Below are 55,804 nucleotides of genomic sequence, written 5' to 3' on the forward strand. Positions count from 1 at the left end.
CGAAGGTGGCCTGTTTGGGTCGCGGTGCGGGTGATGCAAAGTTGTGATCGAGTGCATCCTGTACCGTGATGGGCTTGCCCCAAAGTGCAATGATGGACGAGGGGCTGAGCGGCTCTCGTGCCGTCGCCTGACGTTGCTCGCGCTGGGCAAGTCGGCTGATAATCCAGGCGCTGTTGCGCTTCACAAACGCTTCGATACGCTCGCGGCTGGCGCCGATCGGTGCGCTGGCGTGGACCTCGCCGCTCGATGTGACGCGTAGGTTGAAGTTCTTGACGCGCTTTTTGGTAACGACGACGGGGATGGTCGTCCCATCCGGTCGGGATGCGGAAATCGTAAACTGCTGCGTCAAAAGCGGTCCTTCAGATCGGGGACGGGCCGGCATGTCGACCGTTCGGCATGCCGGCCCGCTCAAGGGATGTGAAATTAATAACGCTCGAAGAAGGCAAGCGCGTTGTCGCTGCAGAGCTTTTGCATCACGGTCTTGCCAAAATGCTTGGAAAGCATGTTCTGGAACTCGGGCATCTTGCTGGCATCGGAGAGGAAAGCGGGCACCGTGGCGCCGTCCCAGTCGCCGCCGAGCGCGATGACGTCCTCGCCGCCCAGGTCGAGCCAGTGCTTGATATGCGCCGCCAGCTGGTCGAAGGTGACGTCTGCGGCGGTCTTGTCGGTTGCGTCGTTGGAAAGGAACTCGCTGCAGTAGTTGAGGCCGACGATGCCACCCATGTCGCGAATGGTGCGGAACTGGTCGTCGGTAAGGTTGCGTTTGGCGCCGCAAACCGCACGGGAGTTGGAGTGGCTGGCGACGAAGGGACGCGTGGCGCGGGCGGCGACCTCGTCAAAGCACTCATCGTTGAGGTGGGAGACATCAAGTACCATGCCGGCGTGCTCCATCTGCGTAAGTGCCTCGATGCCGGCGGCGGTGAGACCGGCGTGGGTGTCGTGGCCGCTCGCGAGCGGTCCCTGCGCGTTCCAGCTGAGTGATGACATGAGTACGCCCAGGCTCTTGAGCACCTCGATCAGCGCGGGGTCCTCGGCAAAGAACGTGGCGTTTTCGATGGTGTGGATGCAGGCGACCTTGCCGTCTTTGAGCGCGGGGCGAATGTCTGCGGCGTTGCGTACGTTGACCATGCGGTCGTGGTTGAGCATTGCTTGGCCGCTCATGTGTGCCATGATCTGCGCCTGGAAGCGCGCGGCGTGGGCGGTGGGAATCTCGTCGGGGACAAACGTGGCGAAGCACTGTGCCCACGGCGTGTTGCCGATCTTTGCGAGCGAGATGGCACAGGCGTTACCCTCGATGAGGTCGAAATCTTGCGGATGCGTTTCGTCGCCGGGGAAATAACCGTCGGTGCCGGCGGTAAAGCGCAGGTCGAGATCGAGCGTGGCCCAGCCGATGCGGTCGGCAGTGTCGCAGTGTAGGTCAAATACAGGATATGCCATGGTTCCTCCGGTTGCAGCGTTTCTTTGCAAACTGTCATTGAATTGTATGACTAGGGTATAGTTAGCGCCATATGTTCACGGCGGCCCGCGTTGTGCGCCGCCCTTATCACGGAGGTTACCATGTCCAACCAGGGCAAGAAGGTCAAGACCCATTATCGTGGCACGCTCGACGATGGCACGCAGTTCGATAGCTCCTACGATCGCGGCGAGCCGCTGGAGTTCACCTGCGGCGCCGGCCAGATGATCAAGGGCTTCGACGCCGCTGTTGTCGACATGCAGGTGGGCGAGAAGAAGACCGTGCACATTCCTGCTGCCGATGCCTACGGCGAGCACAATCCCGAGATGGTTCTGACCTTCCCGGCCGAGCAGGTTCCCAACATCGAGCAGATCGAGAAGGGCATGAAGCTCTTCCTGTCCACGCCGAGCGGCATGCCCGTTCCCGCCGTCGTCATTGACGTGACGCCCGAGGCTGTGACGCTCGACGCCAACCACGAGTTGGCCGGCAAGGACCTCAACTTTGATATCGAGCTCGTTGAGGTCGAGGGTTAGAGTATGCCTGAACGCCTGGTTTCGACGACATGCTTGGGAAATCTCAACGATCCGTCCTATGAACTCCTGCTTCGCCGGAAGTTGGGCGGCGTCTTTGAAGTTGACGAGCTGCTGCTCGATTGGGACCAGGCCGATGTATGCGCGTTTGTGGGCGTGACGGAGCTGGGGCGCACGATTGATGTTCGGCTGGATGCTACCGACGGCGGTCGTCTTGCCGATGGCGACGTGCTCGCCATTGACCGTTCGGGCATGGTGCCCGTGGCGGTTGTCGTGCGCCTGCGCAGCGCCGAGGTTTATTTGGTCGAAGTCGACCGCATGGATCCGATTGCGCTCGCGCATGCGTGCTGGGAGATCGGCAACATGCATGCGCCGCTCTTCCGGGGCGACTCGGACGAGCATACCGTGCGCATGTATACGCCGGTGCAGCCTGTTTTGGGCCGTATGCTCCGGGGTGTCGAGAGTGTTCGGCTCTCGGTGGTTACCCGCGAACTCGATGCGGACCGACGCTTTGCATCGAGCGCGGCGGATGTCGTCGTGAGCATGGCTCCCGACTTTACCATCGTAAAAAAGACGCGCGGCTAAGCGCGCGTATGCGCAAGACGGGCTTTGAGGGGCGACCAATCAAAGTCCGTCTTGCTGTTGATAGGAGGCTTTGGGGGAAGCATATGGGTCTTGAGGGAATCAAGCTGATTGCATGCGATTTGGACGGCACGTTGCTGCATCCGGGGGAGCGCGAGCCGCGTTCCGAGGCCTTTGAGCTCATTGATGAGCTGCATCGTCGCGGTATCGTGTTTATGCCGGCGAGCGGCCGTCAATATGCGAGCTTGCGCTACCTGTTTGCCCCGGTGGCCGATGAACTCGCCTATGTATGCGAAAACGGAGCCCTGGTGATGAGCGAGGGGCGTGCCGTTGTCAAGCGTTCCATGGAGCGTAGCCTTGCTATGGATATCGCGAATGCCGTGGTTGCGTATCCCCATGCCGACGTGACCCTTTCGTGTGAGGGGCACCTCTACACCATGGGCGGCAACGATGCGTTTGTTGACCACCTGCGTTATGAGGTCCACTGCGATGTGGCGGTAGTCGACCGTCCCGAAGACATCGACGAGGACGTCATTAAGATTGCCTTCCAGACGCCCGAGGCGGAGCAGCAGGCGGCGCTGGAGTATTTCGAGCGCCACTTTAGCGATCGAGTCGATGTCATGACATCGGGAACCGAATGGACGGACTTTATCGGTTTCGATTCGGGCAAGGGCTCCGCGCTTGCCGATTACGGTCACGCCCTGGGGATTTCGCCCGATGAGATGATGGCGTTTGGCGACAATGAGAACGATCGTGACATACTCAACGTGGTGGGCCATCCCTATCTGATGGAGAGCTGCAACCCCAGCATGCGCGGCATCAACGACCGCGTCCGCTACGCGCGCACGGTCGAAGAAGAACTGCGTCGTCTACTTGCTGTGTAGGCATGTCCCAAACATCTACCGGCAGTTGGGGCAGAGGCCCTCGAAGATGGTGTAGTGCGAGGTGACGTCCCAGCCGATTTGCTCGGACGCCTTGTCGTCGAGTTGGGCATCGAAGGGGAGCGGCACGTCGATGACGCGGCTGCACGAGGTGCAGATGATATGTGCGTGCGGCTCGATGGTGCGATCGAAGCGGCTGCCGCCCGGCGTCTTAATAGAGAGAATCTCCCCTGCGTCGGCTAAGAGATTGAGGTTGCGGTAGACCGTGCCGCGGCTGATCTTGTCATCCTGTTCGCGTACGGCGTTGTAGATTTCGTCGGCGGTGGGATGGTTATAGCTTTGGCGCACAGCGTCAAGAACCAGCTTTCGCTGCTTGGTATTCCTTCTTTGCACCGCCATGCGCCTCGCCTCTTTTCTATCAACGGTCGTAGGTAAATGATACCGTATTTAGCACACAATACTAATAACGAGGAATGAAACCGTCTTCATTGGCAAGTGGGGCTCGGGTCTGGGCGTCTACGAGGCGAAAACGCGTTCCCATGCGCTCATAGGAGGCATGAAGCGCCTCGAGATGAGACAGGATGTTTGCCGGAGCTCCCTGTATCTCCATCTCGACTGACCCGTCTTCCATGTTACGCACCCAGCCGGTGAGTGCGCGTGCCTGTGCGAGGTTGGTGTTGGTAAAGCGAAAACCAACGCCTTGGACTTGCCCCTCCCAGCGTAGGAAATAGCGCAGGGGAGTGTCTTGAGTGGCCTCGTCGCTTGCGAGCACAGTAAGCCCGCGGCGCAGCTCGAGCTCGACGTTTGATGGTTTTTGAGGCTCTCGACTGCCGCCGGTGACGCTGGAGAAGAACGCATCGAAGAAGCCCATCGCTAGGCCTGCTTGCCTGCGTCGGACGGGAAGGTAATGCCGGCCTGCTGGCGCACGGCATCCATGATGCGCAATGAGACGAGCGTGACATCGCGGTAGTGGCCAAGTTCGTGACGTCCCGCCGGGGTCTCCCAAATCTCTTCCTTAACGTTATCGATGCCGCCGATGGCGGTGATAAAGTCTGTGAGTTCGTATTCCATAGTGTTGCTCGATTTGGGCAGGTCGAGCACGCGGCCGTTGTCGCCCTGTTCGCGCGGTGCCTCGGTCGCCGAGCCGCGTACGACATCGCCGCGATAGTCGATGCGGACATTGCGGGGCGTGGACAGATGGTCGATCTGGATAGTGCCACGCTCGCCTTCGATCTGCGAGGGTAGCAGGTCATTCGTTATTTTGGAGTGCGCGAGCTCGACGGAGATACGGCCACCGCCGTAGCTGGCGAGGATGGAACCGCAGCCGTCGATGGGGCCGTGCGTGAGCTGTCGCGTGGCGGGGTCGAGCAGAGTAGCCATGCTCGTAAGGCCGGAGGGCATGCCGAAAATCTCGACCATGGGCTCGACGGTGTAGACGCCAATGTCCATGAGGGAACCCGATGCCATATTGCAGTCGAAGATATTGGTGGCGCGTCCCGCGAGAATCTCGTTGTAGCGCGAGGAATATTTGCCAAAGCGCAATGAGGCGCGGCGGATGGGGGCGATCTCGCCCAGGGCGTCCTCGATGGCGTGGAAGGCGGGGTCGTGGAGGGGACGCATGGCCTCGAGGGCCACGACACCTGCTGCCTCGGCAGCGCAGAAGACTTCCAGCGCCTGCGCTTCGGTGGCGCAGAAGGGCTTCTCGACGATGACGTGCTTGCCACCGGCGATGCAGACAAGGGCCTGCTCGTAGTGAAGTGCGTTAGGGCTGCCGATATAGACGGCGTCGACGTCGGCAGCTGCCGCGAGCTCATCGAGTGAAGTAAAGTTTCGCTCGCCACCGCGCTCGGCGGTAAAGGCGGCACCGCGATTGGCATCGCGTGAAAGCGTGCCCACAAACGCGGCTTGGTCGTTGGCGTTGACGACTTGGATAAAGTCGTCGGTGATCATGGATGTGCCGATGGTCGCGATGCGCAGCATACGTCCCCCTTGCGTTGTTTGGCCTACAGGATGAGTGTAGCGCGTGGGGATATAAAGCTGCGCGAAAACGCTATTACAGGTCGCTCTCGTTAAAGCCGGCGTCGATATCGAGGTTGCTGCCGTCGGCCGCCGTGGTGGCGAGCTCATCGCAGCGCTCGTTGAGCTCGTGACCGGCGTGACCCTTAACCCAGATGAAATCAACCTTGTGCTTGCTTTTGGCGGTGAGTAGGCGCTCCCACAGGTCGCGGTTCTTGACGGGTTGCTTGTTGGCGGTTTTCCATCCGCGCTTTTTCCAGCCGTCGATCCAGTGCTTGTTAAAGGCGTTGACGACATACTGCGAATCGGAATGGACTTCGACCTCGCAAGGGCGGTTGAGCGCCTCGAGCGCCACGATGACCGCCATGAGTTCCATGCGGTTGTTGGTGGTCTTGGCATAGCCGCGCGAAAGCTCGGAGGTGAAGGTCTTGCCGGCGGGGTTGGTGTATTTGAGCACGGCGCCGTAGCCGCCGCGTCCCGGATTTGATCGGGCCGAGCCGTCGGTATAGATGATGACCTTCACGGGCTTCCTTTCGTTGGGTACGTTTCGTGTGAGTGACCATTGTAGCGCCATGCCCGCCGGGGGCCAGCAATCTACGATTTCTACCCCGTCTTCGGACTGTTAGTTGGCATGGATGATGCGGTTGAGCTCGTCGAGGTATTGCTGCAAGAGGAGAGAGGGCTTGCGCTCGTCGTGCATGATGTAGCCAACGTGCATCGTTGGGGCGTCTGCTAGCGGGATCGATGCCATGCCCCATTGCATTTCATTGGAGAGGACACCGGTCGACAGGGTGTAACCGTTCGACGTGATAAGTAAGTTAGTAAGTGTTCCGCGGTCCGAGATTCGTATGTTGCGGTCGCAAGGGATATAGCTAAAAGGTTCCTCGGCGTAATAGAAGGAGTTTGAGGTTCCCTGCTCAAAGCTGTAGCGCGTATAGGGCGTGAGGTCGGCAAGGGACAGCTGCGGGCGGCGTGCGAGCGGGTGGCGCTCGCTAACGAAGACGTGGACCGTCGCGTCGAATAGGGGATGGAAGCTTGCGCGGGCATCGGCGAAGGCCTTCTGCAGAACGCGGGCGTTAAAGTCATCCAGATACAGAATGCCGATATCGCTGCGAAACGCACGGACGTCATCGATGATCTGCGATGTGGTGGTCTCGCGCATGATGAACTCGAACTTGCTGTCGCGGCAGCGCTCGACTACGTTGACAAAGGCCTCGACCGAAAAGGCGTAGTGCTGGGCGGAAATGGCGAGGCGGGCTTGCGGGGTGCCACCGTCCTCGTAGCGTGCCTCGAGCATGTCGGCCTGCTCTACGACCTGGCGCGCATAGCCCAAAAGCTCGGTGCCGTCGTTGGTGAGCGTGACGCCGCGGCTGGAGCGCGTAAAGATCTCCAGATGGAGCTCTTGTTCTAGGCTTTTGACGGCGTTTGAGATGTTGGACTGAGCGGTATAGAGGCGCTGAGCTGCGGCGTTGATTGAGCCGGACTCTGCCACGGCGATAAGAAAACGAAGCTGCTGGAGTGTCATCGGTGCCCGTCCTTTCGATAGCTATCTAAAAAACCGATAACAGGTTAGCGCTTTTAAGTGATTGACCGAGCGAAACAATGCTCGTACTATTCAAAACACACAAAGGCGGTAGGTAATTAAGCCGACCACGGAACCGGGATGTCAAAAGGAGGACCGCATATGAACTGCTTACCAAGACGAATGCCGGGCTCCTGTTTGCGCCCGTCGGCGTGATCAGGAGACAGCGACTTACTTCTCTCTTATTTATTTACTTTCGTTCGATCAAGGAGATCATCATGAGCCAGTTCATCAACAACCCCGAGCACACCTTTGGTTTCGATACCCTGCAGCTTCATGTTGGGCAGGAGAGCGCCGACCCCGCATCCGACTCCCGCGCCGTGCCTATCTACCAGACCGCGAGCTATGTGTTCCGCAACTCCCAGCACGCCGCCGATCGCTTTGGTCTTGCCGACGCCGGTAACATCTACGGCCGTCTGACCAACTCCACCCAGGGCGTCTTTGAGGACCGTATCGCCGCGCTCGAGGGTGGCGTGGCCGGTCTTGCCGTCGCCTCCGGTGCCGCTGCCATCACCTATACCCTGCAGGCTCTTGCCCAGGCTGGTGACCACGTGGTGGCTCAGAAGACCATCTACGGCGGTTCCTACAACCTGCTCGAGCATACGCTCTCCCAGTTTGGCGTCGAGACCACGTTTGTCGATGCCCACAACCTGGAAGAGGTTGAGGGTGCCATCAAGGACAACACCACGGTCATCTATCTCGAGACGCTCGGCAACCCCAACTCTGACATCCCCAACATCGACGCCATCTCCGAGATCGCCAAGAAGCACGGTCTGCCGGTTGTCGTCGACAACACTTTCGGCACCCCGTATCTGTTCCGTCCGCTGGAGCATGGCGCCAACATCGTTGTCCACTCCGCAACCAAGTTCATCGGCGGCCACGGCACCTCGCTGGGCGGTGTGATCGTCGACGGCGGTAACTTCGATTGGAAGGCGAGCGGAAAGTACGCCCAGATCGCTGAGCCCAACCCCTCCTACCATGGCGTCTCGTTTGCCGAGGCTGCCGGTCCCGCCGCCTTCGCAACCTATGTCCGCGCCATCCTGCTGCGTGACGAGGGTGCCTGCATCAGCCCGTTCAACGCCTGGGTCCTGCTCCAGGGCACCGAGACCCTGTCGCTGCGCGTTGACCGTCATGTCGAGAACACCAAGAAGGTCGTTGAGTTCCTTGCCGGCGACAGCCACGTTGCCAAGGTGAACCACCCGAGCCTGCCTGAGCACCCCGATCACGAGCTCTATCAGAAGTACTTCCCCAACGGCGGTGCCTCGATCTTCACCTTCGAGATCAAAGGTGGCCAGGAGGCTGCCTGGAAGTTCATCGATCATCTGCAGGTGTTCTCGCTGCTCGCCAACGTGGCCGACGTCAAGTCGCTCGTCGTGCACCCGGCTACCACCACGCACTCCCAGCTCTCTGCCGAGGAGCTCGCCGAGCAGAACATCACGCCCTCCACGATCCGTCTTTCCATCGGTACCGAGAACGCCGAGGACATCATTTGGGATCTGAAGCAGGCCTTCGCCGTGCTGGACGAGTAAGGCGACTTGTGCAAGGACCTCTTTCGACTCGATAGGTATAACTGCATAAAATGCCTGCTCAAGGCGTCTGCGCAAGCAATGGTTGCACAGACGCCTTTTTTGCATAGAGAGGGTGCAAAAACAGGGTTTTTGACACGCTTTATGCATTCGAGTTATGGAAAACTCCTGTTGAGAGGATGTGAGTTTTACGCAATTGACGTGCACCTTTTGAGAAAAACCGCAGGTCGCGATTTGCTCGGGGTACTATGCAGCGCGATCGAATCACACGCAGCTTAAACGCAGCAAAAACGTACTACGGAGGTTTCCAGCTACATGAGGATCGATTCACGAAAACCGAAAGCCGCCGCCCTTTCCGCCGCTCTGACCGTGGCACTTTTGGCGGGCGCCGGCGCAACTGATGCCCACGCGACGACACTATCCGATACGGTCGGATCTACGTCGTCCGAGGCGACGCTGGTGCAGCCCGTCGACTACCGCGGCGACGGTTATGGCTCTATGCAGGAGTGGAACGCCTCGATGGGGGCAAAGCGCGATTCCCTGGAGATGCGCGCTCAGATCATTATGAACATGTACGGTGACTATGCCACCGATGACGAGCGCGCTGTACTACAGGGTTGCATCGACGGTGCGGGCAGTCTTTTGACGATGGATGAGGTCGACGCCAAGTCGACCGAGCTCGACGAGCTTCGCTCCACGCTTGAGGATGCCAAGCGCGAGGCGCTCGAGGCTGCCGCAGCCGAAGCCGAGGCCGCTGAGGCCGTTCAGGCTTCGTATTACAACGCCGGCTCCGGCTCGTCTTACACGTCTGCTGCGTATTGCGCGAACGGCTCGGGTCTGACGCGCTCGAGCGGCGTCAATAACTATAACGGCCGCCGCGAGACTTATTACAGCAGCAACGTGTTGTATCACCACCGCACGGGCGAATGGACGCAGGATTCCGAGGGCTTTTGGCGCGATTCCGATGGCTACTACGTCGTTGCCGCGGGCGATAAGGCCCAAGGCTCCACGTTTACCGGTTCCAAGGGCGAGTGCAAGGTCTACGATTCGGGCTGCGCAGCCGGAACGACCGATTACTACACCGGTTGGTAATCTGTTCGCGCTATAGACATATGATGGGCGGGCGTCTTTACCGAGCTTTCGGGCAACGTAAAGACGCCCGTTTTATATATGCATTTGGGTTAACAGAACCTTTACCGTGGCGCTACGTTGGGCATATGGGCGCGGGGCACACTAAGCCATGAGAAGCAAGGTCTTTCCCGTGGAGGAAGTGGTCTCATGAACGCTCGAGATATCGCTATTGCCGCCGTTGCACTTGCGCTGGGTTGTCTTGGTCCTACAGCCGCGCTTGTCGCGGGCATGCAGGGCTTGTGCGGAGCTGCTCCTATCGTTGTGGGGGCCCTGATTGCTGTCGCTGCGCTGGGAAGCGCCGGCGTCGTCCTTTGCCGTGAGGATGAGGACGAGATGCGGGGCTCGCAACTCTAACAGCCGTGAAGCTGGTTTTAGCTATAGATGAAGCAGGAAACCGCCGCAAGTGGAATGTCCCTTGCGGCGGTTTTGCCGTTGAGTCTGTTGGCTGCGGTATGTCGAGCGCTACCAGCTGGCCTCGATTTCGCGGATGCGCGAATAGAGCCATTCGTTTTGCGGCACTTGGATATCATGCTTGGCCGCGAGGTGACAGATGGTACCCGCAAACTCCTCGACCTCGGTCTTGCGTCGTGCGATGCGGTCCTGTGCCATCGAGGGCATGCCGACGGGATCGAGCCCTTCGATGAGGTGCACCATCTGCGTCAGATCCGCTTCGGTGAGCTCGATGCCCTCGGCGTTGGCGACCGCAAGCGTCTCGCGCATGGCGGAGACAAAACTGCGGAGCTGCTCGGATCCCTGCTCCGTGGCGCTTCCGTAGGTGCCGCCGTAGGCCATGCAGGTTTGGTTGATGCCGTCGTTCAGCATGAGCTTGGCCCACATACGATGTGATATGTCGTGCTCGACGGTGTGGGCGATACTGCAACGCGTGTAGAGCTCGTCGATGGCGGCAACGGTTGCGGGATCCGTGCCGGCCGCCGCGCCAAAGCGGATTTCACCAGTGTTGGTAAAGGTGAGCTCTCCGTTGAGGAACACGGCGTCCATGCCCTGGCAGATACCCAGGACGGTGTGTTCCCAGCCAAAGCGCTCGGCAATCTTTTGTTCGCTCGTGATGCCGTTGCACAGTGACGCAATCAGCGTGTCGGGACCCACGACGCTTTCCATGGTTTTGAGTGCCATATCGAGCCCGGTTGTCTTGACAGTGAGAATGACCAGGTCGACGGGCGTCGCTTCGCTCGCGCGGACGGACTTGAGCGCGCAGGGCTTGCCGTTGATATTGAGCGCATCGCCCGCGTGGCGCTCAAAGCGTGCGTCGTCCATGACATATTCAACAGCGTCGTTGCCGAGCGCTTGGGCGATCATGCTGCCGTAAAGTAGGCCGACACCGCCCTTGCCGATAAAGGCGACCTTGTTGATCTGCATGTGAATCATCTCCCATATAAAAGGCGCCCGCGTAAGGGGCGCCTGATGGATTGTATGCTGTCGGGGTATGTTGTGTGCGCCGGATAGCGGAATTTAGAAGAACGAACGCATGGGAACACGGGAACTTATGACGCGGGGCAGACCGCAAAGACGCGTGCGGGGTATCCGACGCCATCACGCACTTTGGGGAAGGTGCAGAAGATGACAGCATCCGTGGCGGGAAGCTCATCCAGATGATCCATGACCTCGATTTGGTAACGGTCGACCGAAAGGATGTATTGCTCGCCCGGGTAAGGGTAGGCGTCCTCGCGTGTGGTCACGCCCGGCTCCTTTCATCGGGCTTTTTGCTGATGTTAAAGCGGTGCCGTGACGGCTCGATTTCTGCTGCGTTACGATACGTTCTCGATTGCGATTCCACGATGTTTCGGCTGCGTGACCATTGTGTTTCTCCTTGCCGGGGCGCTTATGGCGAAGGGAGGGTCTGTGCAATACCGCGTTGACCCCAAAAGTGGTAACCGATTATCCGCTCTCGGTCTGGGCTGTATGAGATTTCCCGGTGCACCGGGTCATCCGGACGCGAAGGCGGCCGACGCCATCATTTCCCGTGCGGTGGGGCAGGGGATTAATTACCTGGATACCGCATATCTCTATCCCGGCAACGAGACATGCGTGGGCGCTTCGCTTGAGCGTTTGGGGCTGCGTGACCAGGTGCTGCTGGCGACCAAGCTGCCGCACGCTTCGTGTGCATGCACCGGGGATTTCGACCGTTTCTTTGACGAGCAGCTGCGTCGTCTGCGGACCGACCATATCGACTATTACCTTATGCATAACATCACCTCGCCCGTCCAGTGGGAACGTGTGGTGGCGTTGGGCGTCGAGGATTGGATCGCGCGCCAAAAGGCGTCGGGGCGCATTCGCCAGATTGGTTTTTCGTATCACGGCAGCGCGGCGGATTTCTTGACGATGCTCGACGCATACGATTGGGATTTTTGCCAGATACAGTACAACTATGCCGGCGAGCGCTACCAAGCGGGAACGGCAGGACTCATGGCGGCTGCGGAGCGCGGGCTCGCGGTGTTTGTGATGGAGCCGCTGCTAGGCGGGCGTCTGGCGGGCAAGCTGCCGCCGCGGGCCCGCGCTGTGCTCGAGAGCGTCCGTGATCCGCATTTGCGCACCCCTGCCGCCTGGGGGCTTTCGTGGGTGTGGAACCATCCTCAGGTGACGATGCTGCTATCGGGTATGACCGATACCGCGCAGGTGGATGAGAACGCGGCGTTGGCCGATCGGGCCCTGCCGGATTCGATGACAGCTACTCAGCTCGATGCCATCGCGCACGTGCTGACGGAGTTTGAAAAATCGAATCGCGTGCCCTGCACGGGATGTGGCTATTGCATGCCGTGTCCTAAAGGCATCAATATCCCTGGATGTTTTGCCGCCTACAACGCAAGCTATGCGCACAGCTGGTTTACGGGTCTATCGCAGTACTTTACGGCGAGCGCGGTGCGCACAAGCGAGCCCAAGTTGGTGAGCAATTGCGTCAAATGCGGCAAATGCGCGCGGCATTGTCCGCAGCACATCGATATCCCCGGGCGCTTGGACGCCGTACGCCGCCGTTTTCAGCCCGGCCCCGTGACGGCGGCGCTTAGGGCCTTCGGCAAAACGCGCTCCTCATGACCCTTTTATAACGTGCGGTGGAATACGGTCTGTTTGCGCCAAAATAAGGCATCAATAGACCGTATTTCACCGCAACTGATGAGGGGGAGCTGGGGATGCTGACGATCGGGTGTCACCTATCCACGACGAAGGGCTATCGGGCAATGGGGGAGACGGCGCTGTCCATTGGCGCCAATACCTTTGCATTCTTTACGCGCAACCCGCGCGGCGGCAAGGCGAAAGACCTTGACATGGATGACGTGGCAGCCCTGCGCGAGCTTATGGAGCAAAACGATTTTGGTCCGCTCGTGGCACACGCCCCGTATACCTATAACCCCTGTTCTGCCAAAGAGCGGGCGCGCGAGTTTGCCTTGGAGGCAATGGCCGAGGACTTGCAGCGCCTGGAAGCGCTGCCCGGCAACTACTACAACTTCCACCCCGGCGCGCATGTGGGGCAGGGGACTGATGCCGGCATTCAGATGATCGTCGACACCTTGTGTCAGGTGATGTTTGAGGGGCAGCAGACGACGGTGCTGCTCGAGACCATGGCGGGCAAGGGTACCGAGGTGGGCCGTAGCTTTGAGGAGCTGGCGCTCATCATCCAGGGCGTTGCCGGCAAACGCCCCGAGCTGTCGGTCAAGTTGGGCGTTTGCCTAGACACCTGCCATGTGAGCGATGCCGGCTACGACATCATCCATGATCTGGACGGCGTACTCGACGAGTTCGACCGCGTGGTGGGTATCGACCGCTTGCGTGCCGTACACATCAACGATTCGAAGAACCCCTGTGGCGCCCATAAAGATCGTCACGAGTGCATCGGTAAGGGCTACCTTGGTAGCGAGGAGCTTGGCGGCGGTATGCAGGTTATGCAGAATATTGTATCGAATGACCGTCTGCGTGCGTTGCCTTTCATTTTGGAGACACCGAACGAACTTGCAGGTTATGCGGCTGAAATAAAACTCTTAAGGTCTTTGCGCAGTAATTAACAGCCACAAAGTGGGTGTTTCATTCACGTTATGGGCTTGTTTCAATCAGTTTTCTCATTGCAGATTCCTATAAGCGGGTGCATAATAGCCAACAGTTTTTGCAGACCTCTGAATCAAACGGGGTCACTGGAAGGAGACTGATTATGAAGCTCAAGAAGCTTGGCGCGTTTGCAGCCACGGGCGCCATGGCGCTCGCTCTTGCACTGACGGGCTGTGGTTCGTCCAACGCCACCTCTGGTTCCGATGCCGGTTCCAGCAGCCCTGACAACGCGAAGGTCGAGAAGGTCGACGGCTCCAAGGAGTATGCGCTCGTCAAGGACGGCACGCTGACCGTCGGCACCTCTGCCGAATACGCTCCGTTTGAGTATAAGGACGACAACGGCGACTATCAGGGCTTTGACCTTGAGCTCATCAAGGCTATCGCCGACAAGCTGGGCCTGGATGTCGAGTACGTCAACAACGACTTCGACACGCTCGTCCCCGGCGTTGCTTCGGGCGCCAAGTACGACGTCGCCATTGCGGCTATCACTGACACACCCGAGCGTGAGAAGGAAGTCGCTTTCTCCGACTCCTACTACATGGATGACCAGGCTATCGTGACCAAGGTCGATAACACCGACATTACGGCCGATAACTACAGCGAGAAGCTCAACAACGCCGACGCTACCATCATCGTCCAGTCCGGCTCGACCGCCGAGGCCTTTGCCCAGGAGAACTTCCCCAAGGCCAAGATTGTTCCCTACAAGGACGCCACCGAGTGCTTCAGCGCCCTGCAGTCTGATAAGGGCGATGCCGTAGTCACCAACCGCTCCGTCGCCAGCCAGCTGACCGCCGAGCAGTTCAACACCTGCCAGACCATCAAGCAGATCAGCACTGGCGAGGAGTACGCCATCGCCGTCAATCAGGGCAACACCAAGCTCAAGGACGACATCAACCAGGCCATCAAGGACCTGACCGATGACAGTACCGTTGACGCCCTCATGGCTAAGTACAACATCAAGTAAATTAATGCTTGATTGCGTGCGGGCCCTTTCCGTTTTGCGGAGAGGGCCTTTGCGCTTCTCTCGACGGAGAGCGTTTCCGTCTTGTTTTGCAGGCAACTTCTACGATAGGAGCCACCTTGTCTCGATTGAACAAAGGGACCGCGGAGCAGCGTTCTCCACGGTCCGCCTTGCTCCAAAAGCTAGCCTGCGCCATGGCCGTGGCGCTCGCGCTGGTGTGTGCGGGGACATATGCACCCTCGACCGCCCAGGCGCTTGAGACCGCAAAGATCACTGCCCGACCCAACACCGGCTCGGGCAGCGATGTGGTCGGCGGCACCGAGACGCGCATTACCTGGGAAGTCCAGGCCGATGCCGACGAGGAGCTGAGCGGTCTTTCGCTGACGTTTGTCGATGGCACGACGTTTAGTGCCGACGATACGCGCCTGACGATGCTTTCGGGCGAGGACCTTATGGACCGTACCCCCATGAAGCCCACGTGCAAGGCGGATGGCCAGACGCTCAAGGTCGACTTTGGCGAGACGGCGCCTGCCGGCGGCTTTTTCCGTGTCGAGGTGTACGGCGTGACCTTCCCCCTCGAGGGCGGCGACGAGGCCTTTAGCGGAACCTATACCCTGGCCGACGGCTCAACCAAGAAGATTTCCAAGATGTCCTCGGTGGAGATCAAGAGTGTGACGGCTTTCGATAACTTCCTGGCCGACCTTAAAGAGCAGCCGTGGGTCGAGGCTTGGAACTCCAATATGTTCCTGCGCCTGTTCCTGAACCCGGTCATTTTGGTCCAGAGCCTGCCGATCGTCTTTAAGGGCTTCCTCATGTCGCTCTCGATCGTGCTTGTGGCGTTTCCGTTGGCAATTCCCTTTGGCTTCGCCCTGTCGCTCATGCGCATCTCCAAGTCGCGCATCCTGCGTTGCCTTGCCGGCATCTACGTGAATATCATCCGCGGTACGCCGGCGTTCCTGCAGATCTATATCGCGTTCTTTGGCCTGCCGCTGGCCGGCGTCAAGGTAGATGATTATGCCCTGGGCGTCATCGTCATGGCCATGAACTCGTCTGCGTACCTGTGCGAGATCTTCCGTGCCGGTATTCAGTCGATCCCCAAGGGTCAAAACGAGGCTGCTCGCTCGCTGGGCATGAATGCCTTCCAGACGTTGCTCTACGTTATGATTCCGCAGACGTTCCGCAATGTCCTGCCTACGCTGACCAGCGAGTTTATCCTGCTTTACAAGGATACGTCGCTGCTTGCCGCCGTGGGCGTGATCGAGATCGTCATGAACGCCCGCACCATCGTGGCTACGACGGGATCCATTACGCCGTATGTGGTTGCCGCCCTGTTCTATCTGGTCATCACCCTGCCGCTTGCCCGCTTGGTGAGCGGTCTTGAGGCGAGGCTTTTGGGTACGGCCGAAGTCAAGAAGAAGCGTCCCGCCAAGAGCGCCGGACAGGTCGTCGCGACGCCCGCCGATCACATCGCCGGTCTGTAAGGAGGTCCTATCATGAGCGAAACCAATAACTCGAACGAGGTCGTCGTCAGCATCAAGAATCTCCAGAAGGCCTTTGGCGATAACGTGGTCCTGCGCGACATCGATCTGGATGTGCACAAGGGTGAGGTCGTCGTGGTCCTGGGCCCCTCGGGCTCGGGTAAGTCGACGATGCTTCGCTGCATCAATCGCCTGGAGCATCCCACGAGCGGCTCGATTGTCGTTGAGGGCGTGGATGTGTGTGCCAAGGGCGTCGACCTCAATAAGGTACGCACGCACTTGGGCATGGTGTTTCAGCAGTTCAATCTGTTCCCGCACCTGTCGGTCAAAAAGAACGTCATGCTTGCGCAGCAAAAGGTGCTCAAGCGCAGTAAGGAAGAGGCCGAGAAGATCGCCATCGAAGAGTTGACCAAGGTCGGTCTTGCCGAGCGCATCGACTTTATGCCGAGCCAGCTGTCGGGCGGTCAGCAGCAGCGCGTTGCCATCGCCCGCGCCCTGTCGATGAACCCGCACGTGATGCTCTTTGACGAGGCGACGTCGGCACTCGACCCCGAGCTCGTCCGCGACGTCCTTGGCGTCATGCGCGATCTTGCGCGTGACGGCATGACCATGATCGTCGTGACGCACGAGATGGGCTTTGCCCGCGACGTTGCCGATCGCGTCGTCTTTATGGACGGCGGCGTTATCGTGGAAGAGGGCACGCCGAGTGAGGTCTTCGACCATCCCAAGAGCGAGCGTACCAAGGCGTTTTTGGGCAATATCTCGTAGCGGCGCGTCGAAGTTGTCGATATCACAAACGGGGACCGGATAGTATCCGGCCCCCGTTTTTGTTTGGGCATGAGCGACTGTTGTTGTGCGGTGCTCGGCTGTCAGTTGTCTTGCGACTTTCTGACGGCTTCGTTAGGCCAGCTCCGCTCCCAGGGCCTTGCAGGCCGCCTCGCCCTCATCGTCGGGCGCATCGTAGCAAATGACGGAATCGACGACGTTGACACCTGCCTCGTCGGCATCTGCCTTCCAGTTGTCCATCCATTCGCCCTCGGCCCACGAATAAGAGCCAAAGAGGACGACCTTCTTGTCGTCGAGAATTTCCTTGACTTCATCCCACATCGGCTGGAACTCGTCGTACTCAAGCTCCTCGGAACCCATGGCGGGGCAGCCGAAGGCAATGGCGTCATAGCTGGCGGCCTTGTCTGCGGAGAAGTCGGCGCAGGAGATGACCTCTGCCTCGGCGCCGGCACCGGTTGCGCCCTCGGCAACGAAGTTTGCCATGGCCTCGGTGTTGCCCGTACCGCTCCAGTAGACGACGGCGATCTTGCTCATATGTTTTCCTTTCGGTTGTGCGGCGTGCGGCCGTGTTTTGTATGCTCTATCGGGTTGCCTGGACAAGTTGTCCCAGGGTGCAGCCCTGTTGATAGATGTAGGTAAGGTATTGCGTGCATGCGCGATAGGAATCGAAGGTCGTGAGCGCCTGCTCAACGTTTGTGTATACCTTCCATGCGCCAAAGACCTTATAGTTTTCGCCATGCTGGACGATGAACTGATGGACGTCGTCGTAGGGGTATCCCAAAAAGTAGCCAATTTCGTGGGGGAACTCACAGGAGCAGCTGTTATTGCAGCGGGCTTGATGGTCCAATGCGCACCGTGCCTGGTCGCAGGCGCATTCCGCGGCGTTAGTGCTCGCGAGCGCGATGCGTGATGCCAGGTGCGCGAGACATATCGGCAGATTGTCGGTGTTGTAGCCCTCCTTGGCGAGCGCCGTTTTGGCGCGCGGGTCCGCAAGGTACGTAGCGAGGCTTTTGCGTCGATATGCGTACACAAGCGCCCCGCAGGGACGCCAGACCAAAACACTCAGGTGGATGCCGAGCGGGTCGAGTTCGTGGTTGCACTGGGCGATGACGTTGAGCAGGCGTGCGCGTCGATCGGCGATCGGCGCGGTCGCACTCGAGCCATCCTGATGGGCATAGATGCCGGGATAGGTAAAAAGCGATGCTGGTTTAATGCCCGCGAGCGTGGGGGAGCAGTTGCGCACGACCGCTGCCTGAAACGTTGGGATGTCTATGGTTCGAGTCATGGTTCCCCTTTTGAGTCCTCACTTGTTAAACAAGGAAAACTTATACACGAAAGTAAGCCTAGGTCAACTAAAAAGTAAGAAATACGAAACTATTTGATTGAACTGACATGAGCTTGGGGTAGGATGGTGACACCTCACGCGGGTATCTCTGAATGAGCTACGAGGAAAGGGGAGCGCATGGAAGATCTGCTTAACCCTGCGAATATCATCGTACTGGCCGTAATTGCCGTCGGTATGTTCTTTGGACTGCGCCGCATTGTCGCATCGACGCGCGGCAAAAGCTGCTGCAGCGATGGTTCGAGTGGCAAAAAAGTTAAAAGGGCCGTGGTGGCCGATACCGACAAATCTCACTACCCCTACTGCGATGAGCTGCTCATTGGCGGCATGAGTTGTGATGGCTGCGCGCACAACGTTGAGAATGCCCTTAATGCGCTGCATGGCGTGTGGGCAACGGTGACGTTTGCGGACCACACAGCGCGCGTGCGCTCGAAGTATCCGATTGGCCGCGAGACGCTTGAGGCCGTGGTAAGGGGCGCGGGTTATTACGTCATGAGGCTCTAGTCGCTCGCATCGAGGCCGAGGCGTTCGATTGGGCTCGGCCGCGCAGCTCCACGTCTTGGATATCGTCGAAGTTAATGGCGATATCCTTAAGTTTGAGCAGCTTGAATGCGGGGAGCACTTCATCGAGAATGCCGGTACGGCTACGATAACCGTACGTATCGTAATAGGTGACGCGAACCAAGTCGCCGCGTTTGAGGCCCTCGAGCTTTTTCGAAAGCTCGAGGGCTTTTTCTTCCGTGAGTTCGCATTTGGGCTCGACAGTGATTTCTTGCTTGCGTACGAGCTCGTAGTATCCCGTGAGAGCGGCGAAGGGCATAAACTGCGCGGCGCGCCCGGCGCGAACGGCGCCGTTGGCGGTGAGTTTGGGGTCGGCGGAACGACGTCTTCCCTCGGGGTCCGCCAGGCGCTCAAATGGTGTCGGCGGCCGTATCGGTTGTTGTTGGGGCTTAGGCACGATGTCCTCCTACCTGATCGTTGCGCTCGCGTGCGGTGGCGCCGGCGGTAAAGCTCAATCCTTTGACCAGGGCGTTCTTGCCGTACTTGCCTTTCACGGCCAACACGGCGCGCGCCAGATCGCGTTCGCGCTCGTCGGCCTCGACGTCGCTGAACAGATCGACGGTAGCGAATTCCTCGGGCATGAGATTGCCAAAGCCCAGGTTGATGCGCTTGATCGGTCGTTTGGGGTCGACAGTCTGCGCCCAGAGCTCATCGAAGTAACCCATGATCTTCTTAAATGAATTGGTGCGCTCGGGCAGTTTTCGCGAGGCGTTGGAGTGCGCGAAGAGTGCGGCATAGCCACCGCGCGGTTTGCCGCCGTGTTCCCCCACAAAGATGCCGTCGATTGCCTGCGCCTCGCGCACCAGGCGACGCCGTTCGTCATCGCGCTGGACGGGCTTGGGCGCACGGGGCGCGAGTTCGGGGCCGGCGGTCGCGGTAGGCTCGATACCTGACGTGCTCGAGCGCAGGTGTCCGCATCCGTCTACATATTGCGCCGTGCCGCTGGCATCGAGTCGGCGTATGTCGGCTCGCTCGCTCGCGTAGCCCACGAAGAGCGAGATGCTGTCACACACCACGTGCTTATCGACCAAGTCCAGTACGGCGTTGTCGACCATCTCGCGCAAGACGGTGTAGGCCTGCTCGTAGGCATAGCCCTTTGAGAGCACCTGTCCTGTGGTGGTTGAGGTTGCCTGCGGGCGATAGGCTTGGATATCGGCGATGGTTGTCGGCTCGCGCCCGAAGGCGTGGTCGATGAGATATTCGGCATTGACGCCGAGTTCATCGTAAAGCAGGTTTTCGTCGAGCGCGGCTACGCCCATCAGGTCGTAGACGCCGTACTTTTCGAGCCGGGCCGCCACGCCGGGGCCGATACCCCAGATATCGGTGATGGGTCGATGCGGCCAGATCTCCTTGCGAAAGGTTTCGTTATCGAGTATGCCGATGCGGCTGGGTACGTGCTTTGCGGTAATATCGAGCGCCACCTTAGCCTGGAATAGGTTGGGGCCGATACCGACGGTGGCCGTGATGCCGGTGCGCGCGAGGACCTCGTCGCGCAACATGCAGGCGAACCCTTCGGCATCGGTGTGGTAGAGGTCTAGATAGGGCGTCACGTCGATAAAGCACTCGTCGATTGAATAGACGTGAATGTCTTGCGGGCTCACGTATTCCAGATAGATGCCGTAGATTTTCGCCGACACCTCCATGTAGTGCTGCATGCGCGGTACGGCCTTGATGTAGTCGATGCCGTCGGGAATCTCGAACAGACGGCAGCGGTTGTGTATCCCGAGGTCTTTCATGGCCTGCGTGATGGCAAGACAGATGGTCGTGCGTCCGCGCGATTCGTCGGCAACGACCAGGCACGTGGTGAGTGGGTCGAGCCCGCGGTCGACACACTCGACGCTGGCGTAGAACGTCTTAAGGTCGATGCAGATATAGGTATGCTGCTCGTGCTCCACGCGTGCCCTCCCATCAAACACATGTTCTTATCGAATACCTGTTCGATAATACCTGCTTGCGCGGACATCGTCAAAACCTGCCAAAAAGGGACTGGTTTGTTTTGGTAGGTATGGTCGTGCGGCTGCATCGGGTTTTTAACGCGGCTCTAAAGAGTGCGAAACAGCTCGGAAAACCTCGCTTCGTAGCATGGGCCTAACGATTGATACCGCCTATACGCACAGAGGGGTTGTGGGAAAGATGGTCAATTATGGGTTTGGTATGCCGACGCGCCTTGTTGCGGATGGAGACGTGGCTCGCTGGTGCGGACGATTGGTCGCTCACTACGGTGGCACCAAGGCGTTGGTCGTGCTGGGTGGCGACAAGCATACGCGCGATGAGCTTGTCTCGGCGGCACTCGGCTCGCTTGATCGAGCTCTGCTCGAGCGCGTGCTTTTCCGCTGCGGCTCGGTTGAGGGCGACGGGGGAGACGAGCCGATCGACGAAGCCGTGGCCCTGGCGACCGACGAGGGCGTGGACTTTGTCTTGGCGATTGGCGATGCCGATACTGCCGGCTTTGCACGCGAACTCGCCCGTCGCATGGCGACGCTCGATGCCGGCGAAGACGGCTTTGTGCCTTATGGATGCATTGTCTCGGAGGGCAAGGTGCCTGCTGTCGTGGGCACCGGTGAGGTTCCGGTTTTTGCCATTATCGCGCCCGAACTGCTGGAGGGCATTGGGTCTCCTCTGCGCGAGCTGCTCGGCAGTGTGTGCGCCGCGGCCTAATATTTGCCATAAAGGGACGGGTTATTTTTGGTTGATAAAGCGTTTGACCTGCCAAAATAAACCTGTCCCTTTTTGGTCGGTTGCCGTTTGGGGGCCGATTGGCAACGCTCGCTGATTGTAGTCTTGACCTGCGCTAGAATAGTGGCATCTGAATGTCCGGGCGCATGGAGGCGTGCGCCCGTATGCCGAGGAGGACTTTATGGCAACTGTTGCCGCACCTATCGATGCTACGTCGACTGACGCTTGGAAGGCGCTCGAGGCTCATCAGGAGAAGCTCGAGGCCGAGGGTATCGACCTCAAGGCCTGGTTCGCCGCCGATCCCGAGCGTGTGAACAAGCTGAGCTTTGACGCCGGTGACCTGCACTTCGACCTGTCTAAGAACCTGGTGACCGACGAGACCGTCAAGCTCCTGTGCGACCTTGCCCGCGAGGTGAAACTCGAGGAGCGCCGTGACGCCATGTTCTCCGGCGAGCACATCAACACCACCGAGGACCGTGCCGTCCTGCATACCGCGCTGCGCCGCCCGGCCAGCGAGAAGGGCCAGCTCATCGTCGACGGCCAGGACGTTGTCGCCGACGTGCACGAGGTCCTCGACCGCATGTACGCCTTCGCCGAGCGCGTGCGCTCCGGTGAGTGGAAGGGCGTTACCGGCAAGAAGATCGAGCACCTGGTGTCCATCGGCATCGGCGGCTCCGATCTGGGTCCGGTCATGGCTTACGAAGCCCTGCGTCCCTATGCCGACGCCGGTATCGATTGCCGCTACATCTCCAACATCGACCCCAACGACCAGGCCGAGAAGCTCAAGGGTTTGGATCCCGAGACCACGCTCGTGATCATCGTCTCCAAGACCTTCACCACGCTCGAGACCCTCACCAACGCCCGCGAGGTCAAGACCTGGATGCTCGAGCAGCTCAAGGCTCAGGGCGCCATCGATGGCTCCGATGAGCAGAACGCCGAGGCCGTGGCAAAGCACTTCGTCGCCGTTTCCACCGCACTCGAGAAGGTTGAGGCCTTCGGTATCGACCCCGCCAACGCCTTCGGTTTTTGGAACTGGGTCGGCGGCCGCTATTCCGTTGACTCCGCCGTGGGCCTGTCGCTGATCGTCGTGCTCGGCCCCGAGCGTTTCCAGCAGTTCCTCGAGGGCTTCCACGCCATCGACGAGTACTTCTGCAACACCCCGCTCGAGAACAACGCCGTCGCGCTGATGGGCCTGCTCAACGTCTGGTACGTTAACTTCTTTGGTTCCAAGAGCCACGCCGTGCTTCCGTACTGCCAGTACCTGCACCGTTTCCCGGCCTACCTGCAGCAGCTCACTATGGAGTCCAACGGCAAGCATGTCCGCTGGGACGGCAGCGCCGTGACCTCCGACACCGGTGAGATCTTCTGGGGCGAGCCCGGCACCAACGGCCAACATGCCTTCTACCAGCTGCTGCACCAGGGCACTGTGGTGGTTCCGGCCGACTTTATCGCTTTCGCCAACACTGCCAACCCTGCGACAGACAGCGGTCAGGACGTGCACGAGCTGTTCCTGGGCAACTTCCTGGCCCAGACCAAGGCGCTCGCCTTTGGCAAGACGGCCGACGAGGTGCGCGCCGAGGGCACGCCCGAGCAGATCGTCCCGGCCCGCTGCTTTGAGGGCAACCGCCCGACGACCTCGATCTTTGGCGACACGCTGACCCCGTTCGCACTCGGTGAGCTCATCGCCCTGTACGAGCACATCACGTTTGTCGAGGGCACGGTCTGGGGCATCGACTCCTACGACCAGTGGGGCGTTGAGCTGGGCAAGCAGCTTGCCAAGCAGATCACCCCGGCCTTCCACGACGACGCCGCCAAGGCCGAGCAGGACGCTTCGACCCAGGCGCTCATCGAGTTCTATCGCGCGCATCGCAAGTAGTGCTCAACCATTTTCGTCAGACTAGACTTTCTCATTCGCATATGGCCTCCGCATCGTAGTGGTGCGGAGGCCATATTTTAGGCTGGTTAATTGTGCGGCTTTGAAAACGTCAGTGTTTCGAAGACATATCTTTTATCGTTTTGTTTAATTTATGCTGCTGGATAGTTGAGGCAACTGCGGCAATGTTGGCATCGCGGCGAGCTTTTTGCGCGATTTCATTCTGGTTTTCAAGAAGTGCATTTTGCTGTGACGCGAGCTCATTTGCTTGCTGCTGTGCGCGAAGTTTGGCCGCTTCGAGATTTCGATTGATGTTCTCGTCGTATTTTTCGATAGCGCGCTTTACGTCAAAATCTGAGGTCGAAATCATTGAGTAGATGAAATCCAAAGCTTCGATATTTCGATACTGGACTGGCACGATTCGGGTCTCATCGTAATGCTGGGCGAGCTCTTTTGATAGCTTTTCCAGCTCGGCTTCTGCCTCGCTGAGTTCTGCCGCGTTCTTTTCTTTCCAGGCCTTAAGTTCTTTTTTATAGTTTGGCAATGTAACGTTTTCGTATTCGGTTTTTGCCAAAGCAAATTCCGCGTCATACTTCTGCTGTGCTTTGCGAGTTTCCTCTTGCGCTTGTGCACAAAGTTGTTTGTATTCGGCGGATTCCTTTATCTGCTCATAGCTGGCTTTTTTCTGAGCTTTATAAACTTTGAAGTAGTAATAGAAAACCCATACAAGCCCAAAGGCAACAATTTGACCGATGACCATCAAGAAGGTTATTCCCGTAAAAAGTGTCAAGAGCACAAGCAGTATTCCAACCAGCCATGGACCGACCATTCTCGGAATATCGAGCTTGACTGTTGTCTGAATTGGAGGTTCGTTGTAAACGGCTTTTTGCAATACTGGTGGTTTAGGCTCGGCTTTGCAGAAGGTTTTAAATCTGACTGAGGTTACAGTTCTTTTGCTTGTTGAACCTGAATCTCTAAATCAAGAGCTCTTTTGACGGCTGCAACTTGATCTTCATATCCCATCGTGTTCCCCCTTCTATTTGATGGGCTAAACATTTACGTCTTTATTTCGATGCAGAGCGCTGCCCTATTCTTTCTAAGAACGATTTCCAGTTAGCCTTCCTGACGGCTTTACGTATCTTAGAAATGTCATCTGGGCAGATATTGCTTTGGTTCTGATAATGCTGAGCAAATGAAATGTAAAAGCCGTCTCCCGGCGCAAAGTCATTCTTTTTATACCCGACCATTGCCGACAAGCAGGGATACTGTTCTCTCGCGCAGGCCTCTTGAACTGAATCCAGTGGAGCGCCGAGTGAGCGTGGGGACATCCTCAATTCGGCTGCTAAATCTGAGTATGCCACAGGATGTTCGCCGTTATTTGTGAGCTTCAAAATGGCTTCTACGGTACGTATTGTGTCTTGGTTTACATCGGAGCAGTCTCTTGTCTTCATAACTGCGCCTCCTTACGCTAACTACTCGTTTGCATAGTATCTGTCCCATTCTACAAATGCAAACTCTCTGTTTGTTGTGCAATAAATGCTGCGACTGTACGTTTTCTTGCATGCGAGCTAGAGATTTTCAGGACTTCAATTACTTATTAGGGCGGCGTCTGCAGTTGCTGCGCAAAAACTGCGGCTTTTCGCAAGAAGACGTGGGAGAGGCTCTGGGAATGGATCGCGTTTCGATTGGTTACATTGAACAGGGAAAGCGCGCACCTCGGTTGCAAACACTATTTGCGCTTGCCAACTTTTATGGGGTCGAGATGAAGGCATTATTTGATTTTGAATAGTTCCGGTGCTTTTGTTCAGTCTTGTGGGGGCGTGGCGCTTTGGCGCTTTGTGCGGTGAGGGCGGCGTTGAAACCTTGCTTGTCGAAATCGTAACGGGAGAAATTGCGCTCATCATCGCAAGTAGGATTTGCTGCAAAAGCTAACGAATAGGTGAAAGGGGCCCGTATCCGTTGGGATACGGGCCCCTTTCTGTTGTCGGTCGGATGCGATGGGTCGCGCAACGTCGTTAGCGGTCGGATTCGACCTGGACGCTTTGGGCTTCGGGGAGTTCGGCGTAGAGCGGATGGTCTTCGAGCCTAAAGCGCTCGACCTGTTCGGGAGTGCGACCGCGTACAAAGAGCCACGAGCGATCGATCGGCGTCGCCATGAGCGTGCTGGGCAGCGCGTCGGCGCGGTCGGAAAACACCCGGGCGCTCTCGGGATCCTGGAACGCCAGCACCAGATGCGTGTCGCAGTTGCCCATGACGGAGCGTGCGCGTGCCTCGCCATAGAGCGCATCGAGCTGGTTGGTCGACTGCAGCAGCAGCGTTGCCCAGATGTTGCGGCTTCGGATAATCGAGAGCACGTTGTCGATCTGGGGGATCTGCAGATTTGCGAAGTCATCGAGCATAAAGCGCACGGGCACGGGCAGGCTGCCGTCGGGCTGCCTATCGGCCTCACGAATGAGGCCCATAAACGCCTGCGAAATAAAGAGGCCGGTCAGCGGATCGAGATTGCGGTCAATATCGCTCACGGTTACAAACAGGGCGCAGGGGGTGTGTCCCATGGAAGCGAAGTCCACCTGATGGCACTCACGATAGAGCTGTGCCGCACCGTCGAATCCCAGACACATGACCTTTTCGGCAAGGATGCCGACGATGCTCGCGTGCATGCGCTCGGCATTTTGCGTAATGGCGTAGCGCCGCCATAGCGAGAGGGCATAGCTTTGGGGGTCGGTCGTGATCAGGTCGTCAAACAATCGACCCGTGGCACCGTCTTGCAGGTGCTCGATCAGCTTGATGACCGAGCTGATCGTCTGCTCGTCGGCGGGTAGCTGTTCGGTGACGTAGGCGATAAGACACGACAGCAGGTTTGCCGCCGCATGATCCCAAAAAGGCTGGTTGTTGTCCTCGATGGGGCAGATGGCCTTTGCCACCGAGAGGATGTCCTGCTGGTTGGGCCTGCCGTCCGCCTTGCGGCGAATGTGCCTCAGGGGGTTGTAGCCGCAGCGCTCGATGCCGGGCGCAAGGGCCGGGACGGTGTTGAGGTCGGCGAAGTTGAGACATTGCACGCGGTAGCCGTGGGCTGCCAGCACGGGTCCCACTTCACGACAGAGCGTGCCTTTGGTGTCGAGCACGATGTAGCTTGCGTTCATTTGCAGCAGGTTGGGCTTGAGGACGTTTCGGGTCTTGCCGGCTCCCGAGGGGCCGATCACAAGTGCGTTGTTGTTGAGTCCCGTTTGGCGGGTGTCGCAGGAAAGCGTTCGATCCTTGGCGAGGATGGTGGACGATGCGGACTCAGATGCGGCGAGGCGGCTGGCGAGGTTAGACATGGGCGACCTCCTTGGTGGTCGAGAGGATTTCGTGGGCAAAGCCGAGCTCGACGGCGCGCTCGGCCGAAAGGTAGGTGTCTTTTGCAGTGAGGGACTGGATGCGCTTGGGCGTGAGGCCGCTGCGGTCCGAGAGGATTTGCGTGAGGGTCTTGCGGGTCTCCATGAGACGCCGGCTGGTTTCCTGCAGCGCAAGTGCCGAGCCGCCTGCCCCCTGGGGGATCAGCGGGTCGTGAATCATGAGCTCTGCATGGGGCGCCATACGGCGATCGTCGCCGCCCATAAAAATCACGGCGCCCATGGACGCGGCGAATTCCAGGCAGACGGTGCGGATGGGGCACGATGCGAGGCGCATGGCGTCATAGATCGCAAGACCCGATCGCACGCTTCCGCCGGCGCTGGCGACAAATATGGTGATGGTGCGGCTGGGGTCGGTGGCATCGAGCAGGCGAATCTGCTGGCATAGGTCGTGGGCCATCGGGGTTTCGATGTTTCCCATGACGGAGAGCTCGCGACGGGCGAGCATCTCATCGTAAATGCTGGTGAGCGTGATACCTCGGGCGGATTCACGCATGGTGAGGGGGCTGATGATGGGGGAATGATTGGTGTCCATGAGGACTCCTTTCTGTTGGTTGTGTTGTGGAATAGGATTGTTGCCCGCGGAGGGGCTGGCGGGCTACAGGGTTCGTCCGAGCCTGAGATCGAGCTCGGTTGTGGGGCAGGCTACCTGTTCGTGCGGCTCGCAAGCGCCAAGGGCTCCAAAGCGATGGAGCGTTGCGACGGGCGTGGTGTAGGCGAGCCGCAGCTGATGCTCGACAGGGGCACATCCATCATTTTTGTAATGAGCCGCGTAGTACTGCGCGATGCTGGCGTTCATCTCGCTGCCATTGCGATGGCGCTCAAACTGGCGTCTGCAGGTCTCGATGATCTTTGCTACCGACTTGGGTGCCGTCGCGGGAACAAGGGCGAGATAGCCCTCAAATAGCTCGTTGATGCTCAGGAGGCACAGCAGGTCGATCAGCGTCCTTATGGCTGCTCCCCCGGCGGAAAAGTGCGCGGTCATGCGGTTATATCGGTCGCGGTCAACGATGGCCGCATGGGGTCTTGGAGTTTTCTGCCCCGTGGTCCCGGGCTTTTGCCGCGCCTGTGTATTGAGCTCGACGTTGCAGCGCTTGAGGCCGTCCAACGGAAGGAACAGTGCGGTGCGCAGGGTGTTCCGCTTGCTTTCGAGTTCATGACGCTCGTCGGGTTCCCATTCGAGCTTGAGTTTCGTGTCGAGCGCCGTAAGCATATGGGCTAGGCAGCCTACGGTAAGAACGTACGAATCGTTGTCGCGTTTTGGGGCATAGGGGTCTGTCAGCTTGCGAATATCGGGGTCGCCCATGATCTTTGCGCAGCGCTTCAGCAGTTGAGGGTGGTCGGCCAAGATCGTCGCGAGCGGTAGCGACGCGTAGTTCTTGATGGTCGCGGCGGCAAAGGCGGCGTCATATTCGTTTGCATATGCTCGCTCAATGCGGGCATCCAGAATGCTTTTCTTATCGCCGTCTTCAGCGTGGTGGTTTGTCATAGCTTCTCCAATCGGTTGATGTTCGTGCTGTTTGTTGATGTGTTGGTTGTCGTGAGTGATGTGCTTGCCGTGGGTGATGTGCTGACGTTGGGGTGCTATGCGGTTTTCAATGAGCCCGTGAGGCAGTTGCTGCAGGGGCGGGATGGAACGGCCCATGCAAGGCGGAAGGCATCGTGCTCAAAATCGAGACAGCAATGCTCTGGGTGCCTCACATGTGGCAGTTACCTCATTAAGTTGTCATTGCGTTTGGGGTTGTATTTTGCCGATCTTCCTTCTCTTACACGCTAAAACTCAAACTTCATATGCTCGATCTACTTAAAACCGCAACGGCGGTCTTTTATCAACTTATATGTCGGAACGCGTCTTTGCAAGTACTTTTTTGCGTTTGTTTCAAATGGGGTGGTTTTGCAACCGTCATGCGCGCGCTGTGCGAACGTGCCCCGGCTCGGATAAGATAGTGCGCGATAAAAACGATGCAAGGAGGCACATATGGCAATTAAAGCCATCGCAATGGATATCGACGGTACGCTTACCAACGATAAGAAGGTGATCAGCCCGCGTACGCGCGAGAAGCTGCTTGCGGCGCAGGAGTCGGGCATTAAGCTCATTTTGGCTTCGGGCCGTCCCGCATGGGGGCTGCACGCCTTGGCGCAGGAGCTCGACCTCCAAAACCATGACGGTCTGCTAGTTGCCTTTAACGGCGCGCATGTGGTCGACGCTCAGACCGACGAGGTACTGTTCGATCAGGCCATGCCGGTCGACGAATTGCATCGCCTAATTGACCATCTTCGCAGCTTTGACGTGATCCCTATGATTTCGCTCGGGCGTGACCTGCATGTAGAGGACTCGTATCGCTGCATGATTACGCTGCCGGACGGCTCGCAGAAGAATATCGTCAAATACGAGCGCGACGCCTGCGATCTTAAGATTCGCGAAGTCGAGAGCCTTCATGAGGTGGCGGATGCCTATCCGGTGGACAAGCTACTCACCGCGGGCGATCCGGCCTATCTGCAGGCGCATCACGAGGAGATGTACGCGCCCTTTACCCAGACGCTGTCGGGTATGTTTACGGCTGACTGGTACTTTGAATATACGGCGCCCGGCATCGACAAGGCTCGTGCGCTCGAGGGTGCCCTGCCCAAGCTCGGCATCGATGCCAGCGAGGTCGTATCGTTTGGCGATGGCCAGAACGACAAGTCCATGATTGAGTGGGCCGGCACCGGTGTTGCCATGGGCAACGCCGTCGATGAGGTTAAGGCTGTAGCCCAGATGGTGACCGCCAATAACAACGAAGACGGTATTGCGGTAGCGCTGGATAAGCTGCTGGGTTAGAATCGCCGATTAATGCATGGTTCGGGCGCCTGCTCGCGGGCGTCCTTTTGTTAGGGAGGGTGCCGTGTCCGCATTTCCGTTCGACGCCGTTATCTTTGACATGGATGGCGTCATCGTCGATACCGAGTATTACTACCTGGGGGAGACTGCCGCGTTTGCCAAGGAGCTTGGGTTGAACCTGACCCAAGAGGAGCTGAACGGGCAGATTGGCACCTCGCATCAGTTCTTCCTGCATATGCTGGTCGATTGGTTTGAACGCGCCGGTAAAGGGCACTTCACTGGCGAGGAAGCGTTGGCCCGTTGGGACGAGTGGGCGCATAAGCGCCCGCGTGACTACCAGGCTTTGATTAACCCGGGCGCTGTGGATACGATTCGAGAGTTGCCGCGCCGCGGCGTTCGCGTGGCGCTGGCGAGTTCGTCTCCCATGGACAGCATCGAGGAAGTGCTCGATGCATGCGGGCTGTCGGATGCCTTTGAGTATGTGGTGAGCGGCGAACAGTTTAAGGAGAGCAAGCCCGAGCCCGACATCTACCTGCATGCGCTGGATCTGTTGGGGCTGCCTGCGGACCGTTGCTGCTGTGTTGAGGATTCGGTGCCTGGTATCACTGCCGGCAAACGCGCGGGGTTAACGGTGATTGCCAAGCGCGAGGAGCGCTTTGGCTTTAGCCAGGATGCCGCGGACAAGATTATCGACCAGCTGCCGGAACTGCTCACGCTTTCTTAGGAGCGCGGTAGTTGCGCGTTTTTCGGGTCTGATGAGTAAATTGCCGACATTTTGGTGCGACACCTAGCATACTTTAAGCTAATGCGGGCTTAAGGACTTGTTGAATGCCCCTAAGCCCGTTTTAGACTTAATTGCGCTTGGAGAGGGTATATGCCACCGACTGAAGGGCTAACTGACGGTAAAGCAGCGATACCGCTGTACCAACAGGTTATCGATATCATCAAAAACGAAATCAACTCCGGTGCCTACAAGGCAGGCACGCGGATACCCAACGAATTCGAATTGGCTGAGAGCTATAAAGTTGGCCGCGTTACCGTGCGACGCGCTATTGAGGAGCTCGTCCAACAGGGCTATCTAACGAAGCGACAGGGGAAAGGCACGTTTGTCAATGCCCCCAAGCTCAAGCGCAAGATTCGCCAGAAGGATGACGTCCAGAGTTTTTCGGACGCATGCCGCGCTAACGGAATGGAACCGGGGGCGCGTGTCATTTCGAGAAAGATACTGCCGGCGGATTCCACCGAAGCACAGTTCTTTGGTGTTCCCGTTGGAACTGACTTGATCTGCGTTGAGCGCGTGCGTACTGCCGATGGCGTCCCTGTCATGCTCGAGAACAACATATATGTTTACGAGGACAACGCCTATCTATCAACGGCACCTCTATCTAACCAATCCATTTTTGAGTTCGTGCGCAACCGGACGGGCCGCACGCCCGCGTTTACCGACCCATGCACGCTTGAGATCGCGTGCGCGTCGCCCGAGGTCGCTCGGTTGTTGGCAGTTCCCGTTGGCGAACCCATGTTTTATATGGAAGCCTTCTTTTTCGATGAGCAGCGGCGGCCGTTTATCATCGGTCGTCAGCGGATCGTTGGGTCTCGCTACGTTTTTGACATCTAGGACATTGCGTATGGAAACGTCCGGCGAATCATCTCACCGGACGTTTCCATACCGTTCACGGCGCAAACGCAACCGTTCAACCGCGTTGCGGCAATCAGTTTGAAATTATCTTGATGACGAGAAAAGCTGCTGGTAATCTATAGAACGTCGTAGAACGTTTGCCTTGTGCAAACGTTGAAGCGAGATGCGATGCAGTCTCGAGTTCTTTGGAGGTATCTATGTCAGATACGAAGGCGAAGAAGACAAACAGACGTTTTAAGTTCAAATTACCGCATGTCTATACGATCATGTTCTTGCTGATCGTTGTCTTTGCGGTCTTGACTTGGATCGTTCCCTCTGGTCAGTATCAGCGCAAGACGATTTCGACAGCGGCGGGCGAGCGTGAAGTCGCCGTTGCTGGAACCTATGAACAGGTCGATAAGAACTACACAGATTCCGAGACCGGCGAGACCATCAATCTGGGTCAGGATATCTTCGCGGTCCTGCAAGCGCCCACTAAGGGCATCCAGGAGGCTGCCGACGTCGTTGCGTTTGTCTTATTGATTGGCGGATCGTTCGCAATTATCACCAAGACCAACGCTTTGAATGCCGGTATGAGCCGTGTGATTAAAAAGCTCAAGAACAAGGACATCCTCATCATTCCCATCACGATGACGTTGCTGTCCATTTGCGGCACCACGTTTGGTATGTCTGAGGAAGCCCTGCCGTTCTATGCCATCTTCATTCCCATCATGATGGGTATCGGTTATGACTCGATGACGGCATTCATCATCTGCTTCCTTGGTCCTAACCTGGGATATTGCGCTTCGACCATCGACCCGTTTAATGTTTTGATCGCCCAAGGCATCATTGGCATCGAGGGCAATCCGCAACTGTGGCTGCGCGCCGTTTCTTGGGTCATCTTCACTGCCGTCGGTATCGCATGGGCCATGCGCTACGCCATGCGCGTCAAGAAAAACCCCGAGTCGTCCATTACGTACGAGGACGATAAGCTCAAGCGTATCGAGTTTTCCGTGATCGATGCCTCCATCGAGGAAGAGTTCACTATCCGTCAGAAGCTCGTGCTTATCGATTTTGCTTGCGGTATGGGCATTATCGTCTGGGGTCTTGTTACCCAGGGTTGGTACATGAATGAGATTTCCGCCGTGTTCCTTGGCATGGGCTTGCTTGCCGGTATCCTGGGCGGTCTTGACCAGCAGACGATTGCTGAGGAGTTCGTTAAAGGCCTCGCCGACTTTGCGTACGCCGCCATCGTTATCGGTATCGCTCGCGGTATTCTGGTCATCGCCGAAGGCGGCATGATCATCGACACCATCCTCCAGGTGCTCGCTACTGCGCTCGCCGGTGCACCCGCCGCCGTCTACACCACGTTTATGTATATCGTCCTTGGCCTGCTCTCTTTGCTGGTTCCCTCGAGTTCTGGCCTGGCGGCACTCACCATGCCCGTTATGGGCCCCCTGACCGAGCTCATGGGCCTCAATCCCGAGGCGGCCGTTACCGCGCTCCAGTTTGCCAACCAGACCATCAACACCATCAGTCCCGTGGCGGGCATGACGGTTGCCGGCCTTGGCGTGGCTAAGATTTCGTTTGGCCAATGGTGGAAGACCATTTGGAAGTTCTTCATCTTCATGGTCGTGTTTGGCTTGGTCATTACTGCCATTTCTGGCATGCTTCCGGCGTAGGTGATTATAATGTCCGATCGTTTGACGGTCCTGACGTCTAAGAGCGTCTTTACCGGTACGGGGGACCTGCCGTTTGAAGGTTTCGTAGCGGTCCGTGACAATCGAATTGAGGCGGTTGGCACCAAGTGTGAGGTAGCTTCGTATTTGACCCAGGCGGACGAGGTAGTTGACCTGGGCGACCGCACTGTCATGCCTGGCCTGATCGATGTGCATACCTTCTATACAGGCTGGGCGCTGCGGACGTTGGGGTCTGATCTGTCCGGCATCGCTGATGCCAAAGAGGCCGTGTCGCTCTTGCGTGCATGGAAAGAAGATCATCCGGATTGCGCGGCGGCTTTTGGCCACAACCTGCCCGAAACGTTGGCATCGGATGCCGAGAACGCAAATACGGCAGCTGTGTTTGACGATTGTTTTGGCGATATCCCTGTCGTCTGCTTTACACCGGGTGCGGAGACCTGCGTTCTCAATGCTGCCGCCAGTGCGCGATACGGCTTCACACCCCAGGCGTGTTATGCCGAGAAGATCTGGCGCATGATGAGCGATTTCCTCTCGCTGCCCGAGGTACGTGCGGGGTATTCGGACTACATGGGCATGCTTAACGAGCGCGGCGTTACCGCCATCAAGGAGATGGCGTTTGATGACTACTACGGTTTTGCCGACGAAATGGCTCGCCGTGAGGAATCTGGTGAGCTGACGGTTCGCGTCTCTATGATGTCGCAGCCGGTGGGTGCCGGTGCAAATCTGTCATATGCTCGCGAGGCACGAGAGCGCTTCCGGGGTCCGTTCGTTCGTTTTTCTGGCTTCAACCGTATGACCGATCGCGGCGTATGGGCGGGGCTTGCCGAGATGATTGACCCCTATGAGGACACGGCCGATGCGGGCGCTGCCGGCAAGACGGTTGTCGAGGAGCCCGAGTGGGATCTGATTGAGAACGAGCTGCGCGCAATTGATGCTGACGGCTTCCGATATTCCTTGCATTGCCAGGGCGATGGCGCCGTTCGTCGCACCGTGGCGCTCTATGCCTCGCTGCCTCGAGACGAGCATGGACGGTTGCTTCGCCGCCATGCGATTACCGATCTCGAGAACTCTGATCCGACCGATCTTGTCGAGTTTGGCAAGTTAGGTGGAATTTGCGAGGTCTATCCGCAGATTTTGACGCTGGACCGGCGCGAGGATTGCCTGTCGATGATGTGTCGACAAATTGGCGAGACGCGACTTTTGCACAGCTGGAATCGCCGCGGCATGGAAGATTCCGGATGCACGGTGTGCTGTGGTACGGATTTGCCGCTGCTGATTCCGAGCCTGGGCGAGTCAATCTACAGCGCGTGCGGCGGATACTTCGACGATGGACTGCCCGTGAATGAGGCCAACGCGCTGACACTTGTCGAGCTCTTGCGCGCTTGGACTGCCGGCGGCGCGTACGATCTGATGCGCGAAGACGAGCTGGGTACGCTCGAGGTCGGCAAGCTTGCCGATATCTGCGTGCTCGATCGGGATGTGTTCGACCTCGATTATCACGACGCACGCAATCTTGCGGTTGATATGACGATGTCGGACGGACAAATCGTGTTCGATAGAAATAGGGAGGCATAAGATGTCTGAATCCAAGCCGACGCTGCGCCGCGAACAGATTGCGGGCATGAATATCCACTACATCATGTGGTCGCTCGATTACTTCCTTGATGTGCAGCAGCGTTTGGGCTTTGAGTCCATTGAGCTGTGGTGTGCAGAGCCGCATGTGACACTCGACCATACGGGCTACTTTGAGGCTGAGGCCCTGGCGAAAAAAGCTGCAGACCGTGGGCTTAGGTATCGTACTCTGTGCCCCGAGAATGTTGTCTATCCTTGGCAGTACTGCGCACGCAAACCGCTGCATGAACAGCGCAGCCTGGCGTACTTTAAGCACGGCATTGAGCTTGCCGGGGTACTTGGGTGCGACCGTATGTCCGTCAACTCGGGCTGGGGCGACTGGGACGAGGACCGCGAGGAAGCCTGGAAGCGCAGCCGCGAGCACTTGTCCATTCTGGCGGAGTATGCCGGCGAGCACGGTCTGGTGCTTACGATGGAAAGCCTGCGTCCCGAGGAGAGCAACCTTGTGACGACGGTTTCCGATGCGAAGCGCATGATTGACGAGGTCGCGAGCCCGTACTTACAGCCCATGGTTGATACAACCGCGATGGGCGTTGCAGGCGAGACGCTTGAGGACTGGTTTGCCGCCTTTGGTGATGGGGCAATTCACGAGATGCACTTTATCGACGGCGACCCGTATGGCCATCTGGTGTGGGGCGATGGCAAGCGCGATATGGACGCCTTCGTCGCCACACTCAACGCCCATGGTTTCGACGGCATGCTGGGCCAGGAAATCACGGACGGCCGTTACTACGATGACCCGGCGGCGGCAGATGCCAAGAACATGGCCGCATTCGAGAAATATCTGATTGACTAAAACAACTATCGGCCACGCAGCCAACGTCATTGATTGCGGACTAAACAAGAAAGGAACTGGATATGAACGCACACGATCTGATCAAAGAGGCAATTGCCGAGAAGGGCAAGTTTGACAGCGTCTACTGGATTGCTTGCGGTGGTTCCATGATCGATTTGATCCCGGCTCATGAGCTTCTGCAGCGCGAGGCAACCACCTTCACTTCGTATATCTATACGGCTCGCGAGTTTGATATCATGCGCCCACGCCGCTTGGGTGAGAAATCCCTGGTCATTGCTTGCAGCCACAGTGGCAACACCCCCGAGGTCGTCGAGGGCTGTGAGATTGCCCTTGCTGCCGGCGCTACGGTAATCGCCCAGACCGACAACGCTGGATCCAAGATTGACTCCGGCAAGTGGACCACGTGGGTCTACCCGTGGGGCGAGGGTGTGCCGCAGGCCGAGGTCCCCGCTGGCATTTCGCTGTCGCTTGCGGCAGAGCTGCTCGATCAGCAGGAGGGCTACGCCGATCTTGCCGATATGTATGCCGGTATCGCCGAGATGGATAAGATTCTTCCCCCGGCACGCGAGAAGGTAAATGCCGAGCTGGGCGATCGTTTTGCCAAGCTTTGCCAGGAGCATGAGTTCTTCTATATTCTGGGCAGCGGTCCCAACTTTAGCCAGACCTACGGTTTCGCTATCTGCTCTCTTATGGAGATGCAGTGGCAGCACTGCAGCTACATCCACTCTGCCGAGTACTTCCATGGCCCCTTCGAGGCTACTCAGGATGGCGTTTTTTACTTCCTGCAGATGGGCTCCAGCGAGTGCCGTGCTATGGACGAGCGCGCCCTGGCGTTCCTTAAGACGCATACCGATACGCTGATGGTGCTCGATGCCAAGGAGTACGGTATGGAAGCCGTGCCGGCGAGCGTCCGTGCCTATCTGGACCCGGTGCTGTTCTACGCCATGAACTGCGAGCTGCGTGCCGCACGCGGCAAGGTGTTTGACCATGATCCCGATTTCCGTCGCTACATGGGCGTCGTCGAGTACTAGAGGGGTAAATACCATGGCATTTAACGTTAACGCGCTCGGATTTGGCGACAACGTCGTCGATCGCTACGAGCATATCCACACCATGTATCCTGGCGGCAACGCGGTGAACTTCGCCGTTTATGCCAAGAAATGCGGTGCCGCACGCTCCGCATACATGGGCATTTTTGGCAATGACGCCGCTGCCGAGCATGTCATTGCAAGCCTCGAGGATGAGGGTATCGAACTTGACAAGTGCGAGCAGATGATTGGCGAGAACGGAGCGGCTCGCGTGACCGTCGTTGACGGTGACCGTGTCTTCCTCGGCTCCAACGAGGGCGGTATCCGTGGCGATGCGCGCTATGTCCTCGATCGCTTTGACCTTTCGTACATGAAGCAGTTCGATGTGGTTCATTCGGGCAACTATTGCTTTACCGAGCGCGAGCTGCCCAAGTTGAAGGCTGCGGGCGTCACGGTCTCTTTTGACTTTTCGGACGACTCCACCGACGAGTACTACGAGCAGATTGCGCCCTACGTCGATTTTGCTTTCTTTAGTGCGGCGGATGCCGCGAGTGAGGACGAGATTCGCGAGCGTCTGGCATGGGTGAAGGGCCTGGGTCCGCGTTTTGTGTCGGCTACGGCGGGTGCCGAGGGCTGCATTGCTTACGACGGCGAGCGTTATTACCGCCAGCTGGCTAAACCGGTAACGGACATGAAGGACACCATGGGGGCGGGCGACTCGTTCCTCACCTCATTTTTGATGTGCTATCTCGATTCCGCCAAGCGTGGTGAGGATGGCGCCGAGGCCATCGAGCGCGCGCTCGATTTTGCTGCCGGGTTTGCCTCGACCGTGTGCGGCATGGAAGGCTCTTGGGGCCACGGAGCACCAATCGTCGAATAGCTTAAGAAAGCGTACGGCGGTCTGGCTATGAGGCCTTGGACAGCCGATGCAAAACAATAAGCGAAACGCAAAAAGGGGGGCTCGTTATGTGGTGGGTCCCCTTTTGAACATTGGAGAAGAGTATGGGTATTAAAGCGTGTGCGGCTGGTTTTTGCTGCGCGGACGTCTATCAAAACATCGGCGTGTTCTATCCGACTGGTAACGGCATTGACTGGGGTATCCATCTTGCACGAATGGGCGTTTCGGTATCCGCCGTGTCGGTTGTCGGCAAGGACGAGTACGGAGACAAGATGAGGGAGGCGCTGGCCGCTGAGGGGTTCGATATCTCACACCTGCGGGTGGAGGATGGCGACACTTCGGTGATGCTCATGGCATTGAAAGACGGCGTCGATCGTGTGCATCTCGAGGCAATCGATGGCGTAATGGAGACATATCGACCGAATGAAGACGACCGGGCGTTTATCCTAGAGCATGACATCATTCATACCGACCTGTTTGGCAATTGTTTGGACCTCCTGCCCGAGTGGCATGATGCGGGCAAGACGGTGGTTATGGACTTCTCGGTGTTCAGCCAGGATCCCGAATATGCCTGCGAGAATCATTTTCCCTACGTTGACTACGCATTTATGTCGTTTGAAGATGACACTCCGGAGCTGCGAGACTGGGTACGTCACGCGCAGGAATTGGGGCCGCGCGTTGCGGTTGCCACGCTTGGCGAGAAGGGAAGCATTGCCTATGACGGTGAGCGCTTCTATGAGTGCGGGATCGTGCCGGCGGAGAAGGTCGTTAATACCGTGGGTGCCGGCGACTCGTATATCGCCGGGTTTACCAAGGGCGTGATCGATGGCCTTGATATTCCGGCGTGTATGAAGGCGGGCGCCGAGCTGTCGTCCCGAGTGATTGGTTCTTTTGAGCCGTACTAGGGTCAAATGCCTGGAAAGGAGTACGAAATGGTTATCGACATGTTGGTCCATCCTATGCTCTACGGCGAGATCTGTACGCCGGGTGATGAGCCTGATGGATTCGGTTTTTGGTCACGAGAATTTGGTATGGGGCATATGGGCCCCATGGATTGGGATGAGCTTCAAGTCGAGATGGACGTCTGCGATGTGCAGAAGAGCGTGCTCATGCCGCTCGATGTAACCACGGCATGCGGAGGGCACTTTGGCACCAATGACCAGATTGCCATGCTGGTTGCCGCACATCCCGATCGTCTGTGGGGATTTGCGAGCGTAGACCCGCAGATGAGCGGTGCCGCAGACGAATTGGAGCGCGCTTTTACCGAGTTGGGGGCAAAGGGGCTTTGCCTGCATCCTGCAAAGCAGGGTTTTGCCCCCGATGATGCTGTGGCCGAGCCGCTTTACGAACTGTGCGAGCGCTATAACAAGCCGGTGGTTTTCCATGCCGGTATGTCTTGGGAGCCGGGCGCAGAGCTCTCGCGCAGTAACCCGCTTGCATTTGAGCACACAATCGCAACGCATCCAAATGTGCGTTTTAGTTTGACCCATTTTGGCTGGCCGTGGGTGCGCGAGACCGTGGCGATGCTGCTCAAGTATCCCAACTGCTACGCGGACACCTCTATCACTTACATCGATTCGCCCGAGGAGATGATGCAGCGTCTTTTCACGGTCGATATGGGGCCGCTGTGGTATGAGCGCGCGCTATCGCACCAAGTGATGTTCGCCAGCAATACGCCGCGCTTCCGTGCATTCAAACTCAAGCGGGCGCTCGATACCGTGCCCATGCGCGATGATGCGCGAGAAAGGCTCTACTGGGGCAATGCCCTGCGTTTTCTTGAAGGGGATGAGTGAACATGGTGACGCTCGAGACATTGAGCTATCTATCGACTGCTCCGGACCAGTTCATCGATATTACCGAGGACGTGCACGCTGCCATCGAGCGCAGCTCGGTGACCAATGGCTTGGCGGCGATTATTTTGTCGCATACGACCTGCGGAATCGTGGTAAACGAGGGGCTGCCCTGCGTGGAGACGGATCTTATGGAGACGCTTGATCGCATCGCCCCACTCGATGCCCCCTATGCGCATGCACACTTCCTGCCGAGCTATGGAGCCACCGGTAACAACTCCTGTGGGCATATCAAGAGCATGATTTGTGGAAACAGTTGCTTCTTTCCCGTCCAAGATGGCCACATCGTGTGCGGAGGTGCCCAGAACATCTATCTTGCGGAGTTTGACGGTCCGCAGAAGCGAAAAGTGTACGTCGAGGTGCTGGGGGAGTAACGTCCCTGCAATAATGAGCTGCACCCCAAAACTTGGACGGCTTAAATAAGAACTACGCCGCAAGGGACTGGCTCCGGAACTCCTCCGGGGTCAGTCCCTTCAGTTTAGTCTGCGTCCTCTGTCAGGTGATCCGTTGTATTATCCGGGTGGAATCGTATCGCGGGTCGTGGAGGCCGCCAAGCGCAGTTCACGCGCTGCATTTTTTGCGGTGCCTGGGCCGGTGATCTCGGGCTGATTAACCGAGATTATGCTAACAACATGCGTCGCAAGGCGGCGCTGCGCTTGGACGACCTTAAGCTTTTTCACTTCATCACGAGCGGGGGGGGGGGTATCTCAACGACCGCTCGACTGTGGACGTTGCCGATTCACTTCTCCTTAATTGCCTACCGGATGCGATGGTCGTCGGCGGTTCGGCTGCCGGTCGTGGCGCTTCGGGCGAGCTTGCCGATGAGGTCCGCGAGCGTCGCAGCGTGCGGCTGAGGCGACGGGGCTCGCGGCGGGGACACCTGTCTTAGTGGGAACGGGCGACTCTGGTGCCGAGGCCATTTCGACGGGTGTATTCCGTCCCGGCGATATGATGGTTCAGTTGGGGAGCACGGCGTATTTCATCTACTTAGCTGATCATATGGTCGATGATGCCCGCCTGTGGTCAGGGACGTTTATCATTCCCGGAACTTACGGGATCTGCGCGGGGACCAATACGGCGGGTGTGCTCGCATCGTAGCTGCGCCAAGAGCTGTATTGCGACGCCGTAGAGGCCGAGGGCCACGGTGGCCCCGATGCATATTCGGTTATGGCGCATGATGCCGCCGATGTGGCGCCGGGTGCCGATGGGCTCCTGTGTCTGCCGTACTTTACGGGGGAGCGTACTCCGCTCAACGGTCCCGAGGCGCGCGGCGTCTTCTTTGGCCTGACCGGAAGGCATACGCGAGCCCATATGGTTCGCGCCGCCTTGGAAGGCGTCGCGTATACCGTTGCATCCCATGTCGACATTATCGAGCGAGAGCATGGGCTGCCAATTGGGCGCATTATGCTTGTCGGAGGTGGAACCAAGAATCCAGTTTGGATGCAAGCTATCGCCGACGTATGTGGGCGCGAGGTCTCGGTTGCCAAGGTTACAGTGGGCGCATGCTTCGGTGATGCCATCATGGCAGCTCTCGCAGGTGGCGCCCATGCATCATGGGATGAGCTCGCCCAAGTCCTTGGCGTTGCGCAAACAATCGTGCCCGATATGGCTGCCCGCGAGTTATATGCGTCGCGCCGTCATATCTTTGACGAATTGTATGCGCGCAACCGTGATCTCATGCACGAATTGGTGTAATGCTGCCGAATTGTACTGCCTTCCAATAGGGACTGCGTGGTGCGATTCGCATGTCCCTTGGCATTTTTTCCCACAGGGGTTAGCGAAGGTCAAAAACAGAGTGCGCATTTGCTAAAACTGCCGACTCGATGCGCTTTGCGTCACAGTCTTTGAGCGAGGCGATGCGTTCTGAGGTTCTTGTGAGCGATTTGATGAGCGATTGCGCGCTTGTTTCTGCGTTTGGCTCGGCCGGCGCATCGGTCTCGAGCAGTAAACGATCGAGTGGAATCTGCCGGGCATATTCGCGTCCACGTTTAGACGCAAGCATGCGTTCGTTGACGGAAAAATTACAGCCCGCATTACGCGCGCGGACGAGTTCGTCCGAGGTACCGCTAAACCAGTGGAAGGTGATAACGGGGGAGTCGGGCCTTGGGGTGAGCAATCCGTGCGACTCGAGGACGTCCAGTACGGTTCCTGCCGAACGAACGGCGTGAATTGATATCACGCGCCCGGTAAGAGGATGATGCACAAGTGCATCGCAGAGCCGTTCAAGTGCCTGTATTTGTAACGGCTCGCTTCCAACAAAGCGTGCGGAAAAGTCGAGCCCGATCTCGCCGATAAAACGCTCTTGTGCAGCGACTTCGCAAAGTAGATTGATTTCGGCGGTTCCGCATCGGCCGTCGGCGAGCCACCAGGGATGGAGCCCTACGCCCGCGATGATGCTCGGGCGGTGACTGGCGCGTGTTTTTGCTGCCGCGAAGTCGCGTGGGTCGACGCCGCAGTCAAATAGACCCAGGCCCAGTGCCGTCGCCTCATCGGCAACGGTATCCGGGCAAGCCATCAAATCAAGATGACAGTGTGCATCAAACAGCTGCGGCTCCATCGCGGCATCCCTGCTAGTCCAAGCGCTGGCCGTCGGCGCGCACGCGCTCGGTGCCGCGTCCGCTGATCTGGCGGATAACCTCGCCGGCGATCATCTGGCCCATGATGGGCGGCATAAAGCTCGCGGTTCCCAGCTCGGTACGCTCGTGGATGTTGGAAGGGTCGCGAGGCTGTGTCTTAACCGATTCCTCGCAGCTAAACAACACGCGAAGGCTCTTGATGCCACGCTTTTTGCACTCTTTGCGCATGATGCGGCTCATAGGGTCGCGCACGGTGTCAAAAATGTCGGCAAAACGCAGGCATTCGGGGTGGAGCTTGTTGGCCCCGCCCATGGAGCTAACCAAATGAATGTCGTGGTCCTGAGCATATTTGGCAATGGTGAGCTTGGCCGAGATGGTGTCGATGGCGTCGACGACGTAGTCGAGCTTGCCGTCCGTCTGCTCCAAAACACTTGCGAAGAACTCATCGATGTTGTCGCTCAACAGGTATTCGGTACGTTTGATGACAGCGGCGGCGGGGTTGATGTCGTTGATCATGGCTTCCATTACATCCACTTTGCGCTTGCCGATGGTGCTGTGAAAGGCGATAGCCTGGCGGTTGATGTTGCTGGGCGCGATGATGTCCTTGTCCAAGATCACAAAATGACCGATGCCGCCACGGGCAAGTGCCTCGCAGCAGTTGGAGCCCACGCCGCCGCAGCCAAGCACCAGCACCGTGGCGTTGGCGAGTTTATCGAGCGCCTCGCGGCCCATGATAATCTCGAGCTTGGTGTCGCGTGTCTCGACGGGAGCTGCAGCTGCGGTTTCGGTCATAGATATCCTCCGATGGGGAAGCGGGTCGTGTTTTGGCTATCGCCATTATAGGTATTATCGCGATTCCATTTGAGCCCTAGGGGTTTGTTGAAACGAGACCGGGATTCGCATAAGATGAAGCAGGTGGCACCCGTTGCCGCGGGTTGGCCAACTCCCAAACACGTTTGTAGCGTGAGAAGTGGCCGTCTTCGCATTACGCGGGGGCGGCTATTTTTTTGAGTATAAGATTAGATAGTTAGACAAATATCTAAATATTGAGTATAGTGTGCGCGTCGAACGAAATACTGAGAGGAGGTCCTATGCCGGGAGAGGGTTTTAAAGCGCTGGCCGATCCTACACGGCGTCACATTTTGGAACTGTTGCGCGAGGGCAATTGTACGGCCGGAGAGCTTGCCGAGCATTTTGACATCAGCAAACCGTCATTGAGCCATCATTTGGCGACGCTTAAAAACGCTGGGTTGGTGACCGACGAGCGTCATGGTCAAAACATCGTATACAGCTTAAACACCACTGTCATGCAGGACTTGATTGGCTGGTTTATGAGCTTTAGAAACACTGAAGGTGGTAAGGATGAATAACGAAAACAAGGGCATTCACGCCACGGGGGTATCGCCGCGCGTGTGGGCCGTGCTCGTGGTGCTGTGCGTTGCCAATGTCGCGGCACACCTTATGGTGATGCCGAGCTTGCCTGCGCAGATTCCCACGCACTGGGGAGCGAGCGGCGCCGTTAACGGTTGGGGTCCCAGTTGGATGGCCTCTGCGCTCGGCGCACTGCCGCTGGTGCTTTTGGCGGTGTTCTACGTGGTGCCGCGCATCGACCCCAAGGGCGAGGCGTATCGGACTTCGGGCAAGTTCTATCAGGGTTTCGTAATCGCCTTCACGCTGGCCATGTGTGCCATAAGCTGGCTGGGGGAGCTTACCGTATGGGGTGTGGTGCCTGCTGCTGGCACGGTCAATTTGCTGGTATCGGGCGCTATCGGTTTGCTCTTTATTGGAATGGGCAACTACCTGCCGCGTGTGAAGCAAAACTACACGCTGGGCATCAAGACGCCTTGGGCGCTTGCCGACCCCGAGAACTGGCGCCGTACGCAGCGTTTTGGTGGCGCCTGCTTTATGGTGCTGGGCGTTGGTCTGATTGTGATGGGTGTAGCGGGCAGCGTGCTATCGAGTGAAGTCGTCGCCACAGTGATCGCGGTGCTGGCGTTTGGATTGGCCGGAGCTGCCTACGTCTACTCGTATCTGCTGTGGCGCAAGTCTCAGCGGGCTGTTCGCTAAGGTTGCGGAAAACTAGCGTACGCAGTTCATATTTTGTTCCGGGGGACTTTTCCCAGGTAGTATTAGGGGGTGTGGGCGACCATGCCCCCTTTTATTAGAACGCGCGGATTGCCCCCCGCTTTTCCAAAACGGACAGGGGGAGAAGATTTCCGCAGCTAGATAAGGAGAAACGGACATTGGCTGAGTTCATTTACAGCATGTATCAGGCTCGCAAGGCCCATGGCGACAAGGTGATCCTTGACGACGTGACCCTGAGCTTCTATCCCGGTGCCAAGATCGGCGTCGTGGGCCCCAACGGCATGGGCAAGTCGACCCTGCTCAAGATTATGGCTGGCATCGAGGAAGTTTCCAACGGCGATGCCAGGCTCACCCCCGGCTACACCGTAGGAATCCTGCAGCAGGAGCCGCCGCTCGACGACGACAAGACCGTCATCGAGAACGTGCGCATGGCGTTTGGTGACATGATCGCCAAAGTCGATCGCTTCAACAAGATCGGCGAGGAGATGTGCGACCCGGATTGCGACATGGACGCCCTCATGGCCGAGATGGGCAAGCTCCAGGACGAGATCGACGCCGCCGACGGTTGGGATATCGATTCCAAGCTCGGCCAGGCCATGGACGCCCTGCAGCTGCCCGATTCTGACATGCCGGTTAACGTGCTTTCCGGCGGCGAGCGCCGCCGCGTGGCCCTGTGCAAGCTGCTGCTCGAGGCTCCCGACCTGCTGCTGCTTGACGAGCCCACGAACCACCTGGACGCCGAGTCGATCCTGTGGCTCGAGCACTTCCTGCATAACTATCAGGGCGCTGTGCTTGCCGTCACGCATGACCGCTACTTCCTGGATAACGTCGCCGAGTGGATCTGCGAGGTCGACCGCGGCCACCTCTACCCCTACAAGGGCAACTACTCCACGTATCTGGAGACCAAGGCCGCGCGTATCGAGGCTCAGGGCAACCGCGATGCCAAGCTCGCCAAGCGCATGGAGGCCGAGCTCGAGTGGGTGCGCAGCTCGCCCAAGGCCCGCCAGGCCAAGAACAAGGCCCGTCTGGCTCGCTACGAGGAGATGGAGGCCGAGGCCCGCGCAAGCCAGAAGCTCGACTGGACCGACATCCGCATCCCTGTGGGTCCGCGTCTGGGCAACAAGGTGCTCGAGGCCCATCACCTGCACAAAGAGTTCGACGGCCGCGTGCTCATCGACGATCTTTCGTTCACCCTGCCGCGCAACGGCATCGTGGGTGTGATCGGCCCCAACGGCGTCGGTAAGACCACGCTGTTCAAGACGATTGTGGGTCTGGAGCCGCTGACTTCGGGCGAGCTCGAGGTGGGCGAGACCGTCAAGATTTCCTACGTCGACCAGAACCGTTCCGGCATCGATCCCGATAAGAACCTATGGGAGGTCGTCTCGGACGGCCTGGACCACATGATGGTCGGCGAGACCGAGGTTCCGAGCCGCGCTTATGTGGCGAGTTTTGGCTTTAAGGGCCAGGACCAGCAGAAGCGCGCCGGTGTGCTCTCCGGTGGCGAGCGCAATCGTCTGAACTTGGCGCTTACGCTCAAGCAGGGCGGCAACCTGCTGCTCCTCGACGAGCCCACGAACGACCTCGACGTCGAGACGCTGTCCTCGCTCGAGGCAGCGCTGCTCGAGTTCCCGGGCTGCTCGGTGGTCATTAGCCACGACCGTATGTTCCTGGACCGCGTCGCCACGCACATTCTGGCGTGGGAGGGCACCGACGAGAATCCGGGCAACTGGTATTGGTTCGAGGGCAACTTCGAGGCCTATCAGGCCAACCGCATCGAGCGCCTGGGCGAGGACGCAGCTCAGCCGCATCGCATCCACCGCAAGCTGACGCGTGACTAGTTTTGTTACGCGGTTTTACCAAACCGCGTAACTGCTCGACGCTGCGCGGGCCGCAAGCACCCCATCTTGCCGTTCAAGCCGTCGCTCGCGTACCGAAGTACGCGTCGCTCCTCTTTCACGGCAACCTGGGGCACTTGCGACCCGCTCGCTGTTGATTACGCGACATCAACAAATAAAAACGGCTCAAATCCGGGTTTGGATTTGAGCCGTTTTTCGCTGCTACTTGCGTCGAGCGATGTCGTGAAAGACAAAGTAGTCGGGGCGGTGTCGCGAACAGGTGTATTCGAACATTTCTCCGGCGGCGGTAAAGACTTGGTTGGACATAACGGCCATGTAGCAGCCTTCGGGAAGGTCCAACAGCTCATAGTCGCGCTTGGTGGCGGGTTCGACGGTTATTTCGCGACGGCTTTGGGCAATCTTAAGGCCAAGGTCCTGCTCGAGATATCGATAAATGGAGCTTGAGGCCTTATCGGCATCGAGCCCCTGTACGTCGCTTGCCAAAAAATAGCTTTCATCGCGAATGACTGGGCAACCGGCTATGGAACGAACACGCTCGAGATGAATGAGAACTGACCCGACTTCAAACCCCGTTCTGTGGGCTGCCTTTTCGGTGGCTTTGACTTGCTCAAAGAGCGTCACCTTTGTTTCGGAATCAAGCTCCAGGCGCCTGATGGATTCGTCGTATGTCTCGATGCCGCCAACTTCAAAGAGGGCGCGGCTTCGCGGGCGCCAGATGACGCGGACACCCTTGCCATGGATCGGCTGCACCAACCCCTCGTCGGCGAGAGCCGTGAGGGCGCGTCGAAGTGTGTTGTGCGAGCACTCGTATTTTTGGACGAGTTGGGCCTCGGAGGGGAGAAACGACTGAAAAGGATACGTTCCCTCAAGAATGTCGCCTTTGATATCGGTGTAGATGCCTTGCCAGATGGCCTTCATAGCTGTCCTTTGAATCATTTAAATAAGTTGTATTTCAGTATACCGTTCGAATCCGATGCTCTCCGTTCGCAGTGAAAAATCGACCGTTCAGCAACTTATTCAAATAAGTCAAGAAACGTAGAATCAATCTGGCTAAACTAGTTGCTGTCAAACAACTTATTCAAATAAGTTGTCATTTAAAGGCGGGTGGGCCACCTACAGTGTTCTGTCGAAAAGCGCAGAAGGAGGAACGCATGGGTAAGTATGCGGACGACGCGACCAAGCTGCTCGAGCTGGTGGGAGGCAAGGACAATATTGCCGCTGTGAGCCACTGTATGACGCGTATGAGGTTTGTCCTCAACGATGAATCGAAGGCCGACGTGCCGGGTATCGAGGCGCTTCCCTATACCAAGGGCAGCTTTACGCAGGCTGGGCAGTTCCAGGTCATCATTGGTAACGACGTCAAAGCCTACTATTCGGAGTTTACTGAGATCGCCGGAATCGAGGGCGTGAGCAAGGACGCAGCCAAGGCCGCCGCCGTCCAAAACCAGAATCCCATTCAGCGCGCCATGACGGTTATCGCCGAGGTATTTGCACCCATCATTCCCGCTGTTATCGTCGGCGGCCTCATTCTCGGTTTCCGCAATTGCATCGATTCGCTGTATGTGTTTGGCGACGGTACGCAGACGCTCGTGCAGCTGAGTCAATTTTGGGCTGGCGTCGACAGCTTTTTATGGTTGATTGGCGAGGCGGTCTTCCATACTGGCATTCCAGTAGGCATCTGTTGGTCGGTCACCAAAAAGATGGGTGGCACGCCTATGCTCGGTATCGTTTTGGGTTTGACGCTTATCTCCGGGCAGCTTCTTAACGCCTATTCCGTTGCCGGCACGCCGGCTGATCAGATTCCGCAGTGGGACTTTGGCTTTGCCCAGGTCAATATGATCGGCTATCAGGCGCAGGTCATTCCCGCGATTCTCGCCGCAGTTACACTTGGCTTCTTGGAGCGTTTCTTCCGCAAGATCACGCCCGAGGTCGTCTCGATGATCGTCGTTCCATTCTGCAGCCTGCTGCTTGCCGTCATGGCCGCCCACTTTGTCCTTGGACCCATTGGCTGGTGGCTCGGTAGCGGTGTCTCCGCCATCATTTACGCCGGCATCACCGGCCCGTTCCGCGCCCTGTTCGGCGCTCTCTTTGGTGCGTTTTATGCGCCGCTGGTTATTACCGGCCTGCACCACATGTCTAACGCCATCGACCTGCAGCTGATTGCCGATTTTGGTGGCACTATGCTTTGGCCCATGATCGCGCTTTCCAATATCGCACAAGGCTCGGCTGTATTGGGCATGGCGTACCTGCAGCGTTCCAACGATCGTGACCAGCAGGTAAATATCCCCGCCATCATCTCTTGCTACCTGGGTGTTACCGAGCCTGCCATGTTCGGCGTCAACCTTAAGTACACGTTCCCGTTTGTGTGTGCCATGATCGGCTCCTCCCTTGCTGGTCTTTTGAGCGTGGTGACAAACTGCACCGCAAACGCCGTTGGCGTCGGTGGCCTGCCGGGAATCCTTTCGATGCAGCCTGACAGCTGGGCGATGTTTGCGGTTTGTATGCTCATCGTGCTGGTCGTTCCTTTTGTCCTGACGGTTATCGTGGGCTCCAAGAAAGGCATTCGCGAGGAGGCCGAGGCCAGTGCCGCCGAGATTCGCGCGGAGTTGGCCGCTCAGGATAAGTAACCCTACGAGCAGTAACCCTACGAGCGCCGCGGCGGCTTTGTTCGTCAGCGGTGCTCGCGAATTTCACATTTCCTGTTGGAGGGAGGACGAGCGATGCTTGATATCAGCAATAAGGTCGTGTACCAAATCTATCCCAAGAGCTTTAACGATTCTAATGGTGACGGCTGGGGCGATCTGCCCGGCATCACGCAAAAGCTCGACTACCTCAAGCAGCTTGGTATCGATTACCTCTGGATAACCCCATTTTTTGTCTCGCCGCAAAAGGATAACGGCTACGACGTGGCCGATTACCGAAGCATCGATCCGCGATTTGGAACCATGGAGGAGTTCGAAGAGCTTTCGCGCGAGGCGCATGCGCGCGGCATCGGCCTTATGCTCGACATGGTATTTAACCATGTTTCGAGCGAGCATGAGTGGTTTCAGCGAGCCATCGCGGGCGACAAGCGCTATCAGGACTACTTTATTTTTGAAGAGGGGACACCGCGTGAGCTTCCCTGCAACTGGGAATCGAAGTTTGGCGGTCCCGCCTGGACCTGGGAACCTCATGTTGGCAAATGGTACCTGCACCTATTCGATCCGGGCCAACCCGACCTCAACTGGAAAAATCCTGAAGTGAGGCATGAGGTTGCCGATGTCTTGCGTTTTTGGCGCGAGAAGGGCGTTGACGGCTTTCGCTTCGACGTAATCAATCTAATCGATAAGCCAGATTCATGGGAAGACGACTACGAGGGCGATGGTCGCCGCTTTTACACGGACGGTGCGCGTGTGGACAGCTACATCCAGGAGCTGGTGCGTGAGGGCGGCATCGAGGGCATGATGACGGTCGGAGAGATGAATTCGACGGGCCTTGAGGCTTGCATTCGATATACGCAGCCTCAAAACCACGAGCTCGCTATGACCTTCAACTTCCATCATCTTAAGGTCGATTTTGAGAACGGGAGGAAGTGGGTAAACAAGGCTCCTGACTTTGCGCTGTTGCAAAAGACTCTTGCCGCCTGGCAGGAGGGTATGCAGGCGGGCGGTGGTTGGAATGCCGTGTTCTGGGACAATCACGACCAGCCACGTGCCCTTTCGCGTTTTGGGACCGACGGTTCCCTGCGCATTCCCGCGGCAAAGATGCTCGCGCTCTTTATGGACCTGTTGCGCGGCACGCCCTATATCTATCAAGGTGACGAGCTGGGCTCGACCAACGCACACTTTACGAGCATCGAAGAGTTCAACGATGTCGAGAGCCGCAACTATTACCGCATCTTGCTCGAGCAGGGAAAGGCACCCGAAGAGGCGCTCGCGATCATCAACATGCATTCGCGCGATAACGGCCGCCTGCCTATGCAGTGGAATGGCGAGGTGCACCATGGTTTTTCGATCGCTGAGCCTTGGGTTCCGATGGCTCGCGATGCGAAGGATTGTAGCCAAGATGAGATAACGGCGGAGCTCGAAGTGGGCGTTTCGAATTCAATTTTTGAGTTCTATCGTCAGGTGAATGAGCTGCGGCACGAGTTGCCTGTGGTGGCGACGGGCAAGGTCCGTTTTGTTGACGCGGACAGTGCGCCCGTGCTCGCGTATGGGCGATTTGGCAATCTTACTGTCGGAGAGCCCTATGATGCGTCGGTGGCGACGATCGAAGACATGTCCGCGCCTGGATCGATGCTTGTGGTTGCCAATTTCTTCGATGGTATGAGCGAAGTGGGCCCGGAAGTCCGGGAACTGCTGGCTCAAGGGGAGTGGGACGTGCTGCTGCACTCGTATGGGGATGTTGAGGACCTGCAGGCGCTTCGCCCCTTTGAGGGATATGCGCTCATTCGTAAATAAGCGCATGGGTATTGTGTCCATTTGCAGCTGAGTGCGGCCTGATTGGCACAATTAAACGGCTCAAATCCTGATTTGGATTTGAGCCGTTTGTCGTTACTGCTCGGGTTCTTCGATTTTATCGATGGTCCAGGCGGCTCCGAGACCGCCGGTGGTGTTGCGGCGGATGCGTACGGTAACCTCGCGGCGCTCGCCGTCCTGCGTGTAGCGCAGCGGGAAACTCGCTCGGTTGCGCGCGACGTCGATGGTGCCGCGCTCGCGGGCGATCCAGTAGTACTCGCCGACAATGCCGAGGGTATCGGCGCCGTAGGGGAGATAGGTCGACAGCTGGTGCAGCAACGGACCGGGGCAGAAGACCTCGGTTGCGATATCGATGGGGAAGTCCTCGGGGATGGTCGGTGCTGTGGGTGCGGGGGCTGGTGGCGTGGCCGGTGCAGGGGCCCGCCCATCGACGGGCGCCATCCCGGGCGCGGACGCGGGTTCGGCAGCGGACACGGGTTCGGGGTCCGCTTTCGGCATCGCCGCGGAATCTGTGGACTCGACGGTAGCGGGTGCATCTGTGGGCATGGTGTCGACCTCGACTTGCGGAGCGTTCTCATGCTCGACGCTCGGCTTTGTCTCAACCGGCGTGGAAGCCATGGTGGTGATACCTGCGTTGGCGTTCTCGGGGTCATAGACGACCGTGAGCGAGATGGCGGGCTGCGGCGTCTCGGGCTCCGGTGTCGCCTCGGTAGCGTTTTGATCTGCGGGCTCGTCAGACTGACCGTCCTCGGCATTGTCGCCAAAGACATCGCTATTCTGGAACACGGGCGCCTCGGGTTGGCCAGCCGTCTCTTCGATTGTCGACGTGGGAGTCTCGTTGAGCTCAACAGTGGCTTCCTGATCAGACATGGCTTCGGAATCAGTTGTGGTGGCGATTTCGGTTTCGGCTTCTGCCGTCACCTCGATAGCGACTTCGATCTCTGTCTCGGGCTCGGGTTCCGGCACGGCTTCAACCATGGCTTCTGGCTCGGTGCGCTTTACGTGCTTGGGGCGCACGGCCTTGAGGTCCTTCTCACCGCGCTTTTTCTTTTTGTAGGACTGCTTGGCGCCCTTGACTGCCTTGGGCTTGTCCTCGCCCTTGGCAAGTGCGACATCCCAGGCCTCGTTTGCGATGACCGTGGCATACAGGCGACCGCCCTTAAAGACGGTCAGCTTAATGCAGTCGTCGAGCTCCTCGAGCAGCTCGCGCGTGGTCTCAAACCCCAGGTCATAAGCGGCCATGTCGCCGGCGGCGAGTACCTCCTCGACCTGCGTCATAAACGTTTGCTTGCCGCATCCGATTGCATCGCGCAGCAGGCGATACAGATAGATGTGGTTGCCCAGCGATAGCGTGGGCTTAACTATTGTCTTGCTCATGGCAAATCTCCTCTTTACACACCAAAGCATCTTACCATCGCGCGGGACTTGCTACCTCGGCGCCCAAGGCAAACGGGCGCGAACCGCTGTCGATTCGCGCCCGTTATACAGGTCGGTTATCTATGAGAGGCAAATGTGCTTAGTTGCCCGATGCCGTGCCTTGGCTCGAGTTGTCGGATGCCGTGCCGGACGCGGTTCCGCTCGAGCTGTTCGAGCTGTTGGTGTTGCTGCTGTCTGCTGCGCCCGTTCCCGAAGTACTGTCGCTCGTCTGGCCGCCCGTGCTCGGCTGCGAACCGTCAGTCGTTTGGCTTGAGTCGGTCGTGCCGGACGGCGTGCTGCTGTTGGCCGAAGAGGAATCGGTGCCCTGCGATTGGTTTTGGGTGTTCGAGGACGAATTGGCAGAGGTAGAACTGTCTTGCGTATCGTCCGTCTGTGCCTGCTGATCCTGCGACTGGGTGTTGCCATTTGCATCGCTCTCGGTCGTGCGCGACGAAAGGATCGGCTCGGGACGCTCGCCCAGACCCTCACCGGCAGTGGTGATAAGGATGGCGCCGGCGCAGGCGATGACCGCGACGATGGCGATAGCGATCGAGAAGATGATGACCTTCTTTTGCGTCTGGCTGCGCTCAGCCGCCGCCTTGGCGCGCAGGCTGTTGGGAGCGACGCGCGCCGTGGTCGCGCGTCCCGCAATCTGGCGCATCTCCTGCGTGGTCGCGGCGCCACCTAGGTGCTCCTCGACATTGGCCTCAACGGGCTCGTAGGCGCCGGTAGGGTAGTCGACAGCGGCATGCGTGCCCTTGATTGCTTCGGCGCTGGCGGAGATAAAGTGGCGATAGACCTGCGAAGACACAACAGTGATGACTGAGCTCACAGCGGCACCAATCACCGAGCCGGCAATGCCGATCTTTGAAGCAAGCGCCACGCTCGTGGCGGCAGCTGCGGCGCCGGCGATGATCTGGGGAATGGAAATGTCATCGAACAGGCCCTTTTTGGGCGCGATGGCCATGGTCTGTCCGATGGAATGGTTTTCGTGAACGCCGTTGTTCAGTGCGGCGGGAGTCATGACGCGTGTACGCGGCGCGTCGGTGTACTTGGTTGTCATACGGGGTCCTCCCGGTGTAAATCTGCTTCGTTTCGTGTAGCCATCAGGGTACCCACCAGATGTGAATCGTACGTGACATTTAACAGATACCATCAACTCATCAAGGGGGCCTGCTGTCTTTGGTGCAATAGCTTGATGCTAAACTGGATTTATGTTTGCGAGGTGGTTTACGTGATGTACCCGTATATGACATTCGAAGACGGTACCGAGGTCATTCATTCTGACCTGATTGCAGATGGCGATATCGAAAAGGTTATCGTGCATTTTGAACGACCGACGGCAGAGGGCTTTGACTCCGCTCGTTGTGAGCTACCTTCTTACAATTGGACCATGTGGGAGGGGCGTTTCACCGACGAGGAGAAGCGAGGCTTTGAGACTTTTCTGAGCAATAACGCCCATCTGCTGTATCGCTACGCCGCAAGCGGAGGAGCAAAAGTTGCCTAGCCTATTTCTTATTAGCGGCTATCGGGCACTCTTTCTTGTGGACGAGATCTCGTTCTACTGCTAAATGCTATTCTGACTTCTCTTTTCCAATCTTAATCATGAGCTCGTTCCATTAGCGCTGATCGCACATGACAGTACAATGGAGGCGACCGCCGCCTGCGCCCTCCTGGCGCTGCAGGATACCCTGAAAATGAGAATCAAGGCTCGCCTCGCGAGGGCCTTTCTCTAGTGGTGCCTGTTGACTGACTTCGATTCCGTGTGAATAATCAACCTCGTGGCACTCCTGTGCCAAGTGGGGAGCAGCATGAAGATTCTTAAGCGAATAAACAACAACACGGTTATCTGCGTCAATGCCAAGGGGCGCGAGCTTGTGGCGCTCGGTCGTGGCATCGGGTTTCCCGACGGCCCTGACGAGGTCACGCTCGACAAGATCGAGCGCACGTTCTACGGCGTCGACTCTCGCTATCTGGCGCTCCTCGACGAAATTGATCCGCAGGTGATGGAGTTTTCCGCCCAGATCGCCGATATCGCGCGCTCCAACATCTCGCGTGAGCTCTCGGCCAACCTGCCCTTTACCATGGCCGACCACATCGCCTTTGCCATCAAGCGCTGCCGCGAGCACATGTTTGTTCAGATGCCGCTTTCTTATGACGTGCGGCAGATGTATCCCATCGAGTACAAAATTGCAAAGTTTGCGCTTGAGGGCATCAATCGCGAGTTCAACATCAAGATGCCGCCGAGTGAAGCGAGCGGCATCGCACTTTGCATCGTCAACAGCGTGGTGGCATCTTCTTCCAAGGCCAAGTCCAACACGGTCCGCAAGGATGAAGCACTCCTTGAGAAGTTTACCGAGATTATCGAGTCGCAGCTTGGCGTTGGCGTTGATCGCGACGGTTTTGATTTCTGCCGTTATGCCACGCACGTGCGTTACCTGCTTGAGCGCGTGCAGAGCGGCGAGCCCCTCAATACTGAGAACGGCTCGCTCTATGGGCCGCTCTGCGAGCAACATCCCGATGTGGCCGCGTGCGTGGACCGCATGACCGAGCTTATCGCCGAGCGCTTTGGTGCCGAGCTCACCGATGAGGAGAAGGTCTACCTGATGCTCCATGTCAACCGCGTCTGCGCGGGGTCGCGTACGTAGAACGCCGTTCGCCGCTGTATTTTGACCGTTTGCCGGATTGGACAATCCTTTTGGGGCACGCTCTGGCATTCCGGTCTTAAGATTACTCGCACATAAGGTGTTATTCGAGAAGAGTCTCGAAGCATGACGCAGACAGTTCCCTGTCCGTATTATGCTTCGGGGCTCTTCTGTTTTTTTGTCATTCTTCCTTCTTTTTGAATCGCCTGATGTCAGGCCTGTCGTTATCGATACGCTCCGCATGCGCGCAAACGCGGGGCGCCGGAAAAGCAAGGGAGTTCAGCCATGGCTGACAACAAAAAGATTGCAGCAGACGTGCTCGAGGCCGTTGGCGGCAAGGAAAACGTAACGTTTGTTGCGCACTGCATGACGCGTTTGCGCTTCAATCTCAAGGATATCGATGCGCCCGATATCAAGAAGATCAAAAAGATCAACGGCGTGCTTGGTGCCCAGATTTCGGGATCGCAGTTCCAGGTGATCGTGGGCCAGAATGTGCCCAACGTTTATGACGAGCTCTGTAAGCTCGGCGGCTTTGCCAAGCAAGACGCCGTCGATGAGAATCTTGATAAGCCCAAGGAAAAGCTTACGCCCAAGGCAATCGGCAACAATATCCTTAACTACCTGTCGAGCTCCATGGTGCCGATGATCCCCGTTATGATGTGCGCCGGTCTCTTTAAGACCATCGCCGTAGTCCTCGGTCCCACGATGGCCAATGTTATCGCTGAAACGAGCGACCTGTATGTTCTTATGAACATGGTCTATGATGCAGCTTTCTACTTCATCCCCATTTACCTTGGCTATAACGCCGCCAAGAATATCGGCGTGACGCCAGTGCTCGGTGCGTTTATGGGCGGCATTCTCATTGATCCGACGATGATTCAACTGGCTGCGGACGGTGCCCCGTTCTCTGTCTACGGCATTCCCTGCGTTGCGGGCAACTACGCGCAGTCGGTGATCCCCATCCTGCTCTCCGTTTGGGCGATGAGCTATATCGAGCGCTTGTTCAAGAAGGTCATGCCCGATACTCTCTCCACGGTGTTCACCCCGTTCTTTACAATGCTCGTAACGGTGCCGGTGTCGCTTTGCGCTCTTGCGCCACTTGGCTCCTGGCTCGGTAACGGTTTGGCGGCATTCTTTGAGATGCTCGGTTCCACGGGTGGTGTTGTCGCGATTCTCGGCGCCGGCTTGTTGGCGGCAGCTTGGCTTCCCATAGTAATCTCGGGCATGCATGTGGCTCTCATCATGATCGCCATCGCTAACTTTATGGCCACCGGTGTCGACTCGTTTATCCTGCCTGCCACCACGCTGAGCCTCTGGGCGGCATACGGCGCCGAAGTCGCATCTTGGCTCAAGCTCCGAAACAAAGACGAAAAGACCCTCTGCCTGGGCTACGTAATCGCCAATATGGTTGGTGGCGTGGGTGAGCCCTTTATCTACGGTGTGATGCTGCGCTATCGCCGCACTTTTGCCATGGCTATCGCCGGCGCGTTTGTCGCGGGTGCCTTGGGCATGTCTCTCGGTGTGAGCGTCTACGTTGCCGGTACTGCCTCCAATGTTCTCAATCTGCTCGCCTTTGTGGGCGGTGACGTGCAGAACT

The 55,804-nt window shown here is 57.9% G+C and carries 58 protein-coding genes and 1 pseudogene (2 of these 59 running past the window's edge); 35 read left to right on the forward strand and 24 right to left on the reverse strand.

Annotated elements, in window-relative coordinates; all coding sequences use genetic code 11:
* On the reverse strand, positions 1-349 hold the 5' end (the start) of the coding sequence (locus tag DWZ22_RS05040) for a M48 family metallopeptidase (RefSeq protein WP_233502862.1). 428 nt of this gene lie to the left of the window's left edge; the window shows 349 of its 777 coding nt (coding positions 1-349); the start codon lies at positions 347-349; its stop codon lies off the left edge, out of view.
* A 74-nt stretch (positions 350-423) separates the two neighbouring features.
* The gene (locus DWZ22_RS05045) at positions 424-1,437 is read right to left on the reverse strand and encodes a dipeptidase (protein WP_118405597.1); all 1,014 of its coding nucleotides are present in this window, start codon (positions 1,435-1,437) and stop codon (positions 424-426) included.
* A gap of 120 nt (positions 1,438-1,557) precedes the next feature.
* Here DWZ22_RS05045 and DWZ22_RS05050 point away from each other — a divergent pair, with 120 nt between their 5' ends.
* The 3 genes from DWZ22_RS05050 to DWZ22_RS05060 all read left to right on the forward strand — a co-directional run bounded on the left by DWZ22_RS05050 (position 1,558) and on the right by DWZ22_RS05060 (position 3,449).
* The gene (locus DWZ22_RS05050; RefSeq protein ID WP_035138874.1) at positions 1,558-1,986 is read left to right on the forward strand and encodes a peptidylprolyl isomerase; all 429 of its coding nucleotides are present in this window, start codon (positions 1,558-1,560) and stop codon (positions 1,984-1,986) included.
* Positions 1,987-1,989: 3 nt separating this feature from the next.
* Positions 1,990-2,568: an urease accessory protein UreE gene (locus tag DWZ22_RS05055; protein ID WP_117716538.1), complete on the forward strand. Its 579-nt coding sequence runs from the start codon at positions 1,990-1,992 to the stop codon at positions 2,566-2,568.
* An 83-nt stretch (positions 2,569-2,651) separates the two neighbouring features.
* Positions 2,652-3,449 carry an HAD-IIB family hydrolase gene (locus DWZ22_RS05060; protein WP_158573297.1) on the forward strand — a complete coding sequence of 266 codons (798 nt, stop codon included), beginning with the start codon at positions 2,652-2,654 and terminating at the stop codon, positions 3,447-3,449.
* Positions 3,450-3,464: 15 nt separating this feature from the next.
* Here the strand turns inward: DWZ22_RS05060 and DWZ22_RS05065 are convergent, their stop codons facing one another.
* From DWZ22_RS05065 to DWZ22_RS05085, 5 genes are all read right to left on the reverse strand, one after another.
* A complete protein-coding gene (locus DWZ22_RS05065) occupies positions 3,465-3,845 on the reverse strand; it encodes a Fur family transcriptional regulator (protein ID WP_199407998.1) in 381 nt (126 codons plus the stop codon).
* Positions 3,846-3,906: 61 nt separating this feature from the next.
* On the reverse strand, positions 3,907-4,317 hold the full coding sequence (locus DWZ22_RS05070; protein ID WP_118405599.1) for an acylphosphatase: 411 nt from the start codon (positions 4,315-4,317) through the stop codon (positions 3,907-3,909).
* Between the two features lie 2 nt (positions 4,318-4,319).
* Complete coding sequence (locus tag DWZ22_RS05075) at positions 4,320-5,426, reverse strand: Gfo/Idh/MocA family protein (protein WP_118405600.1); 1,107 nt, start codon at positions 5,424-5,426, stop codon at positions 4,320-4,322.
* A 73-nt stretch (positions 5,427-5,499) separates the two neighbouring features.
* The gene (rnhA, locus tag DWZ22_RS05080; protein ID WP_117648313.1) at positions 5,500-6,036 is read right to left on the reverse strand and encodes a ribonuclease HI; all 537 of its coding nucleotides are present in this window, start codon (positions 6,034-6,036) and stop codon (positions 5,500-5,502) included.
* A gap of 48 nt (positions 6,037-6,084) precedes the next feature.
* The gene (locus tag DWZ22_RS05085; RefSeq protein ID WP_055251412.1) at positions 6,085-6,987 is read right to left on the reverse strand and encodes a LysR family transcriptional regulator; all 903 of its coding nucleotides are present in this window, start codon (positions 6,985-6,987) and stop codon (positions 6,085-6,087) included.
* A gap of 275 nt (positions 6,988-7,262) precedes the next feature.
* On the opposite strand from DWZ22_RS05085, the gene DWZ22_RS05090 reads away from it, so the two are divergent.
* From DWZ22_RS05090 to DWZ22_RS05100, 3 genes are all read left to right on the forward strand, one after another.
* A complete protein-coding gene (locus DWZ22_RS05090) occupies positions 7,263-8,573 on the forward strand; it encodes an O-acetylhomoserine aminocarboxypropyltransferase/cysteine synthase family protein (protein ID WP_117648314.1) in 1,311 nt (436 codons plus the stop codon).
* 312 nt (positions 8,574-8,885) lie between these two features.
* A complete protein-coding gene (locus DWZ22_RS05095) occupies positions 8,886-9,662 on the forward strand; it encodes a hypothetical protein (RefSeq protein WP_117716544.1) in 777 nt (258 codons plus the stop codon).
* 186 nt (positions 9,663-9,848) lie between these two features.
* Positions 9,849-10,055, forward strand: a complete 207-nt coding sequence (locus tag DWZ22_RS05100) for a hypothetical protein (RefSeq protein WP_117735313.1) — start codon at positions 9,849-9,851, stop codon at positions 10,053-10,055.
* 108 nt (positions 10,056-10,163) lie between these two features.
* Here the strand turns inward: DWZ22_RS05100 and DWZ22_RS05105 are convergent, their stop codons facing one another.
* Together DWZ22_RS05105 and DWZ22_RS05110 are read right to left on the reverse strand one after the other, a co-directional pair.
* Complete coding sequence (locus DWZ22_RS05105; RefSeq protein ID WP_233505228.1) at positions 10,164-11,078, reverse strand: ketopantoate reductase family protein; 915 nt, start codon at positions 11,076-11,078, stop codon at positions 10,164-10,166.
* A gap of 125 nt (positions 11,079-11,203) precedes the next feature.
* On the reverse strand, positions 11,204-11,398 hold the full coding sequence (locus tag DWZ22_RS05110; RefSeq protein WP_118405601.1) for a hypothetical protein: 195 nt from the start codon (positions 11,396-11,398) through the stop codon (positions 11,204-11,206).
* A 145-nt stretch (positions 11,399-11,543) separates the two neighbouring features.
* Here DWZ22_RS05110 and DWZ22_RS05115 point away from each other — a divergent pair, with 145 nt between their 5' ends.
* The 5 genes from DWZ22_RS05115 (at position 11,544) to DWZ22_RS05135 (ending at position 16,964) form a co-directional block, all read left to right on the forward strand.
* Complete coding sequence (locus DWZ22_RS05115; RefSeq protein ID WP_255413334.1) at positions 11,544-12,752, forward strand: aldo/keto reductase; 1,209 nt, start codon at positions 11,544-11,546, stop codon at positions 12,750-12,752.
* A 95-nt stretch (positions 12,753-12,847) separates the two neighbouring features.
* Entirely contained in the window at positions 12,848-13,717 is an 870-nt protein-coding gene (locus DWZ22_RS05120; protein ID WP_117735309.1) for a deoxyribonuclease IV, read from the forward strand.
* Positions 13,718-13,860: 143 nt separating this feature from the next.
* Positions 13,861-14,721 carry an ABC transporter substrate-binding protein gene (locus tag DWZ22_RS05125; RefSeq protein WP_118405602.1) on the forward strand — a complete coding sequence of 287 codons (861 nt, stop codon included), beginning with the start codon at positions 13,861-13,863 and terminating at the stop codon, positions 14,719-14,721.
* A 167-nt stretch (positions 14,722-14,888) separates the two neighbouring features.
* Positions 14,889-16,199, forward strand: coding sequence for an ABC transporter permease subunit (locus DWZ22_RS05130; protein WP_118405603.1), 1,311 nt, complete (start codon positions 14,889-14,891; stop codon positions 16,197-16,199).
* Positions 16,200-16,211: 12 nt separating this feature from the next.
* A complete protein-coding gene (locus tag DWZ22_RS05135) occupies positions 16,212-16,964 on the forward strand; it encodes an amino acid ABC transporter ATP-binding protein (protein ID WP_117629740.1) in 753 nt (250 codons plus the stop codon).
* Between the two features lie 132 nt (positions 16,965-17,096).
* Here the strand turns inward: DWZ22_RS05135 and DWZ22_RS05140 are convergent, their stop codons facing one another.
* Positions 17,097-17,516, reverse strand: coding sequence for a flavodoxin (locus tag DWZ22_RS05140; protein ID WP_118405604.1), 420 nt, complete (start codon positions 17,514-17,516; stop codon positions 17,097-17,099).
* A 46-nt stretch (positions 17,517-17,562) separates the two neighbouring features.
* A complete protein-coding gene (locus DWZ22_RS05145) occupies positions 17,563-18,267 on the reverse strand; it encodes a DUF3793 family protein (RefSeq protein WP_118099022.1) in 705 nt (234 codons plus the stop codon).
* 177 nt (positions 18,268-18,444) lie between these two features.
* Between DWZ22_RS05145 and DWZ22_RS05150 the strand changes: the two genes are divergently transcribed.
* A complete protein-coding gene (locus DWZ22_RS05150) occupies positions 18,445-18,828 on the forward strand; it encodes a heavy-metal-associated domain-containing protein (protein ID WP_117735304.1) in 384 nt (127 codons plus the stop codon).
* On the opposite strand, the gene DWZ22_RS05155 is transcribed toward DWZ22_RS05150, so the two are convergent.
* On the reverse strand, positions 18,815-19,282 hold the full coding sequence (locus DWZ22_RS05155) for a hypothetical protein (protein WP_233539376.1): 468 nt from the start codon (positions 19,280-19,282) through the stop codon (positions 18,815-18,817). The genes DWZ22_RS05150 and DWZ22_RS05155 overlap by 14 nt on opposite strands.
* Positions 19,275-20,780, reverse strand: a complete 1,506-nt coding sequence (locus DWZ22_RS05160) for a DNA repair protein (RefSeq protein ID WP_233502232.1) — start codon at positions 20,778-20,780, stop codon at positions 19,275-19,277. Before DWZ22_RS05160 ends, DWZ22_RS05155 begins: the two co-directional genes overlap by 8 nt.
* A 259-nt stretch (positions 20,781-21,039) precedes the next feature.
* Here DWZ22_RS05160 and DWZ22_RS05165 point away from each other — a divergent pair, with 259 nt between their 5' ends.
* Positions 21,040-21,543, forward strand: coding sequence for an iron-containing alcohol dehydrogenase (locus tag DWZ22_RS05165; protein WP_158573298.1), 504 nt, complete (start codon positions 21,040-21,042; stop codon positions 21,541-21,543).
* Positions 21,544-21,742: 199 nt separating this feature from the next.
* Entirely contained in the window at positions 21,743-23,437 is a 1,695-nt protein-coding gene (pgi, locus tag DWZ22_RS05170) for a glucose-6-phosphate isomerase (RefSeq protein WP_118405635.1), read from the forward strand.
* Positions 23,438-23,546: 109 nt separating this feature from the next.
* Here pgi and DWZ22_RS05175 read toward each other — a convergent pair whose 3' ends face one another.
* Together DWZ22_RS05175 and DWZ22_RS05180 are read right to left on the reverse strand one after the other, a co-directional pair.
* Positions 23,547-24,326 carry a hypothetical protein gene (locus DWZ22_RS05175; RefSeq protein ID WP_147352266.1) on the reverse strand — a complete coding sequence of 260 codons (780 nt, stop codon included), beginning with the start codon at positions 24,324-24,326 and terminating at the stop codon, positions 23,547-23,549.
* A gap of 172 nt (positions 24,327-24,498) precedes the next feature.
* Positions 24,499-24,885 carry a hypothetical protein gene (locus tag DWZ22_RS05180; protein WP_118405607.1) on the reverse strand — a complete coding sequence of 129 codons (387 nt, stop codon included), beginning with the start codon at positions 24,883-24,885 and terminating at the stop codon, positions 24,499-24,501.
* Between the two features lie 110 nt (positions 24,886-24,995).
* Between DWZ22_RS05180 and DWZ22_RS10665 the strand changes: the two genes are divergently transcribed.
* On the forward strand, positions 24,996-25,223 hold the full coding sequence (locus DWZ22_RS10665) for a helix-turn-helix transcriptional regulator (protein ID WP_158573299.1): 228 nt from the start codon (positions 24,996-24,998) through the stop codon (positions 25,221-25,223).
* A 226-nt stretch (positions 25,224-25,449) separates the two neighbouring features.
* Here the strand turns inward: DWZ22_RS10665 and DWZ22_RS05190 are convergent, their stop codons facing one another.
* The 3 genes from DWZ22_RS05190 to DWZ22_RS05200 all read right to left on the reverse strand — a co-directional run bounded on the left by DWZ22_RS05190 (position 25,450) and on the right by DWZ22_RS05200 (position 28,318).
* Entirely contained in the window at positions 25,450-26,754 is a 1,305-nt protein-coding gene (locus DWZ22_RS05190; protein WP_118405609.1) for a VirD4-like conjugal transfer protein, CD1115 family, read from the reverse strand.
* Positions 26,747-27,364 (reverse strand): ATP-dependent Clp protease proteolytic subunit, encoded by a 618-nt coding sequence (locus tag DWZ22_RS05195; RefSeq protein WP_118405610.1) that lies wholly within the window; start codon positions 27,362-27,364, stop codon positions 26,747-26,749. The genes DWZ22_RS05190 and DWZ22_RS05195 overlap by 8 nt, the downstream gene beginning before the upstream one ends.
* A 63-nt stretch (positions 27,365-27,427) precedes the next feature.
* The gene (locus tag DWZ22_RS05200; protein WP_118405611.1) at positions 27,428-28,318 is read right to left on the reverse strand and encodes a hypothetical protein; all 891 of its coding nucleotides are present in this window, start codon (positions 28,316-28,318) and stop codon (positions 27,428-27,430) included.
* 489 nt (positions 28,319-28,807) lie between these two features.
* Here DWZ22_RS05200 and DWZ22_RS05205 point away from each other — a divergent pair, with 489 nt between their 5' ends.
* The 11 genes from DWZ22_RS05205 (at position 28,808) to DWZ22_RS05255 (ending at position 39,546) form a co-directional block, all read left to right on the forward strand.
* Entirely contained in the window at positions 28,808-29,650 is an 843-nt protein-coding gene (locus DWZ22_RS05205) for a Cof-type HAD-IIB family hydrolase (protein ID WP_118405612.1), read from the forward strand.
* 64 nt (positions 29,651-29,714) lie between these two features.
* Positions 29,715-30,374, forward strand: a complete 660-nt coding sequence (locus DWZ22_RS05210) for an HAD family hydrolase (protein ID WP_369831507.1) — start codon at positions 29,715-29,717, stop codon at positions 30,372-30,374.
* Positions 30,375-30,524: 150 nt separating this feature from the next.
* Complete coding sequence (locus DWZ22_RS05215) at positions 30,525-31,268, forward strand: GntR family transcriptional regulator (protein ID WP_117763775.1); 744 nt, start codon at positions 30,525-30,527, stop codon at positions 31,266-31,268.
* A gap of 218 nt (positions 31,269-31,486) precedes the next feature.
* Positions 31,487-32,950: a YfcC family protein gene (locus DWZ22_RS05220; protein ID WP_117763774.1), complete on the forward strand. Its 1,464-nt coding sequence runs from the start codon at positions 31,487-31,489 to the stop codon at positions 32,948-32,950.
* A 9-nt stretch (positions 32,951-32,959) separates the two neighbouring features.
* Complete coding sequence (locus tag DWZ22_RS05225) at positions 32,960-34,543, forward strand: amidohydrolase (RefSeq protein WP_117735293.1); 1,584 nt, start codon at positions 32,960-32,962, stop codon at positions 34,541-34,543.
* Position 34,544: 1 nt separating this feature from the next.
* Positions 34,545-35,396 carry a sugar phosphate isomerase/epimerase gene (locus DWZ22_RS05230; RefSeq protein ID WP_117763773.1) on the forward strand — a complete coding sequence of 284 codons (852 nt, stop codon included), beginning with the start codon at positions 34,545-34,547 and terminating at the stop codon, positions 35,394-35,396.
* Between the two features lie 62 nt (positions 35,397-35,458).
* Positions 35,459-36,427: an SIS domain-containing protein gene (locus DWZ22_RS05235; protein WP_022094440.1), complete on the forward strand. Its 969-nt coding sequence runs from the start codon at positions 35,459-35,461 to the stop codon at positions 36,425-36,427.
* Positions 36,428-36,440: 13 nt separating this feature from the next.
* The gene (locus DWZ22_RS05240; protein ID WP_035138847.1) at positions 36,441-37,304 is read left to right on the forward strand and encodes a PfkB family carbohydrate kinase; all 864 of its coding nucleotides are present in this window, start codon (positions 36,441-36,443) and stop codon (positions 37,302-37,304) included.
* 122 nt (positions 37,305-37,426) lie between these two features.
* Positions 37,427-38,227, forward strand: coding sequence for a fructoselysine 6-kinase (gene frlD, locus DWZ22_RS05245; RefSeq protein WP_117637477.1), 801 nt, complete (start codon positions 37,427-37,429; stop codon positions 38,225-38,227).
* 27 nt (positions 38,228-38,254) lie between these two features.
* Entirely contained in the window at positions 38,255-39,115 is an 861-nt protein-coding gene (locus DWZ22_RS05250) for an amidohydrolase family protein (protein ID WP_233539374.1), read from the forward strand.
* 2 nt (positions 39,116-39,117) lie between these two features.
* Positions 39,118-39,546, forward strand: coding sequence for a secondary thiamine-phosphate synthase enzyme YjbQ (locus tag DWZ22_RS05255; protein ID WP_117735290.1), 429 nt, complete (start codon positions 39,118-39,120; stop codon positions 39,544-39,546).
* Positions 39,547-39,598: 52 nt separating this feature from the next.
* Here DWZ22_RS05255 and DWZ22_RS10670 read toward each other — a convergent pair.
* A pseudogene (locus DWZ22_RS10670) lies at positions 39,599-39,664 on the reverse strand (IS3 family transposase); the annotation flags it as partial.
* Between the two features lie 618 nt (positions 39,665-40,282).
* On the opposite strand from DWZ22_RS10670, the gene DWZ22_RS10450 reads away from it, so the two are divergent.
* Positions 40,283-40,867, forward strand: a complete 585-nt coding sequence (locus DWZ22_RS10450; protein WP_369831606.1) for an FGGY-family carbohydrate kinase — start codon at positions 40,283-40,285, stop codon at positions 40,865-40,867.
* A gap of 79 nt (positions 40,868-40,946) precedes the next feature.
* On the opposite strand, the gene DWZ22_RS05265 is transcribed toward DWZ22_RS10450, so the two are convergent.
* Both DWZ22_RS05265 and DWZ22_RS05270 read right to left on the reverse strand, forming a co-directional pair.
* Positions 40,947-41,729 carry a TatD family hydrolase gene (locus tag DWZ22_RS05265; protein ID WP_118405613.1) on the reverse strand — a complete coding sequence of 261 codons (783 nt, stop codon included), beginning with the start codon at positions 41,727-41,729 and terminating at the stop codon, positions 40,947-40,949.
* Positions 41,730-41,742: 13 nt separating this feature from the next.
* Positions 41,743-42,540, reverse strand: coding sequence for a ThiF family adenylyltransferase (locus DWZ22_RS05270; RefSeq protein WP_117735287.1), 798 nt, complete (start codon positions 42,538-42,540; stop codon positions 41,743-41,745).
* 299 nt (positions 42,541-42,839) lie between these two features.
* Here DWZ22_RS05270 and DWZ22_RS05275 point away from each other — a divergent pair, with 299 nt between their 5' ends.
* The 3 genes from DWZ22_RS05275 to ettA all read left to right on the forward strand — a co-directional run bounded on the left by DWZ22_RS05275 (position 42,840) and on the right by ettA (position 45,671).
* A complete protein-coding gene (locus tag DWZ22_RS05275; protein ID WP_117735286.1) occupies positions 42,840-43,118 on the forward strand; it encodes an autorepressor SdpR family transcription factor in 279 nt (92 codons plus the stop codon).
* Positions 43,111-43,815, forward strand: a complete 705-nt coding sequence (locus DWZ22_RS05280; RefSeq protein WP_117743500.1) for an SdpI family protein — start codon at positions 43,111-43,113, stop codon at positions 43,813-43,815. Before DWZ22_RS05275 ends, DWZ22_RS05280 begins: the two co-directional genes overlap by 8 nt.
* A 176-nt stretch (positions 43,816-43,991) precedes the next feature.
* Positions 43,992-45,671, forward strand: a complete 1,680-nt coding sequence (ettA, locus tag DWZ22_RS05285; protein WP_117735284.1) for an energy-dependent translational throttle protein EttA — start codon at positions 43,992-43,994, stop codon at positions 45,669-45,671.
* Positions 45,672-45,890: 219 nt separating this feature from the next.
* Here the strand turns inward: ettA and DWZ22_RS05290 are convergent, their stop codons facing one another.
* On the reverse strand, positions 45,891-46,607 hold the full coding sequence (locus DWZ22_RS05290) for a UTRA domain-containing protein (protein ID WP_117743499.1): 717 nt from the start codon (positions 46,605-46,607) through the stop codon (positions 45,891-45,893).
* Positions 46,608-46,840: 233 nt separating this feature from the next.
* Here DWZ22_RS05290 and treP point away from each other — a divergent pair, with 233 nt between their 5' ends.
* Together treP and DWZ22_RS05300 are read left to right on the forward strand one after the other, a co-directional pair.
* Positions 46,841-48,316: a PTS system trehalose-specific EIIBC component gene (treP, locus tag DWZ22_RS05295; RefSeq protein ID WP_117743498.1), complete on the forward strand. Its 1,476-nt coding sequence runs from the start codon at positions 46,841-46,843 to the stop codon at positions 48,314-48,316.
* A 93-nt stretch (positions 48,317-48,409) separates the two neighbouring features.
* The gene (locus DWZ22_RS05300; RefSeq protein ID WP_117763767.1) at positions 48,410-50,128 is read left to right on the forward strand and encodes an alpha,alpha-phosphotrehalase; all 1,719 of its coding nucleotides are present in this window, start codon (positions 48,410-48,412) and stop codon (positions 50,126-50,128) included.
* A 93-nt stretch (positions 50,129-50,221) separates the two neighbouring features.
* Here DWZ22_RS05300 and DWZ22_RS05305 read toward each other — a convergent pair whose 3' ends face one another.
* Positions 50,222-51,523, reverse strand: coding sequence for a hypothetical protein (locus tag DWZ22_RS05305; RefSeq protein ID WP_118405614.1), 1,302 nt, complete (start codon positions 51,521-51,523; stop codon positions 50,222-50,224).
* A gap of 139 nt (positions 51,524-51,662) precedes the next feature.
* On the reverse strand, positions 51,663-52,625 hold the full coding sequence (locus tag DWZ22_RS05310; RefSeq protein WP_118405615.1) for a hypothetical protein: 963 nt from the start codon (positions 52,623-52,625) through the stop codon (positions 51,663-51,665).
* 174 nt (positions 52,626-52,799) lie between these two features.
* Here DWZ22_RS05310 and DWZ22_RS05315 point away from each other — a divergent pair, with 174 nt between their 5' ends.
* The 3 genes from DWZ22_RS05315 to DWZ22_RS05325 form a co-directional block, all read left to right on the forward strand.
* A complete protein-coding gene (locus tag DWZ22_RS05315) occupies positions 52,800-53,069 on the forward strand; it encodes a hypothetical protein (protein ID WP_117763802.1) in 270 nt (89 codons plus the stop codon).
* A 304-nt stretch (positions 53,070-53,373) separates the two neighbouring features.
* Entirely contained in the window at positions 53,374-54,210 is an 837-nt protein-coding gene (locus DWZ22_RS05320; protein ID WP_117763764.1) for a PRD domain-containing protein, read from the forward strand.
* A 282-nt stretch (positions 54,211-54,492) separates the two neighbouring features.
* Positions 54,493-55,804 carry the 5' portion of a PTS transporter subunit EIIC gene (locus DWZ22_RS05325; RefSeq protein ID WP_118405636.1) on the forward strand. The gene runs 113 nt beyond the window's last position, so the window shows 1,312 of its 1,425 coding nt (coding positions 1-1,312); its start codon is at positions 54,493-54,495; its stop codon lies off the right edge, out of view.

It is taken from the genome of Collinsella sp. AF31-11 (assembly GCF_003475605.1).
Taxonomy (GTDB): Bacteria; Actinomycetota; Coriobacteriia; order Coriobacteriales; family Coriobacteriaceae; genus Collinsella.

Bases quoted from the DNA above. Each gene is read 5' to 3' on its own strand.
- pgi (WP_118405635.1), top strand. From the start codon at position 21,743: ATGGCAACTGTTGCCGCACCTATCGATGCTACGTCGACTGACGCTTGG.
- DWZ22_RS05270 (WP_117735287.1), bottom strand. From the start codon at position 42,540: ATGACCGAAACCGCAGCTGCAGCTCCCGTCGAGACACGCGACACCAAG.
- DWZ22_RS05045 (WP_118405597.1), bottom strand. From the start codon at position 1,437: ATGGCATATCCTGTATTTGACCTACACTGCGACACTGCCGACCGCATC.
- DWZ22_RS05200 (WP_118405611.1), bottom strand. From the start codon at position 28,318: ATGACAAACCACCACGCTGAAGACGGCGATAAGAAAAGCATTCTGGAT.
- DWZ22_RS05135 (WP_117629740.1), top strand. From the start codon at position 16,212: ATGAGCGAAACCAATAACTCGAACGAGGTCGTCGTCAGCATCAAGAAT.
- DWZ22_RS05320 (WP_117763764.1), top strand. From the start codon at position 53,374: ATGAAGATTCTTAAGCGAATAAACAACAACACGGTTATCTGCGTCAAT.
- DWZ22_RS05225 (WP_117735293.1), top strand. From the start codon at position 32,960: ATGTCCGATCGTTTGACGGTCCTGACGTCTAAGAGCGTCTTTACCGGT.
- DWZ22_RS05215 (WP_117763775.1), top strand. From the start codon at position 30,525: ATGCCACCGACTGAAGGGCTAACTGACGGTAAAGCAGCGATACCGCTG.
- frlD (WP_117637477.1), top strand. From the start codon at position 37,427: ATGGGTATTAAAGCGTGTGCGGCTGGTTTTTGCTGCGCGGACGTCTAT.
- DWZ22_RS05105 (WP_233505228.1), bottom strand. From the start codon at position 11,078: ATGCAGATCAACAAGGTCGCCTTTATCGGCAAGGGCGGTGTCGGCCTA.
- DWZ22_RS05100 (WP_117735313.1), top strand. From the start codon at position 9,849: ATGAACGCTCGAGATATCGCTATTGCCGCCGTTGCACTTGCGCTGGGT.
- DWZ22_RS05055 (WP_117716538.1), top strand. From the start codon at position 1,990: ATGCCTGAACGCCTGGTTTCGACGACATGCTTGGGAAATCTCAACGAT.
- DWZ22_RS05310 (WP_118405615.1), bottom strand. From the start codon at position 52,625: ATGACAACCAAGTACACCGACGCGCCGCGTACACGCGTCATGACTCCC.
- DWZ22_RS05180 (WP_118405607.1), bottom strand. From the start codon at position 24,885: ATGAAGACAAGAGACTGCTCCGATGTAAACCAAGACACAATACGTACC.
- DWZ22_RS05120 (WP_117735309.1), top strand. From the start codon at position 12,848: ATGCTGACGATCGGGTGTCACCTATCCACGACGAAGGGCTATCGGGCA.
- DWZ22_RS05255 (WP_117735290.1), top strand. From the start codon at position 39,118: ATGGTGACGCTCGAGACATTGAGCTATCTATCGACTGCTCCGGACCAG.
- rnhA (WP_117648313.1), bottom strand. From the start codon at position 6,036: ATGGCGCTACAATGGTCACTCACACGAAACGTACCCAACGAAAGGAAG.
- DWZ22_RS05300 (WP_117763767.1), top strand. From the start codon at position 48,410: ATGCTTGATATCAGCAATAAGGTCGTGTACCAAATCTATCCCAAGAGC.
- DWZ22_RS05165 (WP_158573298.1), top strand. From the start codon at position 21,040: ATGCCGACGCGCCTTGTTGCGGATGGAGACGTGGCTCGCTGGTGCGGA.
- DWZ22_RS05085 (WP_055251412.1), bottom strand. From the start codon at position 6,987: ATGACACTCCAGCAGCTTCGTTTTCTTATCGCCGTGGCAGAGTCCGGC.
- DWZ22_RS05275 (WP_117735286.1), top strand. From the start codon at position 42,840: ATGCCGGGAGAGGGTTTTAAAGCGCTGGCCGATCCTACACGGCGTCAC.
- DWZ22_RS05140 (WP_118405604.1), bottom strand. From the start codon at position 17,516: ATGAGCAAGATCGCCGTCGTCTACTGGAGCGGTACGGGCAACACCGAG.
- DWZ22_RS05220 (WP_117763774.1), top strand. From the start codon at position 31,487: ATGTCAGATACGAAGGCGAAGAAGACAAACAGACGTTTTAAGTTCAAA.
- DWZ22_RS05305 (WP_118405614.1), bottom strand. From the start codon at position 51,523: ATGAGCAAGACAATAGTTAAGCCCACGCTATCGCTGGGCAACCACATC.
- DWZ22_RS05050 (WP_035138874.1), top strand. From the start codon at position 1,558: ATGTCCAACCAGGGCAAGAAGGTCAAGACCCATTATCGTGGCACGCTC.
- treP (WP_117743498.1), top strand. From the start codon at position 46,841: ATGGGTAAGTATGCGGACGACGCGACCAAGCTGCTCGAGCTGGTGGGA.
- DWZ22_RS05190 (WP_118405609.1), bottom strand. From the start codon at position 26,754: ATGTCTAACCTCGCCAGCCGCCTCGCCGCATCTGAGTCCGCATCGTCC.
- DWZ22_RS05125 (WP_118405602.1), top strand. From the start codon at position 13,861: ATGAAGCTCAAGAAGCTTGGCGCGTTTGCAGCCACGGGCGCCATGGCG.
- DWZ22_RS05095 (WP_117716544.1), top strand. From the start codon at position 8,886: ATGAGGATCGATTCACGAAAACCGAAAGCCGCCGCCCTTTCCGCCGCT.
- DWZ22_RS05115 (WP_255413334.1), top strand. From the start codon at position 11,544: ATGGCGAAGGGAGGGTCTGTGCAATACCGCGTTGACCCCAAAAGTGGT.
- DWZ22_RS05230 (WP_117763773.1), top strand. From the start codon at position 34,545: ATGTCTGAATCCAAGCCGACGCTGCGCCGCGAACAGATTGCGGGCATG.
- DWZ22_RS10665 (WP_158573299.1), top strand. From the start codon at position 24,996: ATGCGAGCTAGAGATTTTCAGGACTTCAATTACTTATTAGGGCGGCGT.
- DWZ22_RS05290 (WP_117743499.1), bottom strand. From the start codon at position 46,607: ATGAAGGCCATCTGGCAAGGCATCTACACCGATATCAAAGGCGACATT.
- DWZ22_RS05250 (WP_233539374.1), top strand. From the start codon at position 38,255: ATGGTTATCGACATGTTGGTCCATCCTATGCTCTACGGCGAGATCTGT.
- DWZ22_RS05280 (WP_117743500.1), top strand. From the start codon at position 43,111: ATGAATAACGAAAACAAGGGCATTCACGCCACGGGGGTATCGCCGCGC.
- DWZ22_RS05065 (WP_199407998.1), bottom strand. From the start codon at position 3,845: ATGGCGGTGCAAAGAAGGAATACCAAGCAGCGAAAGCTGGTTCTTGAC.
- DWZ22_RS05150 (WP_117735304.1), top strand. From the start codon at position 18,445: ATGGAAGATCTGCTTAACCCTGCGAATATCATCGTACTGGCCGTAATT.
- DWZ22_RS05240 (WP_035138847.1), top strand. From the start codon at position 36,441: ATGGCATTTAACGTTAACGCGCTCGGATTTGGCGACAACGTCGTCGAT.
- DWZ22_RS05060 (WP_158573297.1), top strand. From the start codon at position 2,652: ATGGGTCTTGAGGGAATCAAGCTGATTGCATGCGATTTGGACGGCACG.
- DWZ22_RS05195 (WP_118405610.1), bottom strand. From the start codon at position 27,364: ATGGACACCAATCATTCCCCCATCATCAGCCCCCTCACCATGCGTGAA.
- DWZ22_RS05235 (WP_022094440.1), top strand. From the start codon at position 35,459: ATGAACGCACACGATCTGATCAAAGAGGCAATTGCCGAGAAGGGCAAG.
- DWZ22_RS05075 (WP_118405600.1), bottom strand. From the start codon at position 5,426: ATGCTGCGCATCGCGACCATCGGCACATCCATGATCACCGACGACTTT.
- DWZ22_RS05265 (WP_118405613.1), bottom strand. From the start codon at position 41,729: ATGGAGCCGCAGCTGTTTGATGCACACTGTCATCTTGATTTGATGGCT.
- DWZ22_RS05145 (WP_118099022.1), bottom strand. From the start codon at position 18,267: ATGACTCGAACCATAGACATCCCAACGTTTCAGGCAGCGGTCGTGCGC.
- DWZ22_RS05070 (WP_118405599.1), bottom strand. From the start codon at position 4,317: ATGGGCTTCTTCGATGCGTTCTTCTCCAGCGTCACCGGCGGCAGTCGA.
- DWZ22_RS05205 (WP_118405612.1), top strand. From the start codon at position 28,808: ATGGCAATTAAAGCCATCGCAATGGATATCGACGGTACGCTTACCAAC.
- DWZ22_RS05090 (WP_117648314.1), top strand. From the start codon at position 7,263: ATGAGCCAGTTCATCAACAACCCCGAGCACACCTTTGGTTTCGATACC.
- DWZ22_RS05315 (WP_117763802.1), top strand. From the start codon at position 52,800: ATGTACCCGTATATGACATTCGAAGACGGTACCGAGGTCATTCATTCT.